This window comes from Xanthomonas sp. BRIP62418 (assembly GCF_003993495.1).
Classification (GTDB): domain Bacteria; phylum Pseudomonadota; class Gammaproteobacteria; order Xanthomonadales; family Xanthomonadaceae; genus Xanthomonas; species Xanthomonas euroxanthea.
Map to the genome: position 1 here is coordinate 57672 of NZ_QEZG01000034.1, position 56145 is coordinate 113816.

55 protein-coding genes and 2 tRNA genes (2 of these 57 running past the window's edge) are annotated in these 56145 nt (G+C 65.7%); 50 read left to right on the top strand and 7 right to left on the bottom strand.

The features are described from left to right. On the bottom strand, nt 1-528 hold the 5' portion of the coding sequence (locus EO174_RS08990) for an SCO family protein (RefSeq protein WP_115677550.1). It extends 123 nt beyond the left edge of the window; only the first 528 of its 651 coding nucleotides appear in the window; its start codon is at nt 526-528; its stop codon lies beyond the left edge, outside the window. Between the two features lie 80 nt (nt 529-608). Between EO174_RS08990 and prmB the strand changes: the two genes are divergently transcribed. The 9 genes from prmB to EO174_RS09035 all read left to right on the top strand — a co-directional run bounded on the left by prmB (nt 609) and on the right by EO174_RS09035 (nt 9355). Beyond that, nucleotides 609-1535: a 50S ribosomal protein L3 N(5)-glutamine methyltransferase gene (gene prmB / locus EO174_RS08995; protein ID WP_126943931.1), complete on the top strand. Its 927-nt coding sequence runs from the start codon at nt 609-611 to the stop codon at nt 1533-1535. Then, entirely contained in the window at nt 1525-2013 is a 489-nt protein-coding gene (locus EO174_RS09000; protein WP_126943934.1) for a hypothetical protein, read from the top strand. The genes prmB and EO174_RS09000 overlap by 11 nt, the downstream gene beginning before the upstream one ends. Then, entirely contained in the window at nt 2003-3106 is a 1104-nt protein-coding gene (aroC, locus tag EO174_RS09005) for a chorismate synthase (RefSeq protein WP_126943937.1), read from the top strand. The genes EO174_RS09000 and aroC overlap by 11 nt, the downstream gene beginning before the upstream one ends. Next, nucleotides 3099-4175 carry a D-glycerate dehydrogenase gene (locus EO174_RS09010; RefSeq protein WP_126943940.1) on the top strand — a complete coding sequence of 359 codons (1077 nt, stop codon included), beginning with the start codon at nt 3099-3101 and terminating at the stop codon, nt 4173-4175. The genes aroC and EO174_RS09010 overlap by 8 nt, the downstream gene beginning before the upstream one ends. An 86-nt stretch (nt 4176-4261) precedes the next feature. Then, nucleotides 4262-5287: an aspartate-semialdehyde dehydrogenase gene (locus EO174_RS09015; RefSeq protein WP_126943943.1), complete on the top strand. Its 1026-nt coding sequence runs from the start codon at nt 4262-4264 to the stop codon at nt 5285-5287. Nucleotides 5288-5507: 220 nt separating this feature from the next. Beyond that, nucleotides 5508-7481, top strand: coding sequence for a FimV/HubP family polar landmark protein (locus EO174_RS09020; RefSeq protein ID WP_164740148.1), 1974 nt, complete (start codon nt 5508-5510; stop codon nt 7479-7481). Continuing rightward, the gene (locus EO174_RS09025; RefSeq protein WP_119128527.1) at nt 7478-7876 is read left to right on the top strand and encodes a VOC family protein; all 399 of its coding nucleotides are present in this window, start codon (nt 7478-7480) and stop codon (nt 7874-7876) included. The genes EO174_RS09020 and EO174_RS09025 overlap by 4 nt, the downstream gene beginning before the upstream one ends. 40 nt (nt 7877-7916) lie before the next feature. Next, nucleotides 7917-8690, top strand: a complete 774-nt coding sequence (gene truA, locus EO174_RS09030; protein WP_104581948.1) for a tRNA pseudouridine(38-40) synthase TruA — start codon at nt 7917-7919, stop codon at nt 8688-8690. Next, complete coding sequence (locus EO174_RS09035; protein ID WP_104581949.1) at nt 8687-9355, top strand: phosphoribosylanthranilate isomerase; 669 nt, start codon at nt 8687-8689, stop codon at nt 9353-9355. The genes truA and EO174_RS09035 overlap by 4 nt, the downstream gene beginning before the upstream one ends. A 140-nt stretch (nt 9356-9495) precedes the next feature. Here EO174_RS09035 and EO174_RS09040 read toward each other — a convergent pair whose 3' ends face one another. Then, nucleotides 9496-10416, bottom strand: a complete 921-nt coding sequence (locus EO174_RS09040; RefSeq protein WP_126943949.1) for a LysR family transcriptional regulator — start codon at nt 10414-10416, stop codon at nt 9496-9498. 106 nt (nt 10417-10522) lie between these two features. Here EO174_RS09040 and trpB point away from each other — a divergent pair, with 106 nt between their 5' ends. From trpB to EO174_RS09090, 10 genes are all read left to right on the top strand, one after another. Further along, nucleotides 10523-11740, top strand: a complete 1218-nt coding sequence (trpB, locus tag EO174_RS09045) for a tryptophan synthase subunit beta (RefSeq protein WP_104648020.1) — start codon at nt 10523-10525, stop codon at nt 11738-11740. After that, complete coding sequence (locus tag EO174_RS09050; protein WP_126943952.1) at nt 11740-11949, top strand: hypothetical protein; 210 nt, start codon at nt 11740-11742, stop codon at nt 11947-11949. The genes trpB and EO174_RS09050 overlap by 1 nt, the downstream gene beginning before the upstream one ends. Before the next feature lie 38 nt (nt 11950-11987). Then, nucleotides 11988-12794: a tryptophan synthase subunit alpha gene (gene trpA / locus EO174_RS09055; RefSeq protein WP_104581953.1), complete on the top strand. Its 807-nt coding sequence runs from the start codon at nt 11988-11990 to the stop codon at nt 12792-12794. A 207-nt stretch (nt 12795-13001) separates the two neighbouring features. After that, nucleotides 13002-13886 carry an acetyl-CoA carboxylase, carboxyltransferase subunit beta gene (gene accD / locus EO174_RS09060; RefSeq protein WP_046343350.1) on the top strand — a complete coding sequence of 295 codons (885 nt, stop codon included), beginning with the start codon at nt 13002-13004 and terminating at the stop codon, nt 13884-13886. An 82-nt stretch (nt 13887-13968) separates the two neighbouring features. Further along, nucleotides 13969-15318 carry a phosphoglucosamine mutase gene (gene glmM, locus EO174_RS09065; protein WP_126943955.1) on the top strand — a complete coding sequence of 450 codons (1350 nt, stop codon included), beginning with the start codon at nt 13969-13971 and terminating at the stop codon, nt 15316-15318. 124 nt (nt 15319-15442) lie between these two features. Then, nucleotides 15443-16381, top strand: coding sequence for a 2-oxoglutarate and iron-dependent oxygenase domain-containing protein (locus tag EO174_RS09070; RefSeq protein ID WP_104581955.1), 939 nt, complete (start codon nt 15443-15445; stop codon nt 16379-16381). Between the two features lie 204 nt (nt 16382-16585). Continuing rightward, entirely contained in the window at nt 16586-17269 is a 684-nt protein-coding gene (locus EO174_RS09075) for a methylamine utilization protein (RefSeq protein ID WP_126943958.1), read from the top strand. After that, the gene (locus tag EO174_RS09080) at nt 17266-19632 is read left to right on the top strand and encodes an EAL domain-containing protein (protein ID WP_126943961.1); all 2367 of its coding nucleotides are present in this window, start codon (nt 17266-17268) and stop codon (nt 19630-19632) included. The genes EO174_RS09075 and EO174_RS09080 overlap by 4 nt, the downstream gene beginning before the upstream one ends. After that, on the top strand, nt 19629-20501 hold the full coding sequence (locus EO174_RS09085) for a DUF3034 family protein (RefSeq protein WP_126943964.1): 873 nt from the start codon (nt 19629-19631) through the stop codon (nt 20499-20501). Before EO174_RS09080 ends, EO174_RS09085 begins: the two co-directional genes overlap by 4 nt. Next, on the top strand, nt 20501-20929 hold the full coding sequence (locus EO174_RS09090) for a group 1 truncated hemoglobin (RefSeq protein ID WP_119131312.1): 429 nt from the start codon (nt 20501-20503) through the stop codon (nt 20927-20929). The genes EO174_RS09085 and EO174_RS09090 overlap by 1 nt, the downstream gene beginning before the upstream one ends. Before the next feature lie 62 nt (nt 20930-20991). Here the strand turns inward: EO174_RS09090 and EO174_RS09095 are convergent, their stop codons facing one another. After that, complete coding sequence (locus tag EO174_RS09095; RefSeq protein ID WP_126943967.1) at nt 20992-21792, bottom strand: SDR family oxidoreductase; 801 nt, start codon at nt 21790-21792, stop codon at nt 20992-20994. 112 nt (nt 21793-21904) lie between these two features. On the opposite strand from EO174_RS09095, the gene tpiA reads away from it, so the two are divergent. From tpiA to pnp, 25 genes are all read left to right on the top strand, one after another. Then, complete coding sequence (tpiA, locus tag EO174_RS09100; protein WP_104581961.1) at nt 21905-22660, top strand: triose-phosphate isomerase; 756 nt, start codon at nt 21905-21907, stop codon at nt 22658-22660. A 33-nt stretch (nt 22661-22693) separates the two neighbouring features. Further along, nucleotides 22694-23167 carry a preprotein translocase subunit SecG gene (secG, locus tag EO174_RS09105; RefSeq protein ID WP_104581962.1) on the top strand — a complete coding sequence of 158 codons (474 nt, stop codon included), beginning with the start codon at nt 22694-22696 and terminating at the stop codon, nt 23165-23167. 49 nt (nt 23168-23216) lie between these two features. Beyond that, nucleotides 23217-23301 (top strand) — tRNA-Leu (locus EO174_RS09110). A gap of 102 nt (nt 23302-23403) precedes the next feature. Next, nucleotides 23404-23760: an NADH-quinone oxidoreductase subunit A gene (locus EO174_RS09115; RefSeq protein ID WP_010371162.1), complete on the top strand. Its 357-nt coding sequence runs from the start codon at nt 23404-23406 to the stop codon at nt 23758-23760. Then, nucleotides 23751-24305 (top strand): NADH-quinone oxidoreductase subunit B, encoded by a 555-nt coding sequence (locus EO174_RS09120; protein ID WP_016944318.1) that lies wholly within the window; start codon nt 23751-23753, stop codon nt 24303-24305. The genes EO174_RS09115 and EO174_RS09120 overlap by 10 nt, the downstream gene beginning before the upstream one ends. A 36-nt stretch (nt 24306-24341) precedes the next feature. Next, entirely contained in the window at nt 24342-25094 is a 753-nt protein-coding gene (locus EO174_RS09125) for an NADH-quinone oxidoreductase subunit C (protein WP_104581963.1), read from the top strand. After that, nucleotides 25091-26398: an NADH-quinone oxidoreductase subunit D gene (locus EO174_RS09130; protein ID WP_016902995.1), complete on the top strand. Its 1308-nt coding sequence runs from the start codon at nt 25091-25093 to the stop codon at nt 26396-26398. Before EO174_RS09125 ends, EO174_RS09130 begins: the two co-directional genes overlap by 4 nt. Next, entirely contained in the window at nt 26395-26922 is a 528-nt protein-coding gene (nuoE, locus tag EO174_RS09135; RefSeq protein WP_016902996.1) for an NADH-quinone oxidoreductase subunit NuoE, read from the top strand. The genes EO174_RS09130 and nuoE overlap by 4 nt, the downstream gene beginning before the upstream one ends. A 3-nt stretch (nt 26923-26925) precedes the next feature. After that, on the top strand, nt 26926-28260 hold the full coding sequence (nuoF, locus tag EO174_RS09140) for an NADH-quinone oxidoreductase subunit NuoF (RefSeq protein WP_024937978.1): 1335 nt from the start codon (nt 26926-26928) through the stop codon (nt 28258-28260). Continuing rightward, entirely contained in the window at nt 28257-30491 is a 2235-nt protein-coding gene (gene nuoG, locus EO174_RS09145) for an NADH-quinone oxidoreductase subunit NuoG (protein ID WP_126943970.1), read from the top strand. Before nuoF ends, nuoG begins: the two co-directional genes overlap by 4 nt. Next, nucleotides 30488-31579: an NADH-quinone oxidoreductase subunit NuoH gene (nuoH, locus tag EO174_RS09150; protein WP_104581965.1), complete on the top strand. Its 1092-nt coding sequence runs from the start codon at nt 30488-30490 to the stop codon at nt 31577-31579. Before nuoG ends, nuoH begins: the two co-directional genes overlap by 4 nt. 3 nt (nt 31580-31582) lie before the next feature. Further along, complete coding sequence (gene nuoI / locus EO174_RS09155; protein ID WP_102584828.1) at nt 31583-32071, top strand: NADH-quinone oxidoreductase subunit NuoI; 489 nt, start codon at nt 31583-31585, stop codon at nt 32069-32071. Between the two features lie 4 nt (nt 32072-32075). Further along, on the top strand, nt 32076-32738 hold the full coding sequence (locus EO174_RS09160) for an NADH-quinone oxidoreductase subunit J (RefSeq protein ID WP_180708152.1): 663 nt from the start codon (nt 32076-32078) through the stop codon (nt 32736-32738). Beyond that, nucleotides 32735-33040 carry an NADH-quinone oxidoreductase subunit NuoK gene (gene nuoK, locus EO174_RS09165; RefSeq protein WP_006450557.1) on the top strand — a complete coding sequence of 102 codons (306 nt, stop codon included), beginning with the start codon at nt 32735-32737 and terminating at the stop codon, nt 33038-33040. The genes EO174_RS09160 and nuoK overlap by 4 nt, the downstream gene beginning before the upstream one ends. A 7-nt stretch (nt 33041-33047) precedes the next feature. Continuing rightward, nucleotides 33048-35222, top strand: a complete 2175-nt coding sequence (gene nuoL, locus EO174_RS09170) for an NADH-quinone oxidoreductase subunit L (protein WP_126943973.1) — start codon at nt 33048-33050, stop codon at nt 35220-35222. A gap of 20 nt (nt 35223-35242) precedes the next feature. Continuing rightward, nucleotides 35243-36745: an NADH-quinone oxidoreductase subunit M gene (locus EO174_RS09175; protein ID WP_104581967.1), complete on the top strand. Its 1503-nt coding sequence runs from the start codon at nt 35243-35245 to the stop codon at nt 36743-36745. 36 nt (nt 36746-36781) lie between these two features. Continuing rightward, on the top strand, nt 36782-38242 hold the full coding sequence (nuoN, locus tag EO174_RS09180; RefSeq protein WP_104581968.1) for an NADH-quinone oxidoreductase subunit NuoN: 1461 nt from the start codon (nt 36782-36784) through the stop codon (nt 38240-38242). 202 nt (nt 38243-38444) lie between these two features. Next, nucleotides 38445-38521, top strand: a tRNA-Met gene (locus EO174_RS09185). 210 nt (nt 38522-38731) lie between these two features. After that, nucleotides 38732-39322 (top strand): ribosome maturation factor RimP, encoded by a 591-nt coding sequence (gene rimP / locus EO174_RS09190; RefSeq protein ID WP_126943976.1) that lies wholly within the window; start codon nt 38732-38734, stop codon nt 39320-39322. Nucleotides 39323-39326: 4 nt separating this feature from the next. Next, nucleotides 39327-40838, top strand: a complete 1512-nt coding sequence (gene nusA, locus EO174_RS09195) for a transcription termination factor NusA (protein WP_016903006.1) — start codon at nt 39327-39329, stop codon at nt 40836-40838. Nucleotides 40839-40933: 95 nt separating this feature from the next. Beyond that, entirely contained in the window at nt 40934-43639 is a 2706-nt protein-coding gene (gene infB / locus EO174_RS09200; RefSeq protein WP_164739135.1) for a translation initiation factor IF-2, read from the top strand. Nucleotides 43640-43785: 146 nt separating this feature from the next. Beyond that, nucleotides 43786-44178, top strand: coding sequence for a 30S ribosome-binding factor RbfA (gene rbfA, locus EO174_RS09205; RefSeq protein WP_024937968.1), 393 nt, complete (start codon nt 43786-43788; stop codon nt 44176-44178). An 80-nt stretch (nt 44179-44258) separates the two neighbouring features. Continuing rightward, nucleotides 44259-45185: a tRNA pseudouridine(55) synthase TruB gene (gene truB / locus EO174_RS09210; protein ID WP_126943979.1), complete on the top strand. Its 927-nt coding sequence runs from the start codon at nt 44259-44261 to the stop codon at nt 45183-45185. 156 nt (nt 45186-45341) lie between these two features. Beyond that, a complete protein-coding gene (gene rpsO / locus EO174_RS09215) occupies nt 45342-45602 on the top strand; it encodes a 30S ribosomal protein S15 (protein WP_003485583.1) in 261 nt (86 codons plus the stop codon). 169 nt (nt 45603-45771) lie between these two features. Further along, nucleotides 45772-47886: a polyribonucleotide nucleotidyltransferase gene (gene pnp, locus EO174_RS09220; protein ID WP_104581972.1), complete on the top strand. Its 2115-nt coding sequence runs from the start codon at nt 45772-45774 to the stop codon at nt 47884-47886. Nucleotides 47887-48111: 225 nt separating this feature from the next. Here the strand turns inward: pnp and EO174_RS09225 are convergent, their stop codons facing one another. From EO174_RS09225 to EO174_RS09235, 3 genes are all read right to left on the bottom strand, one after another. Next, a complete protein-coding gene (locus tag EO174_RS09225; RefSeq protein WP_164740149.1) occupies nt 48112-49158 on the bottom strand; it encodes a DUF2272 domain-containing protein in 1047 nt (348 codons plus the stop codon). 62 nt (nt 49159-49220) lie between these two features. Next, nucleotides 49221-50105, bottom strand: coding sequence for a carboxylating nicotinate-nucleotide diphosphorylase (gene nadC / locus EO174_RS09230; RefSeq protein WP_164740150.1), 885 nt, complete (start codon nt 50103-50105; stop codon nt 49221-49223). After that, on the bottom strand, nt 50102-50371 hold the full coding sequence (locus tag EO174_RS09235; protein WP_104648003.1) for a Trm112 family protein: 270 nt from the start codon (nt 50369-50371) through the stop codon (nt 50102-50104). Before EO174_RS09235 ends, nadC begins: the two co-directional genes overlap by 4 nt. A gap of 58 nt (nt 50372-50429) precedes the next feature. Between EO174_RS09235 and purE the strand changes: the two genes are divergently transcribed. Further along, complete coding sequence (gene purE / locus EO174_RS09240; RefSeq protein WP_104581975.1) at nt 50430-50933, top strand: 5-(carboxyamino)imidazole ribonucleotide mutase; 504 nt, start codon at nt 50430-50432, stop codon at nt 50931-50933. Beyond that, on the top strand, nt 50930-52087 hold the full coding sequence (locus EO174_RS09245; RefSeq protein ID WP_126943982.1) for a 5-(carboxyamino)imidazole ribonucleotide synthase: 1158 nt from the start codon (nt 50930-50932) through the stop codon (nt 52085-52087). Before purE ends, EO174_RS09245 begins: the two co-directional genes overlap by 4 nt. A gap of 129 nt (nt 52088-52216) precedes the next feature. Here EO174_RS09245 and EO174_RS09250 read toward each other — a convergent pair whose 3' ends face one another. Then, nucleotides 52217-52795 (bottom strand): Fe-Mn family superoxide dismutase, encoded by a 579-nt coding sequence (locus EO174_RS09250; protein ID WP_104648001.1) that lies wholly within the window; start codon nt 52793-52795, stop codon nt 52217-52219. Nucleotides 52796-52916: 121 nt separating this feature from the next. Between EO174_RS09250 and grxD the strand changes: the two genes are divergently transcribed. From grxD to EO174_RS09270, 4 genes are all read left to right on the top strand, one after another. After that, the gene (gene grxD / locus EO174_RS09255; protein WP_006450539.1) at nt 52917-53237 is read left to right on the top strand and encodes a Grx4 family monothiol glutaredoxin; all 321 of its coding nucleotides are present in this window, start codon (nt 52917-52919) and stop codon (nt 53235-53237) included. Continuing rightward, nucleotides 53234-53977, top strand: a complete 744-nt coding sequence (locus EO174_RS09260; RefSeq protein WP_126943985.1) for an SDR family NAD(P)-dependent oxidoreductase — start codon at nt 53234-53236, stop codon at nt 53975-53977. Before grxD ends, EO174_RS09260 begins: the two co-directional genes overlap by 4 nt. Continuing rightward, the gene (locus tag EO174_RS09265; protein ID WP_005996031.1) at nt 53974-54573 is read left to right on the top strand and encodes a YhgN family NAAT transporter; all 600 of its coding nucleotides are present in this window, start codon (nt 53974-53976) and stop codon (nt 54571-54573) included. Before EO174_RS09260 ends, EO174_RS09265 begins: the two co-directional genes overlap by 4 nt. A gap of 453 nt (nt 54574-55026) precedes the next feature. Continuing rightward, nucleotides 55027-56145: the start of a TonB-dependent receptor gene (locus EO174_RS09270; protein WP_126943988.1), read on the top strand. It continues 2127 nt past the right edge of the window; the window shows 1119 of its 3246 coding nt (coding positions 1-1119); its start codon is at nt 55027-55029; its stop codon lies off the right edge, out of view.

Sequence of the window (56145 nt, forward strand, 5' to 3'; positions counted from 1 at the left end):
ATCCATGCTGTAGTCGTTGGGATTTTCCGCAAAGCCCTTGCCCGGCACCTTCTGGAACACGAAGCCCAGCGCGGTGGCAAAGCGCTGCAGCGCCGGTACGTCGGCGGTGGCGGCCAGGGTGTCCTTGTGGAAGGCATGCGCGTAGTCGCCCAGGCGTGCCGGCGGATCGCGCTGCGGGTCCACCGACACGAACAGCACGCGCGGGCGCAGGCCATCGGGGATGGTTTCCCATTGCTGTTGCGCCACCGCCAGGTCCGTCAGCGTGGTCGGGCAGACATCCGGGCAGAAGGTGAAACCCAAAAACACCAGCGTCCAATGTCCCTTCAGCTCGCCGGGCACCAGCTGGGTGCCGTCGGACTGGCGCAGGCTGAACTGCGGCAGGGTGCGTGGCTGCGGATAGAAGGTGATGGTCCGGGTGGGCGGCCACGGCGAGCTGGGCGCGGCGCCGAGGAACTTCTGGCCCAGCAACAGCCCCAGGCCGGCGGCCAGCGCCACCAGCAGCACGATGCCGGTATTGCGATTGAACATGGCGGTTTCCAGTGCAACGGACGCTCATGATACCGATCCGACCTCTATAATCGGGGGCCGATTCCTCTTTAGTTGTTGCCATGACTGCCGCCGCGGCCGACGAACTGCACACCATCATCGACCTGATCCGCTACGGCACCAGCCGTTTCAATGCAGCCGGTCTGACCTTCGGCCATAGCTACGACAATGCGCTGGACGAGGCCACCCAGCTGGTCCTGCACAGCCTGCATCTGCCGCACGACCTGGGCCCGGCCTATGGCCAGGCGCGTCTGCTGCGTTCGGAAAAGGAGCAGGTGCTGAGCCTGTTCGAGCGCCGCATCAACGAGCGCGTGCCGGCGGCGTACCTGACCGGCGAGGCCTGGTTCGCCGGGCTCAGTTTCAAGAGCGATGCGCGCGCGCTGGTGCCGCGTTCGCCGATCGCCGAGTTGATCGAAGCCGGCTTCGAACCCTGGCTGGGCGGCCGCGAAGTCACCCGCGCGCTGGATCTGTGCACCGGGTCGGGCTGTATCGCCATCGCCATGGGCCACTACAACCCGCAGTGGGACGTGGATGGGGTTGACATCAGCGACGACGCGCTGGCGTTGGCCGCAGAAAACAAGGCGCGCCTGCATGCCGACAACGTCACCCTGCTCAAGTCGGACCTGTTCGCCGGGCTGGGCGGCCGCCAGTACGACCTGATCGTCACCAATCCGCCGTATGTCACCAACGACGAAACCGACGCGCTGCCGCAGGAGTATTCCTACGAGCCGGAGCTGGGGTTGCGTGCGGGCGACGATGGCCTGGATCTGGTGCTGAAGATCCTGCGCGATGCGCCGCAGCACCTCAGCGAGGACGGTCTGCTGATCTGCGAAGTGGGCGAGTCCGAGCAGCATCTGATCAAGCTGCTGCCGGAAGTGGATCTGGCCTGGGTCGAGTTCAAGGTCGGGCAGATGGGCATCTTCGCGGTCGAATGCTGCGAGCTGATCGCGCACGGCGCGCGCATCGCCGAGCTGGCCAGTGCGCGCTGAGTCGTCCACAACGCGGCCGCAGCTGGGCGATCTGCTGTTGCTGCTGCCGGTGTCCATCTTCGGCGTCGGCATTCCGCTCGGCCTGATCGACGTGGTGTACCGCCTGTTCGACCCGATGTACGGCGGTCCCTGGCAACAGCGCTGGTTGAGCGCGGCGGCGGAGATCGGTTTTGGCCTGATGGCGTTTTTCGGCCTGGTCTCGGCCTGGATCGTGGTGGTCAGTCCGGATGCGGCATTGCGCGCGCATCGGCGCCGCACGCTGGTCGTGGCGCTCGGCCTGCTGGTCGGCGTCGGCGTTGCGCTGTACCTGCTCGCCGATTGGCTGCTCGGTGGGCGTCACGGGCTGGATGTGTTCACGCTGGTGTTCAGCGGCCTGTTCGCGGTGGCGCCGATGCTGGTGGCGGTACGTCATCTGCCGCGCCTGCTGCGCGCCACGCCACCTGCTGCAATGTTGAGAGGATGCCGTCATGGGCAGTAACAGTTTCGGCCGCCTGTTGACGGTCACCACCTTCGGCGAGTCGCATGGGCCGGCGATCGGCTGCGTGGTCGACGGTTGCCCGCCGGGCTTGGAGATCGCGCCGGAAGACTTCACCCACGATCTGCAACGGCGTGCCTCCGGCAAGAGCCGGCACACCTCCGCACGCCGCGAAGCCGACGACATCGAGATCCTGTCCGGCGTCTATGAAGGCCGCACCACCGGCACGCCGATCGGCCTGCTGATCCGCAATACCGATCAGCGCAGCAAGGACTACAGCAACATCGCCCAGCAGTTCCGTCCCGGGCACGCGGACTACAGCTATTGGCAGAAGTACGGCATCCGCGATCCGCGCGGCGGTGGGCGCTCGTCCGCGCGCGAGACCACCATGCGCGTGGCCGCCGGGGTGATCGCCAAGAAGTGGCTCAGGCAGCGCTACGGCGTGCTGGTGCGCGGATTTCTATCGCAGCTGGGCGAGATCCGCCCGACCGGTTTCGACTGGAATGCGGTCGAGGACAATCCGTTCTTCTGGCCGCATGCCGAGCAGGTGCCGAAGCTGGAAACCTACATGGACGCGCTGCGCAAGTCCGGCGATTCGGTCGGTGCGCGCGTGGACGTGGTGGCCGGCGGCGTGCCGGCGGGCTGGGGCGAGCCGATCTACGGCAAGCTCGATGCCGAACTGGCCGCCGCCCTGATGAGCATCAACGCGGTCAAGGGCGTGGAGATCGGCGACGGCTTCGCCAGCGCCGCGCAGAAGGGCACCGAGCACCGCGACCTGATCACCCCGGAAGGCTTCCTCAGCAATCATGCCGGCGGCATCCTGGGCGGCATTTCCACCGGCCAGGCGATCACCGCCTCGATGGTGCTCAAGCCGACCTCCAGCCTGCGCCTGCCCGGCGCGACCGTGGATGCGGATGGCGCAGTGGTCGATGTGATCACCACCGGCCGCCACGACCCCTGCGTCGGCATCCGCGCCACCCCGATCGCCGAGGCGATGATGGCATTGGTGCTGATGGACCAGGCCTTGCGTCATCGCGCCCAGTGCGGCGATGTCGGCGAGGTGGCGCCACGTATTCCTGGTCAGGTCGATGTCTGAAGCAACGCGCCCGAAGGTGTGGGTCAGCCAGCCGCTGTTCGACGATGTCGTCGCGCAGCTGGGCGAGCATTTCGAGCTGACCACCACCGAGCGCGTCACTGCGTATTCGCCGGCCGACCTGGCCGCGCGGCTGGCATCGCTGGACGGTGCCTTGATCACCCTCAACGAGCGTGTCGGCGCGGCGGAAATCGGCTCCGCGCCGCGGCTGCGTGCGATCGCCAATGTCGGGGTGGGCTACAACAACCTGGATCTGGACGCACTCAGTGCGGCCGGCATCCTGGCCAGCAACACGCCGGATGTACTGACCGAGACCACGGCCGATCTCGGCTTTGCAGTCCTGATGGCCACCGCGCGCCGCATCACCGAAGCCGAGCGCTGGTTGCGCGACGGGCAGTGGGGGCAGTGGTCGTTCAAGACCATGCTCGGCGCCGATATCCACGGCAGCACGCTGGGCATCCTGGGCATGGGCCGGATCGGGCAGGGCATCGCCCGCCGTGGCGCGCACGGCTTTGGCATGCGCGTGCTGTATCACAACCGCAGCCAGCTGCCGGCCGCCACCGAGCACGCGCTCGGCGCGCGGTACGTGGACTTCGACACGCTGCTGGCGCAGTCCGATCACCTGGTCCTGGTGCTGCCGTACACCAAGGAGTCGCACCACATCATCGATGCCGCCGCGCTGGGCAAGATGCGCGCGAGCGCCACGCTGGTGAACATCGCGCGCGGCGGCCTGGTCGATGAAATCGCGCTGGCCGATGCGCTCGCCAATGGGCGCCTGGCCGCTGCCGGGCTGGATGTCTATGAAGGCGAACCTGCGGTCCGTCCCGAACTGCTGGCCCTGCACAACGTCGTGCTCACCCCGCATATCGGCAGCGCCAGCCTGGCCACGCGCCGCGCGATGGTGCAGCTGGCGGTGGACAACCTGATTGCCGCGCTGGGCAAAGGCCCCAATGCCGGCCATCCGCCGAGCGCGCTGAATGCCGATGCGGTGGCCGCTGCCAAACAGGCCGGCGTGCGCGATGGCGAAGCGACCAACACCGGCGCCGGCAAAACCACCACGACCAAACGATAGGGAACCTCCGCCGCCAGCTTTGGAGGTTCCCCGAACCCACTGCGCAAGCGCGTTCCCCTCTTTCCCCATTCGATAAAGACAATCTCATGAGCAACGAAAACCGTCGTTTCAACGTCGCGGTCGTGGGCGCCACCGGCGCTGTCGGCGAGACCATGCTGAGCATCCTGGCCGAGCGCAACTTCCCGGTCGCCACCCTGTACGCGCTGGCCTCGGCGCGCTCGGCCGGCGGGCAGGTCGAGTTCAATGGCGGCAAGGTCGATGTGCTGGATCTGGCCGACTTCGACCCCACCGGCGTGGACATCGCGCTGTTTTCCGCGGGCGGCAGCGTGTCCAAGGAGTACGGCCCCAAGTTCGCCGCCGCCGGCGCGGTGGTGATCGATAATTCCTCCGCGTTCCGTTACGACGACGACGTGCCGCTGGTGGTCTCGGAGGTCAATCCCGAAGCGCTGAAGCAGCGCCCGCGCGGCATCGTCGCCAACCCCAATTGCTCGACCATGCAGATGGTGGTCGCGCTCGGCCCGATCCACCGCAAGTACGGCATCGAGCGCATCAATGTGGCGACCTACCAGTCGGTCTCCGGCGGCGGGCGTTCGGCGATGGAAGAACTGGGCAAGCAGACCAGCGAGCTGCTGAGCTTCCAGCAGATCGACCCGCAGCGTTTCCCGGTGCAGATCGCCTTCAACCTGATTCCGCATATCGACGACTTCCAGGACAACGGCTACACCAAGGAAGAGATGAAGCTGGTCTGGGAGACGCGCAAGATCCTGGGCGATGACAGCATCCAGGTGAACCCCACCGCCGTGCGCGTGCCGGTGTTCTACGGGCACTCCGAAGCGGTGGCGATCGAAACCCGCGACAAGATCACCGTCGATGATGCGCGCGCGCTGCTGTCCGCATCGCCCGGCGTGGAAGTGGTGGACGAGCGCAAGCCTGGCGGCTACCCGACCCCGGTCACGCACGCGTCCGGCAAGGACGCGGTGTTCGTCGGCCGCATCCGTGAGGACCTGTCGCATCCGCGCGGCCTGAACCTGTGGATCGTCTCGGACAACATCCGCAAGGGCGCCGCCCTCAACGCCGTGCAGCTGGCCGAGCTGGTCGCGCAGGAAGGCTGACCACGGGTAGCCGTAGGAGCGCGCTGGCGCGCGATGAAGCTGTCCCGGTGAAGCCTCATCGCGCACAAGTGCGCTCCTACCAGCGCGCTGCCGATGGCCTGCTGCATGGATGTCGCATCGCGGTATCGCCACGGCATGCGCGCTCTGCGCGGGGGGCGCCGACTTTTTCGCCCATGCAGCGGCTATATTGATGCCCATGAAACATAGGGGCGGGGGCGCGATGCGTCCGATACAAGGGATAGGTGCGCTGCTGCTGATGGCCTGCAGCGGCGCTGCGATGGCGTTGGGCCTGGGCGATATCCGGGTGCTGTCCCGGCCGGGGCAGCCATTGGTGGCCGAGATTCCGGTCATCTCCAACGAGCCGGGCGAACTCGACAACGCACGCGTGGCGCTGGCATCGGCCACCACGTTTGCACGGGTCGGCCTGGAGCGCCCGCAGGGCCTAGTCAGCAACCTGCAGTTCCAGTTCGCGCAGGACGCGCGCGGGCGTGCGGTGATCCGCGTGACCAGCAGCCAGGCAGTGGACCAGCCGGCGATCAACTTCCTGATCGAGGTGGAGTGGGGCCAGGGCCGGCTGGTGCGCGAGTATTCCGCACTGGTCGATGCGCCCAATACCGCGGCTGCGATCGCCGGGCCTGCCATCGAGGCGCCGCGCGCCGGGGCCAGCAATGCCATCGCACGTGAGTCGGCCGCCGCGCCCGCAGCCGTTGCCGGACGCGCCGGGCAGACTGCTGACGCAGTGGCGCCCGGCACACGTTCCGGCACGCGCGCAGCCGCGCCGGCGCCGGCCGGCGATGCGCTGCCGGCGGTGCGCTCGGGCCAGACCTTGTCCGAAATCGCTGCCGCCGTGGCCCGTTCCAACGGGCATTCGCTCGACCAGACCATGCTGGCGTTGCTGCGCACCAACCCGGATGCCTTCATCGACGGCAACATCAATCGCTTGAAGCAGGGTGCGGTGCTGCGCACCCCGCAGGAAGATGCGCTGGCGCAGGTCGGCGCTGCCGAAGCGGCGGTGATGGTGCGCGAGCAGGCCGCGCAGTGGCGACAGGCGCGCGCGGCGGTTCCACAGCCGGCCGAGGCCGGTGCCACTGCTGCAACGCCGGCACCTGCCGCAGCTGTTGCGACGTCGGCAGGTGCCGGCGCGCGGCTCGAGATCGCCCCGGCAGTGGCGAGTCAGACCAACCAGGCCGGCGCCACGTCCGGCACCAGTGCCGAAGGCGAGGGCGACATGGCGGCCAACCAACAGTTGCAACAGGCCAGGGAAGACATCGCCACCCGCGATGCGGAATTGCAGGATCTGCGCACCCGCGTGGCCGATCTGGAAAAGCTCAAGCAGCAACAGCAAGCCTTGATCGCAATGAAGGATACCGACCTGGCGGCCGCGCAGAAGCGCTTGTCCGAAACGCCGGCCGTGGCGCAGCAGGGTGGCGGTTTTCCACTGTGGTTGATCGGCGGGCTGGTGTTGATCGTCGCGGCGGTCGTCGCCTGGCTGGCGGCACGCCGGCGCAAGCCCTCGCCGCTGCCGCCGTTGCCGCAACGTCAGTTCGACATCGTGCCTGCCGGCGCCGCGGCAGACGCCGTGGCGCTGCAGGACGATGCACAGACCACCGTGCCCAGCGAGCACGATGTGCTGCATGAAACCGAATTCGAGCAGGCGGATCTGCGCGAAGACGAGCGCGCCTACCAGGCGCAACAGCCGCTGTCCGATGTGTTGCGTCGCGAACCGCTGCTGTCCGAGCCTGTCGCAGCGCCGCTGGTGGTTGCCAGCGAGGATTGGCGCTCGCTGCGTGCGACGCCGCCAGCGCCTCCGGTGGTGCAGCCGGAGTTCGTTGCGCCTGAGGAGCCGGTGCCGGAGCAGGTGAGGTCCGCGCCTGCGGAGCTTCCATATGGCCAGCCGCAGGACGTAGACGCCACGCGCGCCGGCACCGATCGCGCGCCGGGCGTGCCGCTTGCCTCGGTCGCCACGCAGGACAGCCCGGAGATCGAGCCGGTGCCAATCGCCCCGGCCGCTGCGCCCAGCGCGGTGACCACCAGGGGGGTCGTCTCTGCAGGCCGCGATCGTCTGGAACTGGCCGTGGCCTACATGGATCTCGGCGACACGGACACCGCGCGTGGCTTGTTGCTGGAGGTGGCTGCAACCGGCGATGAGGCCACCCGCGCCGAAGCCGCCGAACTACTGGAGCGGCTGGCATGAGCCCGGCGCTGGACAGCCTGGCCGCCGCACAGGCCGCCGCACGCGAGCGCCGCATCGATTACGTGGAATTTGCCTCGCTCGATCTGGATGCCAGCCGCGCGTTTTTCGAAACCGTGTTCGGCTGGCAGTTTCAGGCTTATGGTCCGGATTATCTGGCCTTCAATGACGGTCGTCTGGACGGTGGTTTCTATCGCGCCACTGCGGCAGCGTCGGCAGATGCGGGTCCGCTGATCGTACTGTATGCCGACGCGCTGGAGCCCATGGGCGAGCGCGTACGCGCTGCCGGTGGCGAGATCGTCAAGCCGGTGTTCGGTTTTCCCGGCGGCAGCCGGTTTCATTTCCGCGAGCCGGGCGGTAACACGCTGGCGGTGTGGTCCGAGCGCGCCGTCGGCTAGTCCGCGCACGCTCCATCGATTCGACAACAGGCAGGTTCCGATGCGTTACGCGCTGGGCGTGGAGTACGACGGCAGCGAGTTCCAGGGCTGGCAGCAGTTGGGTGAGCAGGGCGGGCCGAGCGTGCAGGCCAGCCTGCAGGCGGCGCTGTCCTCGGTGGCCGATGCCCCGGTGCAGGTGGTATGCGCAGGCCGCACCGATGCCGGCGTGCATGGCGAGTGCCAGGTGGTGCATTTCGACAGCGATGCGCACCGCGCGCCGCGTGGCTGGATGCTGGGCACCACCGCGCGCCTGCCGCCCTCGATCGCGGTGCGCTGGTGCGTGCCGGCGGCCGCCGACTTCCACGCGCGGTTTTCCGCGCGCGCACGCCGTTACCGGTATCGCCTGCTCAACCGGCAGATACGCCCGGCGCTGTATCGCCAGACCTTGAGCTGGGAACGCCGCCCGCTGGATGCCGATGCCATGCACGCGGCCGCGCAGGCGTTATTGGGCGAGAACGACTTCAGCGCATTCCGCAGCGTGCAATGCCAGGCCTTGCACGCACGCCGCAACCTGCAGGCCATCAGCGTGCAACGCATCGGCGAGGTGGTGGAGGTGCAGGTCCAGGCCAATGCATTCCTTCATCACATGGTGCGGAATATTGTTGGCTCGCTGATCCTGATCGGAACCGGGGAACAACCGGGCGACTGGATCGCGACGTTGCTGGCCGGTCGCGACCGCACGGTGGCCGGGCCGACAGCGCCGCCACAAGGTCTGGTCTTCATCGGGCCGTTGTATCCCGCAGAGTGGCATCTGCCCGCTGAGGTAACCCAATGAATCGATCGCTGTACCGCACCCGTATCAAGTTCTGTGGCATGACCCGCGCCGGTGATATTCGACTGGCCGGCGAGCTGGGTGTGGACGCGGTGGGGTTCATTTTTGCGCACGGCAGCCCGCGCCGCGTGGCGCCGGCCGAGGCGCGCGCAATGCGTCAGGCCACCGCGCCGATGGTCGATGTGGTGGCCTTGTTCCGCAACAATTCCAAGGAGGAAGTGCGCGAAGTGGTGCGTACCGTGCGCCCGACCTTGCTGCAGTTTCATGGCGAGGAAGACGACGCGTTCTGCCGCAGCTTCAACCTGCCGTATCTCAAGGCCATACCGATGGGCAGCACCGGCATGAACGGCGAGGACGCCAACGCGCGGACCTTGCAGCTTGCCTATCCCAATACCGCCGGTTTCCTGTTCGACAGCCATGCGCCCGGCGCCGGTGGCGGTACCGGCAAGACCTTCGATTGGTCGCGGCTGCCGACCGGCCTGCATCGCCCGTTTCTGCTGGCGGGCGGCATCACCGCCGACAACGTGTTCGATGCGATCGTGGCGACGCTGCCGTGGGGCGTGGACGTGTCCAGCGGCGTGGAGCTGGCGCCGGGGATCAAGGACGGCCACATGATGCGCAAGTTCGTCGAAGAAGTGCGTCGGGCCGATTGTCACGAGATGGGGTGAGTTGGGGGGGCGGGAATCGGGAATCGGGATTGGGGAATCGGAGCGGGCAGTCTGCTTCGTTGTTTTGATTGCCCTAGATCTTTCGCTTCTCTGATGATCGATTGTTCGGTCGCTGTTTCGCCGACCACTGAGCGTTCCAATTAAACGCTTGCGGCATCCATGGTGTGCTGTTGATCCTCTGAAAGTGCATGACGGAGCCAGCCGGCGAGCTGTTCGATGCGCGGATCGGGGTTGCGCCTTGCGGCGCACAGCACCCAGCGGCCGCACGTCGGCGTAAAGCCCCAGGGCGCCAGCAGGCGCCCGGCGGCCAGGTCCGCGGCAACCAGCGGTTGCGGTGCGATCGCCACGCCCAGGCCGGCCGCGGCCGCCTCCAGCAGATAGACCAGATGTTCGAATTCGGTGCCGAAGCCCAGCGCCTCGGGTGCCAGGCCGTGGCGTTGCGCCCATTCCGGCCAGGCCTGCGGGCGCGAACGGGTGTGCAGCAAGGCGTGGTCGAGCAGGGCGATCGCCGCGCTGCCATCGAGCCGGGTGGCCGATGCCAGCTGCGGGCTCAGCACCGGGCCGATCCACTCCACGCCCAGCTCGTGCACCTGCCACTCGCCTGGCCACGGCGGGGTGTCCAGCAGCAAGGCCGCATCCAGGCCATCCAGGTCCGGACCGGGCGCCTGTTCGTTGGCCGACAAGTGCAGGCGCAGCTGCGGCAGATCCCGCTGCAGCCGGCCCAGCCGCGGGATGACCCAGCGCGCGAGCAGGCTGCCGGAGCAGCCCAGCACCAGCGGCGCCTCGCTGGTGGGGCGCCGCAACGCTGCCCAGGTGTCGCCGATCAGCGCAAAGCCTTCGCCGGTGGCATCGCGCAGCCTGGCGCCGGCAGGCGTGAGCACCAGGCCGCGGCCCTGGCGGGTGAACAGCGCCGTGCCCAGCGCCTGTTCCAGCGAGCGAACGTGCCGGCTGATGGCGCCATGGGTCACGTGCAGCTCCTGCGCGGCCCGGCTGACGCTCTGCAGACGTGCGGCGGATTCGAACGCGCGCAGCGCTGCCAGCGGCGGAAGCAGTGTGCTCATATGTGAGTCCAGATCACAGGTTGCGGCAATCTTATCGATTTATCGCACGCCGTGGCTGCGCTACAGTAATGCCTCATGTACGACCGCATCGCTGCAGAGGATTCCCATGTCGGCCCAGCCCATCAGTGACTTTTACGCCTATCCGGACGCTGCCGGCCACTTCGGCAAGTTCGGTGGCCGATTTGTCGCCGAGACCTTGATCGGCCCCTTGCAGGAGCTGTCTGCCGCCTACGACCAGGCGCGCCAGGATCCGGCCTTCATTGCCGAATACGACAAGGATCTCAAGCATTACGTCGGCCGGCCCAGCCCGATCTATCACGCCGAGCGCCTGAGCCGCGAAGTGGGCGGCGCGCAGATCCTGCTCAAGCGCGAAGACCTCAACCACACCGGCGCGCACAAGATCAACAACACCATCGGCCAGGCCTTGCTGGCCAGCCGCATGGGCAAGACCCGCATCATTGCCGAGACCGGCGCCGGCCAGCATGGTGTGGCCAGCGCCACGGTGGCCGCCCGGCTGGGCCTGGAATGCGTGGTCTACATGGGTGCCACCGACATCGAGCGGCAGAAGATCAACGTCTACCGCATGAAGTTGCTCGGTGCGACCGTGATACCGGTGACCTCCGGCTCGGCCACGCTCAAGGACGCGCTCAACGAAGCGATGCGCGACTGGGTCACCAACGTGCAGGACACCTTCTACATCATCGGCACCGTGGCCGGCCCGGATCCGTATCCGCGCATGGTGCGCGACTTCAACGCGATTGTCGGCCGCGAAGCGCGCGCGCAAATGCTGGAAGATTTCGGCCGCCTGCCGGATGCGCTCAGCGCCTGCGTCGGCGGCGGCAGCAATGCGATCGGCCTGTTCCATGCCTTCCTCAACGACCCAGGTGTCAAGATCTACGGCGCCGAAGCGGCCGGCGACGGCATCGCCAGCGGCCGTCATGCGGCGTCGATCGCCGCCGGGCGCCCCGGCGTCCTGCACGGCAATCGCACCTATGTGATCTGCGACGACGACGGCCAGATCACCGAAACCCATTCGATTTCTGCCGGCCTGGATTACCCGGGCGTGGGCCCGGAGCATTCGTTCCTGTCCGACAGCGGGCGTGCGGTCTACCAGGGCATCACCGACGACGAAGCGATGGCCGCCTTCCATCTGCTGGCGCATACCGAAGGCATCCTGGCCGCACTCGAATCCAGCCATGCAGTGGCGCAGTCGATCAAGCTCGCGCGCGAGATGCCCAAGGATGCGCTGATCCTGTGCAACCTGTCCGGCAGGGGCGACAAGGACGTGCACACCATCGCCGCACGCGAAGGCGTGCAGGTCTGATGCCGCTGCGGCGCGTCACCGTGACCGCGCTAGCCGACCAGCCAGGCGAACAGGACCTGCTGTTCGCCTGGCTCGACCGCTGGGCGCCGCAGATCCGCATGTGTTCGGAAAACAGCGGCTGCGGCTGCTGCCTGGACAGTTTCGACCTTGAGGTCGAGGCCCAGGCATTGACCGAATTGCCGGCCACGATGTACCAGGACATCCATTGAGGCGGTCGCACCGCCTCTAACAATTGCAAGGTCTTTCAATGCGTCGTATCGACGAAACCTTCCAGCGTCTGCGTGCCGATGGCCGCAAGGCGCTCATCCCCTTCATCACCGCCGGCGATCCGTCGCTGGAAGCCACCGTGCCGGTGATGCATGCGCTGGTGCGCGCCGGTGCCGATGTCATCGAACTCGGCGTGCCGTTTTCCGACCCGATGGCCGACGGCCCCACCATCCAGCGCAGCTCCGAGCGCGCGCTGGGCCGTGGAGCCGGCCTGGCCTATGTGCTGGAAGCGGTGCACGAGTTCCGCCGTGAGGACGCCACCACGCCGGTGGTGCTGATGGGCTACCTCAACCCGATCGAGATCCACGGCACCCGGCGCTTCGCCGAAGCCGCCGTCGCTGCCGGCGTGGATGGCCTGCTCCTGGTCGATCTGCCGCCCGAAGAGGCGGACGAGACCCGGGCGATCTTCACCGAGGTCGGCCTGGCGCTGATTGCGCTGGCGTCGCCGACCACCAGCGAGCAGCGCCTGGACATGCTGTGCAGCAGCGCCCAGGGCTATCTGTACTACGTCAGCTTCGCCGGCGTCACCGGCGCCTCGAACCTGCTCGACACCCATGCCGCCAGCGACCGCCTGCGCCAGCTGCGCCGCCGTGCCGGCGCCCCGGTGGTGGCCGGTTTCGGCATCAAGGACGCCGCCAGCGCCGCCGCCATGGCCGTCGACGCCGACGGCGTGGTGGTCGGCAGCGCGCTGGTCGCGGCACTGGCCGAAGCCACCGATGTCCGCAGTGCCCGCGAACGCGCCGAGGCTTTCCTGGCCCCACTGCGGCAGGCGCTCGACCAGGCCTGACACCACAGCCTCTCTGCGCCTTCGGGCGAGAAGGGTACAGCTGGCGCGCCACCGGCACGCCAGCCTTGGGGCGGCTGCGCGGCAAGCGCGGGCCGGGCCACTCGGGCCCGCATTTAGCCTGCGCGCTACCTCGGCTTTCCCGCAGCGCGTTAGACTGTCGCCCCTCTGCGGCCCACATGGCCGCCCTGCATGGATTGTCATACACGCATGAGCTGGCTCAGCAAATTGATGCCCTCCGGCATCCGCACCGAGAACACCCCGGCCAAGAAGCGCAGCGTCCCCGAGGGGCTGTGGGAGAAGTGCAGCAACTGCGGCAGCGCGCTGTACGGCCCCGAGCTCGAGGAGAACCTCGAGGTGTGTCCGAAGTGCGACCACCACATGGCGATCCGCGCGCGCGCGCGCCTGAACTCGCTGTTCGATCCCGACACCGCGACCACCGAGATCGCCGCGCAACTGGGCCCGGTCGACGTGCTCAAGTTCAAGGACCAGAAGCGCTATGGCGAGCGCATCAAGGCCAGCCAGAAGAGCAGCGGCGAGTACGACGCGCTGATCGCCATGCGCGGCACGCTCAAGGGCAACCCGCTGGTCGCCGCCGCATTCGACTTCGCCTTCATGGGCGGCTCGATGGGCTCGGTGGTCGGCGAGCGCTTCGCGCGTGCGGCCGAAGTGGCGCTGGAAGTCGGCTGCCCGTTCGTGTGCTTCTCCGCCAGCGGCGGGGCGCGCATGCAGGAAGGCCTGTTCTCGCTGATGCAGATGGCCAAGACCTCCGCCGCACTCGGGCGCCTGCGGGAAGCCGGCCTGCCGTACATCTCGGTGCTGACCCATCCCACCACCGGTGGCGTGTCGGCCTCGTTCGCGATGCTGGGCGACATCAATATCGCCGAGCCGCATGCGTTGATCGGCTTCGCCGGCCCGCGCGTGATCGAGCAGACCGTGCGCGAGACCTTGCCGGAAGGCTTCCAGCGGTCGGAGTTCCTGCTCGACCACGGTGCCATCGACCAGATCTGCGACCGCCGCGACATGCGCGACCGCATCGCCGATCTGACCGCGATGATGATGCGTCAGCCGCATCCGCAGGACGCGGCCGCATGAGGCCAGTGGTTGCGCGCTGGCGCGACACCGTCGCACGCGCCGCTGCGCGTGCGTCCACCCGTAGGCAGGAACACCGCAACGCATGAGCAGTCGCAAGTATTTTGGAACCGACGGCATCCGTGGCCGGGTCGGGCAGGGCGTGATCTCGGCCGATTTCGTGCTGCGGCTGGGCAATGCGCTCGGTCGGGTGCTGACCCAGGGCCGCAGCAAGCGTCCGCTGGTGCTGATCGGCAAGGACACGCGGATTTCCGGTTACATGTTCGAAGCCGCATTGGAAGCCGGGCTGGTCGCCGCCGGCGCCGACGTGCAGCTGATCGGCCCGATGCCGACCCCGGCCATCGCCTTCCTGACCAATACGCTGCGCGCCGACGCCGGCGTGGTGATCAGCGCCTCGCACAACCCGCATTACGACAACGGCATCAAGTTCTTCTCCGCCGAAGGCGAGAAGCTCGACGACGCCACCGAAGCGGCGATCGAGGCCGCGCTGGACGAGCCGTTCCACACCGTGGAGTCGGAGCGCCTGGGCAAGGCGATCCGCACCCGTGATGCGATCGGTCGCTACATCGAGTTCTGCAAGGCCAGCGTGGCGCGCGGGTTCACCCTGCACGGCCTGAAGATGGTGCTGGACTGCGCGCATGGGGCGACCTATCACATCGCGCCGATGCTGTTCCGCGAGCTGGGTGCGGACGTGGTCGTCATCGGTGCCGCACCGGACGGGCTCAATATCAATGCCGGTGTCGGCTCCACCCATATCGACAACCTCGCCGCCAAGGTACGCGAGAGCGGTGCGCAACTTGGTATCGCCTTCGACGGTGATGGCGATCGCGTGCTGATGGCCGACGACCAGGGCAACCCGGTCGATGGCGACGACCTGCTCTACGTGCTCGCGCGCTCCTGGCAGGCCAGCGGCCGGCTCACCGGCACCGTGGTCGGCACGCTGATGACCAACTACGGCCTGGAACAGGCGCTGGCTGCACGGAACATCCCGTTCCAGCGCGCCAAGGTCGGCGACCGCTATGTGCACCAGGCGCTGGTCGAAGGCGGCGGCACGCTGGGTGGCGAAACCTCCGGCCATCTGCTGTGCCTGGATCGCGCCACCACCGGCGATGGCATCGTCAGTGCGCTGCAGGTGCTCGAGGCCCTTGGCCGCGATGGGCAGAACCTGCGCCAGGCCCTGAGCAGCCTGAGCAAGGTGCCGCAGAAGACCGTCAACGTGCGGCTGGATGGCGGTGCGGCCAAGGCGATCGTGGAGGCCGCCGGCGTTCAGCAGGCACTGCAGCAGGCGCAGGCCGCCGTGCACGGCCGGGGACGTGCGTTCCTGCGTCCGTCCGGCACCGAGCCGGTGGTGCGCGTGACCGTGGAAGCCGACGACGCCGGCCTGATGCAGGACACGCTCGACCGTCTCTCCGGGGCCGTGCGTGACGCGGCGTGAGTCGCTGATCATTGGTGTGTGCGTGGTCTTTGCCAAGGCCGCGACGTTCTACCTGTTGTATCGCCTGCTGTCCTGAGCGGCAGGCCTTCCTTTCGACTTCCCGACTTCAAATGCAGATATCCGTATGAGCGCCCGCATCCCGACCCTGGACATCACCCGTTTCGACAGCGACCGCGACGCTTTCGTCGCCGAGCTCGGCGCGGCCTATCGGCAGTGGGGCTTTGCCGGCATCCGCAACCACGGCATCGCGCAGGCCGACATCGACGCGGCGTACGAGGTGTTCAAGGCGTTCTTTGCGCTGCCCGAAGAGGTCAAGCGTCGCTACCACGTGGAAGGTAGCGGCGGTGCGCGCGGCTATACCGCGTTCGGCGTGGAAACCGCCAAGGATTCCAAGCATTTCGATCTGAAGGAGTTCTGGCATATCGGCCGCGAAATCCCGGACGATTCGCCGTACCGAGCGGTGATGGCGCCGAATCTGTGGCCGGAAGAGGTGCCCGGGTTCCGTGAGCGCGGCTATCGCCTGTACCAGCAGCTGGACCACCTGGGCTCGCGCGTGCTGTCGGCGTTGGCGCTGCATATCGGCCTGCCGCAGGAGTATTTCGTCGACAAGACCAACAACGGCAACTCGATCCTGCGGCCGATCCACTACCCGCCGATCACCAGCGACGACATTCCCAACGTGCGTGCCGGCGCGCATGGCGACATCAATTTCATCACCTTGCTGGTCGGTGCCAGCGCGGCCGGGCTGGAAGTGCGCTCCAACGATGGCGAGTGGGTGCCGTTCACTGCCGACGCCGACACCATCGTGGTCAACATCGGCGACATGCTGCAACGCCTGACCAACCACGTGTATCCGTCCACCATCCATCGCGTGGTCAATCCGCCGGGCGAGCAGGCACGCAAGCCGCGCTATTCGGTGCCGTTCTTCCTGCATCCCAATCCGGATTTCCTGATCGACGTGCTGCCGTCGTGCATCACCGCCGACAATCCGAGCAGGTATCCCGAGCCGATCACCGCGCACGGGTTTCTGGAAGAGCGTCTGCGCGAAATCAAGTTGAAGTAGGCCGTTCGCGGCCAGGACGCGCAGGCGATCGCTGCGCTCGCAGCATCGGCAATGACCGCCTGCACAGTTTGATTCATGAAAGTGTGCTCGCGTCCGATTAAAGCTTGCATTCACCTGAGCCGATAACCCAGTCTGATCGCTAGCGCGACGTCGGACTCGCCTGGCGCCCGCTGCTGAGTGCACTAGCTTGGGGGGCGCATGCGGATGCAGTGGTTCAAACGGATCGGCCCGGTTTGCGGGGTGCTGGCGTACTGCGCCGCAAGCTGCGCATTGGCAACGCCGATCAGCGTGACCGTCGTCGATGCCAACGGCATGCTGGTCGATGCGGTGGTGAGCCTGGAGCCGGCACGTCCGGTTGCCGCCGGCGCGCCCCGGACCGTGGAGATGGACCAGGTCAATTCGCAGTTCGTGCCCGCCGTGCTGGCGGTGCGCACCGGCACCCTGGTGCGGTTTCCCAACAACGACCAGATTCGCCATCAGGTCTATTCGTTCTCCCCCGCCAAGCGCTTCGAATTGCCGCTGTTCCAGGGCAGCACCGCCGCACCGGTGCGCTTCGACCAGGCCGGTCTGGTGACGGTGGGCTGCAATATCCACGACTGGATGCTGGGCTATATCCTGGTGGTGGACACGCCGTATTTCGGCAAGACCGGCAGCGACGGCCGCGTGCAGCTGGATGCGCCGGCAGGAAACTACACGCTGCGGGTCTGGCATCCACGCATCAAGGGCGCCGCGCTCACCGAGCCGGTGGCACTTGCGCGCCAGGCCATGCAACGGCGCGTGACCCTGCAGACCACCGGCGCCGCGCCCGTGGTCGCGCCACCGGATGCGCGCGTGCGCGCGCTGCAGGACAAGTTCCGTCGCGCCGACCCGAAGACGCCGAAGCCATGAAGGCCATGCGCCTGCATACCCGGATCGCGGCCTTGTTGGTGCTGGTCGTGCTCGCCACGCAGGCATTGACCTTCATTGCGGTGCAGGTCGCCACCGAGCGTAGCGTCAAGGCGCAACTGGGCGAAGAACTGCAGATCGGCGAGCGCGTCTGGCAACGCATCAATCTGCGCCGCGACGAGCAACTGATGCAGTCGGCCTCGGTGCTGGCCGACGACTTCGGCTTTCGCGCGGCCGTGGCCAGTGGCGATGTGCCAACCATGCAATCGGCATTGCGCAATCACGCCGCGCGCATGTCGGCGCAGACCGCGCTGCTGTTGTCCCCGGACGGGGAGTTTCTGACCGGGCTCGCCGACCTGCCGCAAGCCGAACAGCTGCGCGCCGTGCAGACCCTGCTGCAGCAGGCGCAGCGCGATGGGCGTGCGGTCGGCGTGGTGGCCTTGGACAGCCGCATCGTGCGGCTGGCGGTGGTGCAGGTGCTGGCACCGAGCCGGGTGGGCTGGATCGCGATCGGCAATGAATCCGGCGACGGACTGGCGCAGGATTTCCGTTCCACCACCGGGCTGGATGCGACCTTCTTCACCGATGGCCCGCCGGTGCGCGTGCTGGCCTCCACCCTGGAGCCGGCCGCGCGCGCAGAGTTCGCGCAGCAGTTGCCGACCGCCGAACGCGCGCAGGGCGCGGCGGTCGCCTTGACCCTGGCCCAGTCGCGCTACCTGGTCAAACTGCAGTCGATCCAGGGCGACAGCCATGTGCGGGTCGCGCTGCAGGCCTCGCTGGATCGCGCGGTGGCGCCCTATCGCGTGCTCAAGTTGCGCATCCTGCTGCTGGCGGGTCTGGCCACGGCTGCGGCGCTGGGCGTGGCGATCTTCCTGGCGCGCAGCGTCAGCAGGCCGGTCGCGCAGCTGGTACAGGCCGCACGGCGCATCCAGCGCGGCGATTACCACACCGCCGTCGAAGTGCCATCCGGGCGCGAACTGGCCGAGTTGGCCGACAGCTTCGGGCGCATGCAGCAGCAGATTGCCAGTCGCGAGCAGCACATCCTGCATCAGGCGCGCCACGATGCCTTGACCGGTCTGCCCAATCGCATCTGCTTGCTGGAGCGGCTGAAGGACGTGGTGGAGCAGACCGTGGCGTCCGGCGGCACCGCCGCGGTGCTGATCCTGGATCTGGAACGCTTCAAGGAACTCAACGACAGCCTGGGCCACGATTTCGCCGACCAGGTCCTGGTCGAGGTGGGCCGCCGTCTTGCCGACGTGGTGCAGGAACCCAATCTGGTCGGGCGGCTGGGCAGCGACGAATTCATGGTGGTGGTGGCGCAGACCGATGCCGCCACCGTGCAACAGGATGCACAGCGCTTGCTGCTGCAGCTGCGCCGCCCGCTGGCGCTGCCGCAGGCGCGGATCCAGCTGGAAGCCAGCATCGGCATCGCCCTGATCCCCGAACACGGCGCCGACCCGGACACCTTGCTGCGGCGCGCCGACATTGCCCGTCGCCAGGGCGGCAACGTCACCACCATCGGTGCCAGCGTGTATCGCCTGGGCCAGGACGAGCAGCATCTGCGCCGGCTGCGCCTGACCGGCGATCTGCGCCAGGCCGTCGGTGGCAACGAGCTGACCCTGCGCTTTCAGCCCAAGATCTGCCTGCGCAACGATCGCGTCGAGCAGGTGGAGGTGCTGGTGCGCTGGCACCATCCGGTGCTCGGGGCGATCGGCCCGGACGAATTCATTCCACTGGCCGAGCACTCCGGCGTGATCCACCCCTTGACCCGCTTCGTGCTGGACGAGGCGCTGCGCTGCCAGGCGCAGTGGCGCCGGCAGGGCCTGGAGCTGGGCATGGCAATCAATCTTTCCGCGCTGGACCTGTCCGACCCCGGCTTGCCGGATTACGTACGTGGCCGTCTGGAGCATCACGCGGTGCCGGCGCAGTCGGTCACGCTGGAGCTGACCGAAAGCGCCTTGATGCGCGATGTCGAATCCGCGCTGCACATGCTGCATCAGCTGCGCAGCGTCGGCGTGCGGCTGTCCATCGACGACTTCGGCACCGGCTATTCCTCGTTGGCGCAGCTCAAGCGCATGCCGGTGGACGAATTGAAGATCGACAAGAGCTTCGTCATGCAGCTGGCCGAAGGCACGGACGATGCGTTCATCGTGCGCAGCACCATCGATCTCGGGCATAACCTGGGCTTGAGCGTGATCGCCGAAGGCGTGGAAAACGCTACGTCCCTGGGACTGCTGCGCGGTTACGGCTGCGACATGGTGCAAGGCTATCTGTACGCGCCGCCGTTGGAAGAGGTGCCGCTGGTCGCCTGGTGCCTGCGCCAACTCGATACGACGCCGGCAGCGCAGGCAGGAGTGCATCGATGACCAGGTGGCGGCGCACGCTGCTGGCTGCGGCACTGGCCGGGCTGGCCATCGCGCCCGCGTCGGTGATCGCAGGTGATGGGCGTCTGCTCGCCACCGGCGGCGTGTCGATGATCGAAGGCAGCAGCGGGGGCGGCATCGTGCCGTGGGCCACGCTGTCGGGCTACGGCACCCGCGACGAACTCGGCACCGTCCTGTTTGCCACGCATGTGGACAGCGGCGATTACCGGCTCGACGTGCAAGGTGCCGCGCTGACGGTCGGCAACCGGCTGGAACTGTCGCTGGCGCGGCAGCGGCTGGATCTGGGCACCCTGCAGGACCGGCTGGGCCTGCCATGGAATGCGCTCGGCCAGGACGTGTTCGGCGCCAAGCTGCGGGTCTATGGCGATCTGGTCTACGGGCATGCGCCACAGGTCAGTGTGGGCGTGCAGTACAAACGCCTGCGCGATGGCACGCTGCCGCTGGCGATCGGCGCGCGCGACGATCACGGCACCGATGTGTATGTCAGCGCCAGCCGTTTGTTGCTGCAGGGCGCGGGCGGCTACCAATTGCTGCTCAACGGCACGCTGCGCGCAACCCGCGCCAATCAGACCGGCTTGCTCGGTTTCGGCGGCGATCGTCGCAACAGCTACCGGCTGGTCGGCGAGGCCAGCGCCGCCGTCGTGCTGTCGCCGGCATGGGTGGTCGGCGTGGAGTACCGCGACAAACCCGATAACCTCGGCTTCGCCCGCGAGCAGGCCTGGGCCGATGGATTCGTGGCCTGGTTTCCCAGCAAGCATGTGTCCCTGACCGCGGCATGGGCCGAGCTTGGCGACATCGCCACGCTCGCCGACCAGCGCGGCCTCTATCTATCCCTGCAGGTGGCGTTGTGATGAATCGACGGCTGCGCTGGTCCTTGCTGGGCGTGCTGGCGCTGATGGGCGCCTGCGCCACCACGCAACCGCGCCCCACGCTCTATGACGAACTCGGCGGACAGGCCGGCATCGAGACGCTGGTGGAAACCATGCTGTCGCGCATCGCCGACGATCCACGCATCGTCGACACCTTCGCGCGCGTCAACATCGTGATGCTCAACGAGCGGCTGGTGCAGAAGTTCTGCCATGTCGCCGATGGCCCGTGCCCGGATACCGCCAAATCGATGCAGCAGGCGCACGCGCACCTGGTCATTCGCGAAGGCGACTTCAACGCGCTGGTGGAGGACCTGAACTGGGCGATGGATCAGCGCAGGATTCCACGCCGCACGCAGAACCGGTTGCTGGCACGGCTGGCGGCCATGCATGGCGACATCGTCAATCACTGACGGCATCACACACCGGCCGCGCGCAGCGCTGGACGCGACGCCGCAGCGGATGTGCAGCCGCCTCACCGCAACGGCCGTACCCGATGCGATCCGCGCGCCATCACGCGCAATGCAAGCGCATGCGGCAACACGCGCAACGCCGCACCGACCAGGCGATAGCGCCAGCCCGGCACGGCCAGCACCTGGCCACGCTCCAGCGCGGCGATCCCATACTCGGCCACGTCGTCGGCTTGCAGCCAGGCCCAGCGGGGCAGGGCGGACATCGCCTCGCGGGTGCCGGTGACATCGTGAAATTCCGACCAGGCAAAGCCGGGGCACAGCGCGCAGACCTTGACCGCGCAGTCGGCATTTTCCAGTGCCAGCGATTCGCTGAAGCGCAGCAGGAAACTCTTGCTGGCCGCGTACAGCGTCTGCCCATCGGCACCCGGCGTCAGTGCGGCGAACGAGGCCACGTTGAGGATGCGGCCCTGGCCGCTGGCACGAATCATCGGCAACAATCGCCAGGTCAGCTCGCATACCGCGGCCACCATCACCTGCAGGAAGCGTGCATGCGTGGCCCAGTCGTTGCGCAGATAGCGGTCCGGCACGCCGTAGCCGGCATTGTTGACCAGGGTGCCCACCGTCCAGCCATTGCGCTGGATCCGCGCAACCAGTGTTTCGGCCGCGTCGGCATCGCCCAGATCGGCCGGCAGGACTTCGACCTGCACCAACGGCTGCAACTCCTCGGCCAGCGCCTGCAGCCGATCCACCCGGCGCGCGGTCAGGATCAGCGGCACGCCGCGCCTTGCGTAAGCGCGCGCAATCTCGCGGCCGATGCCGCTGGAGGCGCCGGTGACCAATGCAAAGACAGGCGAAACGGACATGGCAGGTTCCTGTTGAAGGAGGGAGGAGACAGGCAATGGACAGAAGTGTGCCGGCTGCCGACAGGGCATGGGCTATTCTGTCGCCTGTCTTCCACTCAGGAACCTGCGCCTGATGCGTCGAAAGATCGTTGCCGGAAATTGGAAGCTGCATGGCAGCCGCGCCTTCGCCACCGAACTGGTGGCCCGGATCGCCGCGCACATGCCCCTGGAGGGTGTCGATGTCGTCATCCTGCCGCCCCTGCCTTACCTCGGCGATCTGATCGAGGATTTCGAGGAGCACCACCTGTGTTTCGGTGCCCAGGACGTCAGCAGTAACGAGAAGGGCGCCTATACCGGTGAAGTCTCGGCCACCATGCTGGTCGATGTCGGCGCCGAATACGGGCTGGTCGGCCATTCCGAACGGCGTCAGTACCATCGTGAGAGCAGCGAGCTGGTGGCGCGCAAATTCGCCGCCGCCGTGCACGCCGGGCTGATCCCGGTGCTGTGCGTGGGCGAGTCGCTGGAACAGCGCGAAGCCAAGCAGACCGAAGCGGTGTTGCGCGCCCAGCTCGAACCGGTGCTGGCACTGGTGGGCAGCGCAGGCTTTGCCCGTGCCGTGCTCGCCTACGAGCCGATCTGGGCCATCGGCACCGGTCGCACCGCCAGCCCGGAGCAGGCGCAAGCCGTCCATGCCTTCCTGCGTGGCGAAGTCGCGAAGGCGGATGCTAGAATCGCCGATTGTCTGCCCATCCTATATGGGGGCAGTGTCAAGCCCGATAACGCCGGCGAGCTGTTTTCGCAGCCCGACGTCGATGGCGGGCTGGTCGGAGGCGCCTCGCTGGTCGCCGAGGATTTCCTGGCCATCGCCCGTGCGGCGGCCGCTTGTTAACCCATTAAGTTTTGTCCGGGGACGGATTTCGAAATGCTGATGTTGATCCTCAATGTGGTCTACGTGCTGGTCGCGCTGGCGATGATTGCGCTGATCCTGATGCAGCGCGGTGCGGGTGCGGCAGCTGGTTCCGGCTTCGGTGCCGGCGCCTCGGGCACCGTGTTCGGCTCGCAGGGCGCGTCGAACTTCCTGTCCAAGTCGACCAAGTGGCTGGCGGTGGTGTTCTTCAGCATCAGCCTGTTCATGGCGTGGTACGCCACCCACGGCGCACGTCCAACCGACCAGAACCTGGGTGTAATGTCGCAGTCGGCCACCCCGGCGCCTGCCGCCGCAGGCGAGCTGACTCAGCCGTTGCCGCAGGCACCGGCCGCCGGCGCAGTTCCGACCGCCCCGTCGCAGCCGGCGCCTGCCGCAACTCCAGCTACGGCGCCTGCGCAGTCCGCACCGGTGCAGCAAGCGCCTGCGGCACGCGAAGAAAACACTTCAGAACCAGCACAAAAACGCTGAAGCCGGTTACAATACGCTGCGCACTGGGATGCCCAGCGGCGCAACGTATGCCCAGGTGGCGGAATTGGTAGACGCACTACCTTGAGGTGGTAGCGACTTAGGTCGTAGGGGTTCGAGTCCCCTCTTGGGCACCATTGTTTGGCTGCAGTTCCTGCGCATTGCCTGTCGCGCGCGGGGTCTGCCTATACCCCATGCCGGCACGCGGCGCGTGCGGGCAGAGGCAAGAGAGAATCGCTGTGCTGGCCGAATATTTGCCGAGTCTGCTGTTTCTGATCGTCGCCACCGGTATCGGCATCGTGCTGATGCTGATCGGTCGATTCCTCGCACCGCGTACCCCGGATGCGCGCAAGCTCTCGCCTTACGAGTGCGGCTTCGAAGCCTTCGAAGACGCGCGCATGAAGTTCGACGTGCGCTACTACCTGATCGCGATCCAGTTCATCGTGTTCGATCTGGAAATCATCTTCATCGTGCCGTGGACACAGGTGTTCATGGAGATCGGCGCACGTTCGCTGGTCACCATGGGCCTGTTCGTCGGCATGTTGTTCCTCGGCTTTATCTACGTGTGGAAGAAGGGAGCGCTGGAATGGGAGTGATTCAGACCCTGGATCGTCTGATGACCAACCCGATGCCGGAAGGCCGGGTGGAAGACATCCTGCGCCCGGAAGGCGAAAACCCGCTGCTCGAGAAGGGCTACGTGACCACCAGTGTCGATGCGCTGCTGAACTGGGCGCGCACCGGCTCGATGTGGCCGATGACCTTCGGTTTGGCCTGCTGCGCGGTCGAGATGATGCATGCCGGTGCGGCGCGCCTGGATCTGGACCGCTACGGCGTGGTGTTCCGTCCGTCGCCGCGCCAGTCCGACGTGATGATCGTGGCCGGCACGCTGGTCAACAAGATGGCCCCGGCGCTGCGCAAGGTCTACGACCAGATGCCGGATCCGAAGTGGGTCATCTCGATGGGTAGCTGCGCCAATGGCGGCGGCTACTATCATTATTCGTATTCGGTGGTGCGCGGTTGCGATCGCATCGTGCCGGTGGACATCTACGTCCCCGGTTGCCCGCCGACCGCCGAGGCGCTGGTTTACGGCATCCTGCAGCTGCAGAAGAAGATCTGGCGTACCCAGACCATCGCGCGCTGACACCCGTCTTCTTCTACTGAGAGCAGCCAAGCCCCCATGGCAGAGCAAGCATCCTCCTTCACTGACCGACTTGCGGCACGTTTCGCCGGTGCGCAGATCGCCGTGGCATTGCCGCGCGGCGAAGTGACGCTGGAAGTCGCTGCGGCCGATTGGCACGCCACCTGCCTGGCGCTGCGCGACGAGCTCGGTTTCGAGCAGCTGAGCGATCTGTGCGGCGTCGATTACCTGGGCTACGGCAGCGACGAGTGGGATACCGCCGACGTGTCGTCGCAGGGCTTCAGCCGCGGCGTCGAAGGTAAAGCCGTCGGCCGTTTCGCCTGGGGTGAATTTCCCAGCCAGGAAAGTTCCGACGGCGCCCGTCCGCAGCACATGCCCAAGCAGCGTTTTGCGGTGGTGGCGCAGCTGATCTCCTACCAGCACAACCAGCGTCTGCGCGTGCGTTGCTACGCACCGGACGAGCAGGTGCCGGTGGTGGCATCGCTGACCGACATCTGGCCTGGCGTGAACTGGTTCGAGCGCGAAGCCTTCGACCTGTTCGGCATCGTCTTCGACGGCCACCCGGACCTGCGCCGCATCCTGACCGACTACGGATTTGTCGGCCATCCGTTCCGCAAGGATTTCCCGCTGATCGGCAACGTGGAAGTGCGTTACGACGACGAGCGCAAGCGTGTCGTGTACGAGCCGGTGACCTCGGTCGAGCCGCGCGTCGGTGTGCCGCGCGTGATCCGCGACGATGCCCGTTATGAGACTGCCGCTGGTGAAGTGGGCAAGTCGGAGACCGCCAAGTGAGTGAGTTCCGCCAGGCAACCGATGCCTTCGCGAGCAATCCTGTCGAAAGCAAGCAGGAAATCCGCAACTACACGATGAACTTCGGCCCGCAGCATCCTGCGGCGCACGGCGTGCTGCGCCTGATCCTGGAAATGGACGGCGAGACCGTGGTGCGTGCCGATCCGCATATCGGCCTGCTGCACCGTGGCACCGAGAAGTTGGCCGAGTCCAAGCCGTTCAACCAGTCGGTTCCGTACATGGACCGGCTGGATTACGTGTCGATGATGTGCAACGAGCATGCCTACGTGCGTGCGATCGAATCCCTGATGGGGATCGAGGTGCCCGAGCGCGCGCACTACATCCGCACCATGTTCGACGAGATCACCCGCATCAAGAACCACCTGATGTGGGTGGGGTCCAACGCGCTCGATCTGGGCGCGATGGCGGTGATGCTGTATGCGTTCCGCGAGCGCGAAGAATTGATGGACGTCTACGAGGCGGTCAGTGGCGCGCGCATGCACGCTGCCTACTACCGTCCCGGTGGCGTGTATCGCGATCTGCCCGATCGCATGCCCAAGTACAAGGAATCCCGCTGGCACAAGGGCGGGGCACTGAAGAAGCTCAATGCAGCGCGCGAAGGCTCGATGCTGGACTTCCTCGAGGATTTCACCAATACGTTCCCATCGCGTGTGGACGAGTACGAGACGCTGCTGACCGACAACCGGATCTGGAAGCAGCGTACCGTCGACGTCGGCATCATCAGCCCCGACCTGGCGCGTGCCTGGGGCATGACCGGTCCGATGCTGCGTGGCTCGGGCATCGAGTGGGACCTGCGCAAGAAGCAGCCCTACGCCAAGTACGACGCGGTGGAGTTCGACGTGCCGGTCGGCACCAACGGCGATTGCTATGACCGCTATCTGGTGCGCGTGGCCGAGATGCGCGAATCCAACCGCATCATCAAGCAGTGCGTGAAGTGGCTGAAGGCCAATCCGGGCCCGGTCATGGTCACCAATTTCAAGGTCGCTCCGCCAAGCCGCGAAGGCATGAAGGACGACATGGAAGCGCTGATCCATCACTTCAAGCTGTTCAGTGAAGGCTACTGCGTGCCGGCCGGCGAAACCTACTGCGCGGTCGAAGCGCCCAAGGGCGAGTTCGGCTGCTACCTGATGTCCGATGGCGCCAACAAGCCGTTCCGCGTGCACCTGCGCGCGCCGGGCTTTGCGCATCTGTCGTCCATGGACGCGGTGGTGCGTGGCTATCTGCTGGCCGACGTCGTGGCGATGATCGGTACTTACGATTTGGTTTTCGGTGAGGTTGACCGATGAAGGCGACGGGTAATTTCGAAGCGGCGCGCGACGTCGATCCGCAGGTGGTGCTGAGCGACAAGACGCGCGCGCACATCGATCATTGGTTGAGCAAGTTCCCGCCCGATCGCAAGCGTTCGGCCGTGCTGCAGGGCCTGCATGCTGCGCAGGAGCAGAACCAGGGCTGGCTGACCGACGAGCTGATCGTGGGCGTGGCCAAGTATCTGGACCTGCCGCCGGTGTGGGCCTACGAGGTCGCCAGCTTCTACTCGATGTTCGAGACCGAAAAGGTCGGCCGCCACAACGTGGCGTTCTGCACCAACATCAGCTGCTGGCTCAATGGCGCCGAAGATCTGTTGGCGCATGCGGAAAAGAAGCTGGGTTGCAAGCTGGGGCAGTCGACGGCCGATGGCCGCGTCTACCTCAAGCGCGAAGAAGAGTGCCTGGCGGCCTGCTCCGCGGCGCCGATGATGGTCATCAATGGCCATTACCACGAGCACCTGACGAAAGAGAAGGTCGACGCGCTGCTGGACGGGCTGGAGTAAGACATGGCACATCATCACGCACCCTCAGGCCCGGTCGGTCCGGCGCCGTTGCCGCATCAGGTCGTCTACACAACGCTGCACTACGACACCCCGTGGTCGTACGAGAGCTATCTGAAGACCGGTGGCTACGCCGCGCTGCGCAAGATCCTCGAAGAGAAGATCGCGCCGGCCGACGTCATCGAGATGGTCAAGGCATCCAACCTGCGCGGCCGTGGCGGCGCGGGCTTCCCGACCGGCCTGAAGTGGTCGTTCATGCCCAAGGGCACGATGCAGAAGTACATCCTGTGCAACTCGGACGAATCCGAGCCGGGCACCTGCAAGGACCGCGACATCCTGCGCTACAACCCGCACTCGGTGGTGGAGGGCATGGCGATCGCCTGCTACGCCACCGGCTCGACCGTGGGCTACAACTACCTGCGCGGCGAGTTCCACCATGAGCCGTTCGAAAACTTCGAGCTGGCACTGGCCGATGCGTATGCCAACGGCTGGCTGGGCAAGAACATCCTCGGCAGCGGCGTGGATATCGACATCTACGGTGCGCTGGGTGCAGGCGCCTACATCTGCGGCGAAGAAACCGCATTGATGGAATCGCTGGAAGGCAAGAAGGGCCAGCCGCGCTACAAGCCGCCGTTCCCGGCGAACTTCGGCCTGTACGGCAAGCCGACCACCATCAACAATACCGAGACCTATGCGTCGGTGCCGGCGATCATTCGCAACGGCCCGGAGTGGTTTCTCGGCTTGAGCAAGACCAAGAACGGCGGCCCGAAGATCTTCTCGGTGTCCGGCTGCGTGCAGAAGGGCGGCAATTTTGAAGTGCCGCTCGGCACCACCTTCGACGAACTGCTGGAAATGGCCGGCGGCCTGCGTCCGGGCCGCAAGCTCAAGGGCGTGGTGCCTGGCGGCGTGTCGATGCCGGTGCTGAAGGCCGACCAGGTTGCCGGGCTGCAGATGGACTACGACACCTTGCGTGCACTGGGCACCGGCCTGGGTTCCGGCGCGATCGTGGTGCTGGATGACAGCGTCTGCTGCGTACGCTTTGCCTGCCGCATCTCGCAGTTCTTCCACAAGGAATCCTGCGGCCAGTGCACCCCGTGCCGCGAAGGCACCGGCTGGATGCATCGGGTGCTGGAGCGCATCGTCGCCGGCAAGGCCACGATGGAAGACCTGCACCAGCTGCGCACGGTTGCCGGCCAGATCGAAGGACACACCATCTGTGCCTTCGGCGAAGCGGCGGCGTGGCCGATTCAGGGCTTCCTGCGCCAGTTCTGGGACGAGTTCGAGTACTACATCGTCAACGGTCGTTCGATCGTCGACACGCACGTCGGAGTGGCCGCATGAGCGCCCAACCAGTGAACCCGAACGTGCCACCGGACCATGTCACCGTCGAGATCGACGGGCAGTCGCTGGTGGTGCCGAAGGGCTCGATGATCATCCAGGCGGCCGACAAGGCCGGCATCCCGATCCCGCGTTTCTGCTACCACGAGAAGCTGCCGATCGCCGCGAACTGCCGCATGTGCCTGGTGGACGTCGAAAAATCCCCGAAGCCGTCGCCTGCCTGCGCCACGCCGGTGATGGACGGCATGAAGGTCACCACGCGTAGCGAGAAGGCGCTGAAGTACCAGCGCAGCGTGATGGAATTCCTGCTGATCAATCACCCGCTGGACTGCCCGATCTGCGATCAGGGCGGCGAGTGCGAGCTGCAGGACGTCTCGCTCGGCTACGGCCGTTCGGTCAGCCGCTTCAACGAGCGCAAGCGCGTGGTGCCGGACGAGGACATCGGTCCGCTGGTCGCCACCGAAATGACCCGCTGCATCCAGTGCACCCGTTGCGTGCGTTTTACCGCGGACATCGCCGGCACCTACGAGTTGGGTGGCATGTATCGCGGCGAGAACCTGCAGATCGGCACCTACGACGGCAAGCCGCTGACCACCGAGATTTCCGGCAACGTCATCGACGTGTGCCCGGTCGGCGCGCTGACCAACAAGGTGTTCCAGTTCCGTGCCCGCCCGTGGGAGCTGATGGCGCGCGAGTCGTTGGGCTATCACGACGCAATGGGCTCGAACCTGTTCCTGCACGTGCGTCGCGGCGAAGTGCTGCGCACCGTGCCGCGCGAGAACGAGGCGGTCAACGAGTGCTGGCTGTCCGACCGCGACCGTTACTCGCATCAGGGCCTGTACGCCGAAGACCGCGCGGTCAAGCCGCTGAAGAAGGTCAACGGGCAGTGGACCGAAGTGAGCTGGACCGAAGGTCTGGCTGCCGCGACGCAGATCCTGCGTGACAACGCCGGCGATCAGCTCGGTGTGCTGGTGCATCCGTCCACCTCCAACGAGGAGGGCGCGTTGCTCGCATGTCTTGCCGAAGGCTTGAACAGCGGCAATCTGGATCACCGTCTGCTCAATCGCGATTTTTCCGACGCTGCGGTGGCCGAGCCGTTTGCCACGCCGCTGGCCGAGATCGAGCACGCCGATGTGGTGGTGCTGTTCGGCACCAACGTGCGTCACGAGTTGCCGTTGCTGCATGCACGCCTGCGCAAGGCCAGCATCCAGAACGGGACGAAGATCCACTCGGTCAATCCGGTCGATTTCGATTTTGCCTTCACCCAGGCAAGCAGTGCGGTCGTTGCGCCGTCGCAGCTGGCTGGCGCGTTGGACGATGCGGCATTGCGCGATGCGGTCAAGGGCGCCACGCGCGCGGTGATCGTGGTCGGCGCACTGGCTGAAAATCATCCGCAGGCTGCTTCGTTGCGTGCTGCCGCACGCGATTTCGCCGCTGCAACCGGTGCCTCGCTGTGCCGGATCCCGCAGGGTGCGAACGCTGTCGGTCTGGTTGCGCAAGGTGTGTTGCCGACCGCGCGCGATGTCGCCGGCATGCTGGCGCAGCCGCGTCAGGCCTATGTGTTGTATGGCATCGAGCCGGGCCTGGATTTCGCCGATGCCGCCGCTGCACGCAGCGCGCTGGCGGGTGCCAAGGTAGTCGCGTTCAGCCAGTTCGCCTGCGCCTCGACGCGCGACGTGGCCGACGTGATCCTGCCGATCGGTGCACTGCCGGAAATCGACGCATCGCTGACCAATCTGGATGGCCGCGTGCAGACCGCACGTGCCGCCGGTCGCCTGCCGGTCGAAGCGCGCGAGGGTTGGCGCGTATTGCGTGCGCTTGGCGGCGAGCTGGGTCTGGCCGGGTTTGAATTCATCGATCTGGTCGGCCTGCGTGCCGGCATGCAGAACCGTCGCGTCAGTCCTGCCGCCTCGGCGCAACCGGCTGTTAGCGGTGACGGGCTGGAGGTTGCCGCCACCGCTGCGATCTATCGCACCGATGCGGTGGTGCGTCGCGCCGCTGCGTTGCAGTCGCATCCGCTCAATCTCGCCCCGTGTGTGGCCATGCACCCGGAGCAGGCCGCGCAGTTGCAGGTCGGCGCCGGTCAGATGGTCAAGGTCGGCACCGATGCCGGTAAGGCAACGTTGCCGGTGGTGCTGGACAAGCGCGTCGCACCGGGCACGGTGTGGATCGAATCCGGCCATGGCGCAACCGCGCCGCTTGGTGCCGGTCGTGTAACGGTGGTGGCTGCATGAACGAATTGCTGTTGAACCTGGTCGATCCCTTGCACCAGTGGTTTGTCGGCCTGGGCGATGGCGGCATCGTGCTGTGGACCGTATTGAAGATCCTGCTGATCGCCGTGCCGGTGATCGTGTCGGTGGCCTTCTACGTGGTCTGGGAGCGCAAGCTGATCGGCTGGATGCATGTGCGTCACGGGCCGATGTATGTGGGCATGGGCATCTTCCAGGCCTTCGCCGACGTGTTCAAGCTGCTGTTCAAGGAGATCCTGCAGCCGAGCAGCTCGCACAAGGCGATGTTCATCATCGCGCCGCTGCTGACACTGGCACCGGCCTTCGCCGCCTGGTCGGTGGTGCCGTTCGATGCACAGCTGGTGCTGTCCAATGCCAACGTCGGCCTGCTTTACCTGCTGGCGATGACCTCGTTGGGCGTGTACGGCATCATCCTGGCCGGCTGGGCATCCAACTCCAAGTACGCGTTCCTGGGCGCGATGCGCTCGGCCGCGCAGGTGGTCAGCTACGAAATCGCGATGGGTTTTGCGCTGGTCGGCGTGATGATTGCCTCCGGTAGCGTCAACCTGAGCCAGATCGTATTCGCGCAGGCCGGCAACTCCGGCTTCTTCGATTGGTTCCTGATTCCGCTGTTCCCGTTGTTCATTGTGTACTGGGTGTCGGGCGTTGCCGAAACCAACCGTGCGCCGTTCGACGTGGTGGAAGGTGAGTCGGAAATCGTCGCCGGCCACATGGTGGAGTATTCGGGCGGTGCGTTCGCACTGTTCTTCCTGGCCGAGTACGCCAACATGATCCTGGTCAGCTTCCTGATCTCGATCTTCTTCCTCGGCGGTTGGCTGAGCCCGATCCAGGGTTGGGTCAATGCGGATATCTCGCCGTGGATCGACTGGTTGTGGAAGGGCGGTTGGCCATGGCTGCTGATGAAGGTGTTCTTCTTCGCCAGCGCCTACATCTGGTTCCGTGCCAGCTTCCCGCGCTACCGCTACGACCAGATCATGCGTCTGGGCTGGAAGGTGTTCATTCCGCTCACGATCGTGTGGATCGCAGTGACGGCGTTGATGGTGTTTTACGGCGTGATCCAGAAGGGCGTGTAACCGATGAACAAGATCACCCATTACTTCAAGAGCCTGCTCCTGCTCGAACTGCTAGGCGGCTTGTGGCTGACGTTGAAATACACGTTCAAGCCCAAGTACACCGTGCTGTATCCGATGGAGAAGTTCCCGCAGTCGCCGCGCTTCCGTGGCCTGCACGCGCTGCGTCGCTATCCCAACGGCGAAGAGCGCTGCATCGCCTGCAAACTGTGCGAAGCAGTGTGCCCGGCGCTGGCGATCACCATCGACTCGGCCAAGCGCGAGGACGGCTCGCGCCGCACCACGCGCTACGACATCGACCTGTTCAAGTGCATCTTCTGCGGCTTCTGCGAGGAAAGCTGCCCGGTGGACTCGATCGTCGAGACGCACATCCTCGAGTACCACTTCGAGAAGCGTGGCGAGAACATTGTCAACAAGCCGCAGCTGCTGGCCATCGGAGACCGGTTCGAAGCCGAGATCGCCGAGCGTCGCGCTGCCGATGCCGCCTTCCGTTGAGGTCATGATGGACTGGGTCACTATTGCTTTTTACGCCTTCTCCGCCGTCGCGGTCGTGTCCGCCGGTGCGGTGATCAGCGTCCGCAACCCGGTGTACGCCGTGTTGTGCCTGATCCTCACCTTCTTCTCGATGGCATGCATCTGGTTGCTGGTCGGCGCCGAATTCCTCGGCGTGACGCTGGTGCTGGTCTATGTCGGCGCGGTGATGGTGCTGTTCCTGTTCGTGGTGATGATGCTGGACATCGATACCAGCCGCCTGCGCGAGGGCTGGGTCAAGTACATGCCGGTCGGAGTCATCGTGGCGGTTGCCATGCTGGCGCAGATGGTCACCCTGATCGGCGTCAAGGCACGCAGTGCCGCGCCGTTCCCGGCCGACAATGCCGCTGCGCAGGCAGCCGACGTGTCGAACCTCACCTGGCTGGCCAAGACCCTCTACACCCAGTTCCTGCTGCCGTTCGAGTTCGCCGCGGTGATCCTGACCGTGGCCGTGGTGGCTGCCGTGATGCTGACCCTGCGCAAGCGCACCGGCATCAAGCATCAGAACGCTGGCGAGCAGTCGCGGGTGAAGGCGGGCGACCGTCTGCGCATGGTCAAAATGGCGGTTGAAAAGCCGGTACAGGTCGCGCCGACGCTCGATGCGACCGACGGACAGGAGGCGAAGTCTTGATTACCTTGGGCCACCTGCTTGGACTGGGCGCGGTGCTGTTCTGCATCTCGCTGGCCGGCATCTTCCTCAACCGCAAGAACGTCATCGTGTTGCTGATGTCGATCGAGCTGATGCTGCTGTCGGTCAACGTCAACTTCATTGCATTTTCGCGCGAGCTTGGCGACCCCGCCGGTCAGTTGTTCGTGTTCTTCATCCTGACCGTTGCCGCCGCGGAGGCTGCGATCGGCCTTGCGATCCTGGTGACTCTGTTCCGCACGCGCCGCACGATCAATGTGGCCGAAGTCGATACGTTGAAGGGCTGACCTGTAGATGGAAATCACTCTCTCCAAGAGTCTGTTGATTGCGGTGGTGCTTGCACCGCTGGTCGGCAGCATCATCGCCGGCCTGTTCGGTCGCCAGGTAGGGCGCAAGGGCGCGCAGTACGTCACCATCCTGGGCGTGGCGGTCAGCTGCGTGCTGTCGTGCCTGACGCTGTATCAACTGGTGGAGCAGGGCGCCAGCCCGTTCAACCAGAACCTGTACACCTTCTTCGATGTCGGTAACTACTCCGCCCATGTGGGCTTCATGGTCGATCGCCTGACCGCGATGATGATGGTGGTGGTGACCTTCGTGTCGCTGCTGGTGCACATCTACACCATCGGCTACATGGAAGAAGACCCGGGTTACCAGCGCTTCTTCAGCTACATCTCGTTGTTCACCTTCTCCATGCTCACGCTGGTGATGAGCAACAACTTCCTGCAGCTGTTCTTCGGCTGGGAAGCGGTGGGTCTGGTGTCGTATCTGCTGATCGGCTTCTGGTTCAAGCGTCCGACCGCGGTGTTCGCCAACATGAAGGCGTTCCTGGTCAATCGCGTGGGCGACTTCGGTTTCATTCTCGGCATCGCCGGCGTGCTGCTGTGGTTCGGCTCGCTGGACTACTCCACCGTGTTCGCCAACGCGACTACCATGGCCGGCGCCAAGGTGCAGCTGTTCGCAGGCCACGAGTGGAGCGTGATGACGCTGATCTGCATCTGCCTGTTCATCGGTGCGATGGGCAAGTCGGCGCAGGTGCCGCTGCACGTCTGGCTGCCGGACTCGATGGAAGGACCGACGCCGATTTCGGCACTGATCCATGCCGCGACGATGGTGACTGCCGGCATCTTTATGGTCGCGCGCATGTCGCCGCTGTTCGAGCTGTCGGAAACCGCGCTGAACTTCATCCTGTTCATCGGTGCAACCACGGCCTTCTTCACCGGCCTGATCGGCATCGTGCAGAACGACATCAAGCGCGTGGTCGCGTATTCGACGCTGTCCCAGCTCGGCTACATGACCGTGGCGCTGGGCGTGTCGGCCTATTCGGCGGCCGTGTTCCACCTGATGACGCATGCCTTCTTCAAGGCGCTGCTGTTCCTGGCGGCCGGCTCGGTCATCATCGGCATGCACCACGAGCAGGATATGCGCAAGATGGGCGGCCTGCGCAAGTACATGAAGGTGACTTACTGGACCAGCGTGATCGGTACCCTGGCGCTGGTCGGTACGCCGTTCTTCTCCGGCTTCTATTCCAAGGACACCATCATCGAGGCGGCAGCCCACCACGCCCACGAGTCGCATAGCTGGATCGCGACCTATGGCTACTGGGCCGTGCTCGGCGGCGTGCTGGTGACCAGCTTCTACAGCTTCCGTCTGCTGTTCCTGACCTTCCACGGCAAGGAGCGCTTCCGCGATGCCCATGCGCACGACGCCCATGGACACCACGACAGCGCGCATACCGATGCCGAGGCGCAGGTCCACGCACACGACAGCCATGCGCACGACGCACATGCACACGATACGCACAGCCACGATGACCACGATCACGGCCACCATGGTGCCCATGAGCCGCACGAATCCAAGTGGGTGGTGACGCTGCCGTTGATCCTGCTGGCGATCCCGTCGGTGGCGATCGGCTTCTTCACCATCGGCCCGATGCTGTTCGGCACCGACTGGCAGGGCCACCACGCCGCACATGCGATGAAGGGGCAGGCAGTGTCGTTCTTCTCCGGCATCGTCGACTTCTACGATCCGGCGCGCGACACCGTTGGCGCGCTGGCCGAAGAGTTCCATGGCCCGGTCGCCTTCGCGTTGCACGGCATGATGGCGGCACCATTCTTCCTGACAGTCGCTGGCCTGTTGCTGGCTGCGCTGTTCTACCTGTGGAAGCCGGAACTGGCGACCAAGTCGCGCAAGGCGTTCGCGCCGGTCGTGTGGCTGCTGGAAAACAAGTACGGCTTCGACAAGCTCTGGATCAATGGCTTCGCCGGTGGTGGCGTGGCTCTTGGCAAGGCGTCACGTGCCATCGATACTCATGTGGTCGACGGTGTCGTCGTCAATGGTTCTGCCCGACTGATCGACCTGGCTGCAAATCTGCTGCGTCGCACGCAATCCGGTTTCCTCTATCACTACGCCTTCGCAATGATCATCGGTTTGATCGCCTTGTTGGCGGTACTGATGCATTTCTGGCGTTGACCTGTACGGAATAAGAAAACGTGTCGAACTGGCCTTTACTGTCTATCTTGATCTGGCTGCCGATTATCGGTGGCGCCTTGATCCTCGCGTTGCGCAACGCCGAGACTGCCCGCTGGGCGTCCCTGGCGGTGGCGGTGGCGACCTTTGTGCTGAGTCTGCCGCTGCTGGGCTACGACACGGCCAATGACGCCATGCAGTTCATCGAACTGCATGCCTGGATCCCGGCCTACAACATCGGCTACAACCTGGGCGTGGACGGCATCGCGGTCGCGTTGATCGTGCTGACCACGCTGGTGACGGTGCTGGCCCTGATCGGTGCCTGGCGCTCGATCGACAAGCGCGTCAATCAGTACGTCGCTGCCTTCCTGATCCTGGAAGGCGTCACGGTCGGCATCTTCGCCGCCACCGACGCGATGCTGTTCTATGTCTTCTTCGAAGCCATGCTGATCCCGATGTTCCTGATCATCGGCGTCTGGGGCGGCCCGCGGCGTATCTACGCGGCGATGAAGTTCTTCCTGTACACCTTCCTCGGCTCGGTGCTGATGCTGGTGGGTCTTGTCTACCTGTACCTGAAGGGCGGCAGCTTCCAGCTGGCCGATCTGTACGCGCTGCAGCTGACCGCCAAGGAACAGACCTGGATCTTCTTCGCCTTCCTGATCGCGTTTGCGGTCAAGGTGCCGATGTTCCCGGTGCACACCTGGCTGCCGGATGCGCACGTGGAGGCGCCCACCGCCGGTTCGGTGATCCTGGCTGCGATCGCGTTGAAGATCGGTGGCTACGGCTTCCTGCGCTTCAACCTGCCGATCGTGCCGGATGCGAGCCATGAGTTCGCCTGGCTGGTCATTACGCTGTCGCTGATCGCGGTCGTCTACGTCGGCCTGGTGGCCCTGGTGCAGGACGACATGAAGAAGCTGGTGGCGTATTCGTCCATCGCGCACATGGGCTTTGTCACCCTCGGCACCTTCATTGCGTTCACCCTGGTGCGCGAGTACGGCAGCACCGACGCCGCCCGTCTGGGTCTGCAGGGCGCGATGGTGCAGATGATTTCGCACGGCTTCGTGTCCGGCGCGATGTTCTCCTGCATCGGCGTGCTGTACGACCGCATGCATACCCGCCGCATCGCCGATTACGGCGGCGTGGTCAATGTGATGCCCTGGTTCGCCACGTTCTCCATGCTGTTCTTCATGGCCAACGCCGGCCTGCCGGGTACCAGTGGTTTCGTCGGTGAGTTCATGGTGATCCTGGCCAGCTTCCAGAAGCATCCGCTGGTGGCCTTCGCTGCCGCCACCACGCTGGTGATCACTGCCGCCTACACGCTGTGGCTCTACAAGCGCGTGTTCTTTGGCGAGGTGGCCAACGCCCACGTGGCCGAGCTGAAGGACATCAATGGCCGTGAGGCATTCGTGCTGGGGGTGTTCGCCGTTGGCGTGCTAGCCCTGGGCCTGTATCCGAAGCCGTTGACCGATCTGATGGAACCATCGATCGCCAAGCTGGCTACCCAGATTGCCGCGACCAAGCTGTAACAGCTTGCCGTACGTTTTGATTTCCAGGATTTGATGATGACCACGCCAACGCTCGCGCCGTTGACCACCGCTGACCTGGCTCCGCTTGTTCCGGAGCTGGTGCTGATCGGCGGCGCCTTTGCACTGCTGATGCTCGACCTGTTCGTGAGCCAGCGGAACAAGGTCTGGACCCACCTGTTCTCCGTTGCCGTGCTTGCCGTGGTGTTCGCGCTGTTGGCGACCGGCACGGGCGGGCAGGGCGAGATCTTCCACGGCATGTTCGTGCGCGACACCGCGGCCGACGTGATGAAGACGGTGATCGTGCTGGTCAGTGGTCTGAGCCTGGTGTACGGCTGGACATACCTGCGCGAGCGCAACCTTTATCAGGGCGAGATCCCGGTGCTGGTGTTGTTTGCCACCGCCGGCATGATGCTGCTGACCTCGGCGGGCAGCCTGCTGATGGTGTACCTGGGCCTGGAGCTGCTCGCGCTGTGCTCGTATGCGCTGGTCGCCTCCAATCGCGACAACGGCCTGGCCACCGAAGCGGCGATGAAGTATTTCGTGCTCGGCTCGCTGGCCTCGGGCCTGCTGCTGTACGGCATGTCGCTGGTCTACGGCGCCACCGGCACGCTCAGCCTGAGCGGCATCCACGACGCGATCGAAGGTTCCAGCGAGCGCACCCTGCTGCTGACCGGCACCATCTTCATGATCGCCGGTGTGGCGTTCAAGCTGGGCGCCGCGCCGTTCCACATGTGGTTGCCCGACGTGTACCAGGGCGCGCCCGCACCGATCGCCTTGTTCATCAGCTCCGCGCCCAAGCTCGCCGCCTTCGGCATGGCCTACCGTCTGCTTGAAGTCGGCATGGGCCCGCTGTCGCCGCAGTGGCATCTGTTGATCGGCGGCCTGTCGGCGGTGTCGCTGGTGATCGGCAACCTGATGGCAATTGCGCAGAGCAACCTCAAGCGCATGCTGGCGTACTCGACCGTCTCGCACATCGGCTTCCTGCTGATGGGCGTGGCCGGTGGCGGCGAGGAAGGCTATGCCGCGGCAATGTTCTACGCGGTGAGCTACACCATCATGTCCACCGCCGCGTTCGGCGCGATCATCGCGTTGTCGCGCAATGGCTTCGAAGCCGAGAACATCGACGACTTCAAGGGACTCAACGCGCGCAATCCGTGGATGGCCGGCCTGGTGCTGTGCATCATGGCTTCGCTTGCGGGTATCCCGCCGTTCCTGGGTTTCTGGACCAAGCTGGCGGTGCTGGGGGCTGCGGTCAACGGCGACATGCTGTGGCTGGCCCTGGTCGGCGTGCTCTGTGCAGTGATCGGCGCCTTCTATTATCTGCGTGTCATCAAGGTCATGTACTTCGACGAGCCGGTGGGCGAGCCGTTGCCCGCCAATAACGATCGTGTGCTGGGCACCGTGCTCGGGGTCAACGCGCTCGCATTGCTCGCACTTGGCCTGGCCTGGAGCCCGATCATGGTGTGGTGCCAGCGTGCGTTCGCAGGCCTTGCCTAAGTCACGCATGCCTGCATGACGTCGCGGCGCGTGCCTCACACGCGCCGTCGCTGGATGACTGCAATAAAGTCGTGATTGTTGTTTCGTTTTTGTTGCAATGCGGTTATCATTTGCCGCGACGTTGAAGACCCCCAGGGTTTTCAATCGATGAAAAACTAGGGCTTGCAATTGCCGCTCAAGTTCTTCATAATTCCGCTTCTGCTGCGGGGTGGAGCAGTCTGGCAGCTCGTCGGGCTCATAACCCGAAGGTCGCAGGTTCAAATCCTGCCCCCGCTACCAAGTTTTGAAGTACTGCTTTAATGCAATGCCTTAGGGCAGTACTTCAGCTTCTTGGATCGCAAAGACGCATGTTCCCGTCTTTGCGCCGACCCTGAGAGGTCGGGCTTTTTTCACGCAAGGGGCCCATCGGGCCCCTTGTTTTTTCCGGAACCGGAAAGTTTGCTGCCGGTTGCCGGGGTTCTACTGGCAATCATCTGATCAGGGCAGTCTGTGAGCGAAAAAGCGACCGAAATCGCGAATCTGCTGAGTCCAACGGTTGAGTCCCTGGGCTTGGAACTGCTGGGTGTGGAATATCTTCCCGCTCCAGGTGGCGCCACATTGCGCCTGTACATCGACGTGCCGCTGGCCGAACAGCCCGAGCGTGTGATCAACGTCGATGACTGCGAGCGCGTGAGCCGTGAAGTGTCGGCCCAGCTCGACGTCGAAGATCCCATCACCGGCAACTACACGCTTGAGGTGTCTTCGCCGGGTGTGGACCGTCCGTTGTTCACGCTGGAGCAGTTCGGCCGTCACGCTGGCGAGTCCGCCAAGATCGTGTTGAAGCTGGCGCAGGATGGTCGGCGCCGCTTCCAGGGCCAGATCGTGCGGATCGAGTCCGAAGCAGAGGCGGTGGTGTTCGCCATCGACGGCAAGGACGTGCAGATCGGCTTCGACAACATCGACAAGGCGCGCATTCTGCCGGATTGGGTCGCTCTGGGCCTGGCCCCGCAAAAACCGAACAAGCCCGGCCCGAAGAAACCCGGGCACGAGAAGAAGAAACCATCCAACGAGTCGGCGGCTGGCAAGCCGCGCGCGGAGTGACGAAATGAGCAAGGAACTTTTGCTGGTAGTGGATGCGGTGGCCAACGAAAAGGGCGTGCCGCGCGAAGTGATCTTCGATGCGATCGAGGCCGCGTTGGCTTCCGCAGCGAAGAAGCGCTATCCCGACCAGGACGTGCTGACGCGCGTGACCATCGACCACAAGGACGGTAACTACGAAACCTATCGCCGCTGGGAAGTGGTTGCCGACGATGTGGTGATGGAATCCCCGGATCGCCAGGTGCGCCTGATGGATGCCGTCGACGAGGCTGACGGCGTCGATGTGGGCGACTACATCGAAGAACAGATCGAAAACCCGGACTTCGGCCGCATCGCCGCGCAGGCTGCCAAGCAGGTGATCGTGCAGCGTGTGCGCGAAGCCGAGCGTCAGCAGGTGGTCGATGCCTGGAAGGACCGCGTCGGCGAGTTGATCACCGGTGTGGTCAAGCGCGCCGAGCGCGGCAATATCTTTGTCGATCTGGGCGGCAATGCCGAAGCCTTCATCCCCAAGGACAAGGGCATCCCGCGCGACGTGCTGCGGCCGGGCGACCGCGTACGCGGCTATCTGGCCGAAGTGCGTTCCGAGCCGCGCGGCCCGCAGCTGTTCATCAGCCGCGCCGCGCCGGAATTCATGATCGAGCTGTTCAAGCTCGAAGTGCCGGAGGTGGGCCAGGGCCTGGTCGAGATCAAGGCCTGCGCCCGCGATCCGGGCGATCGCGCCAAGATCGCAGTGATCGCGCATGACACCCGCACCGATCCGATCGGCGCGTGCATCGGTATGCGTGGTTCGCGCGTGCAGGCAGTGTCCAACGAGCTCAATGGCGAGCGCGTGGACATCGTGTTGTGGAACGAGAACCCGGCCAACTTCGTCATCAACGCGATGGCGCCGGCAGAAGTGCAGTCGATCATCGTCGATGAAGACAAGCACTCGATGGATCTGGCCGTGGCGGAAGACCGCCTGGCCCAGGCGATCGGCAAGGGCGGCCAGAACGTGCGTCTGGCCAGCCGCCTGACCGGTTGGCAGCTCAACGTGATGACCGCCGACCAGGTGGCCGCCAAGTCCGAAGCCGAACAGACCTCCGCGCGCCAGTTGTTCATGGATCGCCTGGAAGTGGACGAGGAAATCGCAGCGATCCTGGTGACCGAGGGCTTCAATACGGTCGAGGAAATCGCCTACGTGCCGGTCGGCGAGTTGCTGGCGGTGGAAGGCTTCGACGAAGACATCGTCGAAGAGTTGCGCGCCCGTGCCCGCGATGCGTTGCTCAACGCCGCCCTGGCAGAAGAAGAAGGCCTGGAAGGAACTCAGCCCACCGAGGACCTGCTGGCGCTGGAGGGGATGGACGAGGAAACGGCCTTTGCTCTGGCCGAGCACGGCGTGCGCACCAGCGAGGACTTGTCCGACCTGGCAGCGGACGAGATCGTCGACTTCGGCATCGAGGGCTTGACCCAGGAGCGCGCCGCGGCGCTGATCCTGGCGGCCCGCGCCGAGGAGATCGCCCGTTTGGAGCGCGGCGAATGAGCCGGCAATGAACCGCGCCCTGACCCCATCAGGGCTTAGAATCAGCGTTTCCCTTGCTCTGGGCGAGGGGGCGCCAACCAGATCATAGGATCCGAATGTCGCAGCAAACCACCATCCGCAAGCTTGCCGAACTGGTCAATACGCCGGTCGATAAACTGCTGGTTCAACTGGCCGAGGCCGGAATGAAGTTCAGCGGTCCCGACCAGGTCGTGACCAGCACCGAGAAGATGAAACTGCTTGGCTTCCTGCGCCGCACGCATGGCAAGGCCGACACGCCCGCCGAAGCGGCGAGCGAAGCAGCCAAGAAGATCACGCTCAACCGGCGCAAGCTGCAGGAAGTCACGGTCAGCGCCGGCCGCACCAAGACCACGGTCAACGTGGAAGTGCGGCAGAAGCGCACCTACGTGAAGTCCGAAAACGAAGGCGGCCGCCCGGCGCCGATGACGCCGGACGAGGAGCGCGCCGACATCCTGGCCAAGCTCGCCGCTTCGCGTCAGCGCAATCTCGACGAGCAGCAGGCGCTGGCCGAAAGCGATCGTCTGCGCGATGAAGCGATTCAGCGCAAGCGGGAAGAAGAGCAGGCCGCCAAGGACCGTGCAGAAGCCGAGCGCAAGGCTGCCGAGGAAGCCGCTGCGGCTGCCAGTGCGCCGGCCCCGGTTGCTGCTGCGCCGACGCCGTCGGCGCCTGCCGCGCGTGCACCGTCTTCGCCGTCGTCGGCACCGCGTCCGGCCCGTCCGGCTGGCGCGTCGCCGGCATCGCGCCCGGCCACGCCGGCGCGCCCGGACGATCGCTCCAATGCGGCCAAGCACAAGACGCGCGGTTCGCACGTCATGGTGGCCGGTGTCGAAGACGACGATGCGACCAAGCGTTTCGCCGGGCAGTTGCATCTGTCTGCGGCTGATCGTGCGCGTCGTTCCAATGTGCGCGGCAAGCCGACCGGTCGTCCCGGTTCGTCGTCCTCGCGCCGTGGCAACGACAACGGCCGCGGCGGCAACCAGGGCAACAGCGGTCCGCACGGGTTCGAGCGTCCGACCGCACCGGTGGTGCGCGAAGTGGCGATCGGCGACACCATCACCGTGGCCGACCTGGCGCAGAAGCTCGCGCTCAAGGGCGGCGACGTGGTCAAGGCGCTGTTCAAGATGGGCGTCATGGCGACCATCACCCAGAGCATCGATCATGACACCGCCGCGCTGGTGACCGAAGAGCTCGGCCACAAGGCCGTGCGTGCCGACAATGCCGACTTCGAGGATGCGCTGCTGGCGCATGCCGAGGATGCGCAGGGCGAGACCACCTCGCGTCCGCCGGTGGTGACCATCATGGGTCACGTCGATCACGGCAAGACCTCGTTGCTGGATTACATCCGTCGCACCAAGATCGCCTCGGGCGAAGCCGGCGGCATCACCCAGCACATCGGTGCGTACCACGTCGAAACCGGCCGTGGCGTCATCAGCTTCCTGGATACGCCCGGCCATGCCGCGTTTACCTCGATGCGTGCCCGTGGCGCCAAGATCACCGACATCGTGGTGCTGGTGGTCGCGGCCGATGACGGCGTGATGCCGCAGACCAAGGAAGCGGTGGCGCATGCCAAGGCGGCGGGCGTTCCGTTGATCGTGGCGGTCAACAAGATCGACAAGGCCGGCGCGGATCCGCTGCGGGTCAAGAATGAATTGCTGGCCGAAAACGTGGTGGCCGAAGAGTTCGGCGGCGATACCCAGTTCATCGAGGTGTCGGCCAAGCTCGGTACCGGTGTGGACACGTTGCTGGACGCGATCTCGCTGCAGGCCGAAGTGCTGGAGCTCAAGGCGGTGGCCGAAGGCCGCGCCAGCGGTACCGTCATCGAGTCCTCGCTGGACAAGGGCCGTGGCCCGGTCGCAACGGTGCTGGTGCAGCAGGGCGCGCTGAAGCGTGGCGATTACCTGGTCTGCGGTATCCAGTACGGCCGTGTGCGTGCACTGTTCGACGAGACCGGCCATCAGCCGGCCTCGGCCGGCCCATCGATTCCGGTGCAGGTGCTCGGCCTGTCCGGCGTGCCGGAAGCCGGTGATGACTTCGTGGTCGTCGACGACGAGCGTCTGGCCAAGGACGTGGCGCAGCAGCGCGAAACCAAGCGCCGCGAGTCACGCCTGGTCGCCTCGGCCAGCAACCGCATGGAAGACATCCTGGCCCAGATGGGCAAGGGCGAAGGCCAGCAGGTGCTGAACCTGGTGATCAAGGCCGACGTGCAGGGTTCGGTGGAAGCACTCAAGCAGTCGCTGGTGGCATTGTCCAACGACGACATCCGCATCAACGTGATCCACTCCGGCGTGGGCGGCATCACCGAATCGGATGCGAATTCGGCAGCGGCTTCCAAGGCCACGATCATCGGCTTCAACGTGCGTGCCGATGCCTCGGCGCGCAAGATCGTCGAGTCCAACGGCATCGATCTGCGTTACTTCTCGATCATCTATGACGTGATCGACCAGGTGAAGCAGGTGGCGTCCGGTCTGCTCGGCGTGGAAATCCGCGAAGAGATCATCGGTATCGCGCAGGTTCGCGACGTGTTCCGCAGCTCCAAGTTCGGTGCGGTTGCAGGCTGCATGATCATCGAAGGCGTGGTGAAGCGCAGCAAGCCGATCCGCGTGCTCCGCGACAGCGTCGTGGTGTTCGAGGGCGAGCTGGAATCGTTGCGCCGCTTCAAGGAAAACGTCGAGGAAGTGCGCAACGGTACCGAATGCGGTATCGGCGTGAAGGCCTACAACGATGTCAAGGCCGGCGATCAGATCGAGTGCTTCGAGCGTATCGAAGTCGCCCGCACGCTGTAACGGTTGCCGGGGCCTGCGGGCCCCGGACTCCGTCGAGCGGAGTCGTTCCGTAACGCAAGTTCTGCAAGGCGAGGGCGGCATGGCCGCCCGCGTCCGTTTTTGGCTTCGGTGCCAACTGGCCCTCCGAATCAACCAGGTCCACGACCATGCCAACCAAATCATTCCATCGCACCGACCGTGTTTCGGCGCAGGTGCGCCGCGACCTCGGCACGATCGTGCACGCGGCCGTGCGCGACCACGGCCTGCCGTCGGTCAGCGTGTCCGACGTCGAAATCAGCCGCGACCTGGCGCATGCCAAGGTGTTCGTCACCGCGCTGCAGCAGGAGCGCTCGGCCGAAGCGGTCAAGGGGCTCAAGGAAATCGCCGGTCAGCTGCGCACGCAGCTGGCACGCGCGATGAAGCTGCGGCATGTGCCCGAGCTGCATTTCCATTACGACGATTCGGTCGACCGCGGCGAGCGTATCGACAACCTGCTGCGTGACCTGGACGATGTCGGCCCCGAGGCCGCGTCCAGCGACGAGGACGCCGAGCAGCGCTGAGCGCTGCCGGCCGGCCGGCTGTCGACCAGCGGCCCCGATTTCAACGGGCGCGCACGGTGCCCGATTCGAGCACTGATCTCTTGAAACCCCGCATCGTCTATCGCCCGTTGCACGGCATCCTGTTGCTCGACAAGCCGGCTGGAGTCAGCTCCAACACGGCATTGCAGTCCGCACGCCGCTTGCTGCGGGCCGAAAAGGGCGGCCACACCGGCAGCCTGGACCCGCTGGCCACCGGCCTGCTGCCGCTGTGTCTGGGCGAGGCGACCAAGATTGCCGGCCTGCTGCTCGGTTCCGCCAAGGCCTACGATGCCGAGGTCGTGCTGGGTGTCACCACCGATACCGACGACGCCGATGGTCAGGTCCTGCGCGAGCGTGCAGTGCCCGCACTGGACGAAGGCGCGCTGCGTGCAGCGCTGACGCCCTTCATCGGGCGCATCCGCCAACAGGCGCCGATCTATTCCGCGCTCAAGCAGGGCGGCGAGCCGCTGTACGCCAAGGCGCGCCGTGGCGAGGCGATCGAGGCGCCGGTGCGCGAGGTCGAGGTGCAGGCGATCGACGTGATCGGCTACGCCGCGCCGCGGCTGCAACTGCGCGTGACCTGCGGCTCGGGCACCTATATCCGCAGCTTGGCGCGCGATCTGGGCGAAGTGCTCGGCTGCGGTGCGCATATCGCCTCGCTGCGGCGGCTCTGGGTCGAGCCGTTTCGCACGCCGCAGATGATCACGCTGGAGGCGCTGTCGGCTGCCCTGGAAGCGGGCACCGACGCACAGGACCTGCTGCTGCCGATCGAGGCCGGACTGGCCGATTTTGCGCGGATCGTGCTCGATGCCGCGCACGCGGCACGTTTTCGCATGGGCCAGCGTCTGCGCGATGCGGCATTTCCGACCGGCCAGGTGGCGGTGTTCGGACCCGACGGAACCCCCTCCGGGCTAGGCCTGGTGGACGCGGATGGGCGTTTGTCGCCGCAGCGATTGTTCAATGGACTGAACGAAGTGGCGTCTTGTTAAGGTTTAGTCAACTTGTTCCCGGGGCCGCACGACGTTACAATTTTGCGGCCCTAATCGGGGCACCTCAGCGCCAAGCGCGCTCATCCCAAGCAAACGGCGAGTCCGGCGGTGCGTCATGCACGTTCCTGTCGACCACGCATCTATCGAGTAAACATCATGTCCGTCGACACCCAGAAAGTTATTGAAGACAACAAGCGCAGCGCCCAGGACACCGGTTCGCCGGAAGTGCAGGTCGCCCTGCTGACCGCGCGCATCGAGCTGCTGACCGGCCACTTCAAGACCCACAAGAAGGATCACCACAGCCGTCGTGGCCTGCTGCAGATGGTCAACCGCCGCCGCAGCCTGCTCGACTATCTGAAGAAGAAGGACAACGAGCGTTACAAGTCCTTGATCGAGAAGCTCGGCCTGCGCCGCTAATCGAGTCCCACCGCCGCGGCGCAGCGATGCGCCGCGGCTTTGTTTTGGTCATTCGCATTACGTTATCTGCAGCATGCAGTTCATGGGCCGGAGCCTCCCGGCCGCCCGTTCTCGGCATGGGTCGACGACGGTCCAACGAAGACAGCAACACCTAAGGGAAAAAACCTCCGTGGCAAAAATCACCAAAACCTTCCAGTACGGCAAGCACACCGTCACCCTGGAGACGGGCGAAATCGCTCGCCAGGCAGGCGGCGCCGTCATCGTCAAGTTCGACGACACCGTACTGCTGGTCACCGCCGTCGCCGCCAAGAGTGCGCGCGAAGGGCAGGACTTCTTTCCTCTGACGGTCGATTATCAGGAGAAGTTCTACGCCGGCGGCCGCATCCCGGGCGGCTTCTTCAAGCGCGAAGGACGTGCGACCGAGAAGGAAACGTTGATCTCGCGCCTGATCGATCGCCCGATCCGTCCGCTGTTCCCGGAGGACTACAAGAACGAAGTGCAGATCATCGCCACCGTGATGTCGATGAACCCGGACATCGACGGCGATATCGCCGCGCTGATCGGCGCATCGGCCGCGCTGTCGCTGGCCGGCACCCCGTTCAACGGCCCGATCGCTGCGGCGAAGGTCGGCTACAAGAATGGCGAATACATCCTCAACCCGACCGTGACCGAGCTGAAGGATTCGCAGCTGGAGCTGGTCGTGGCCGGTACCGCCAACGCGGTGCTGATGGTCGAGTCCGAAGCCGAGCTGCTGTCCGAAGAAGTGATGCTGGGCGCGGTGACGTTCGGCCATCGCGAGATGCAGAAGGTCATCAACATCATCAACGAGCTGACCGTCGAAGCCGGCACCAAGCCGTCCGATTGGGTGGCTCCGGCCAAGAATGACGGCATGATCGCCGCGCTGAAGGAAGCGGTGGGCGATCAGCTCGCGTCGGCATTCCAGGTGCGCGACAAGCTGCAGCGCCGTGATGCGATTTCGGCGATCAAGAAGGACGTGCTGGGTGCGCTGGCACCGCGCGCCACCGTCGAAGGCTGGGCTGCCGGTGATCTGTCCAAGGAATTCGGCGAGCTGGAATACCAGACCATGCGTGGTTCGGTGCTGAGCACCAAGGTGCGCATCGACGGCCGTGCACTGGATACCGTGCGTCCGATCAGCGCCAAGGCCGGCGTGCTGCCGCGTACCCATGGCTCGGCGCTGTTCACCCGCGGCGAGACCCAGGCGATCGTGATCACCACGCTCGGCACCGCACGCGACGGTCAGGTCATCGACGCCGTCTCGGGCGAGTACAAAGAAAACTTCCTGTTCCATTACAACTTCCCTCCGTATTCGGTGGGCGAGTGCGGTCGTTTCGGTGCGCCGAAGCGTCGCGAGATCGGCCACGGCCGTCTGGCCAAGCGCGGCGTGCTGGCCGTGATGCCGAGCCTGGAAGAATTCCCGTACACCATCCGCGTGGTCTCGGAAATCACCGAGTCCAACGGTTCGTCCTCGATGGCCTCGGTCTGCGGCAGCTCGCTGGCGCTGATGGATGCCGGCGTGCCGATCAAGGCGCCGGTCGCGGGTATCGCGATGGGTCTGGTCAAGGAAGGCAACGACTTCGTCGTGCTGTCGGACATCCTGGGTGACGAAGATCACCTCGGCGACATGGACTTCAAGGTGGCCGGTACTGCCGAAGGCGTGTCCGCGCTGCAGATGGATATCAAGATCGAAGGCATCACCGAAGAGATCATGAAGCAGGCATTGCAGCAGGCCAAGGCCGGCCGTCTGCACATCCTCGGCGAGATGGCGCATGCCCTGACCACCCCGCGTCAGGAACTGAGCGATTACGCCCCGCGCCTGCTGACCATCAAGATCCACCCGGACAAGATCCGCGAAGTGATCGGCAAGGGTGGCTCGACCATCCAGGCCATCACCAAGGAAACCGGCACGCAGATCGACATCCAGGACGACGGCACGATCATCATCGCGTCGGTCAACGCCATCGCTGCGCAGGCTGCGAAGTCGCGCATCGAGCAGATCACCTCGGACGTGGAGCCGGGTCGCATCTACGAAGGCAAGGTCGCCAAGATCATGGACTTCGGTGCATTCGTCACCATCCTGCCTGGCAAGGACGGCCTGGTGCACGTCTCGCAGATCTCCAGCGAGCGCGTGGAGAAGGTCGGCGACAAGCTGAAGGAAGGCGATCTGGTCCGCGTCAAGGTGCTGGAAGTGGACAAGCAGGGCCGTATCCGTCTGTCGATCAAGGCAGTGGAAGAAGGCGAAGGCCTGCCGGCATCGGCCGAGTAATCGCCACGGTTTGACGCGTTACGAAAAGCGGGCTTCGGCCCGCTTTTTTATTGGGTGTTTAGGGCAATCGCCGGTGCCTTGATCCTTCTCCTGCGGGAGAAGGTGCCCCGCAGGGGCGAATGAGGGTACGCGCGAAGCCTCGCGTGGTTGAACCTTGGCCAGGGCTTCGCTTCCGTACCCTCACCCTAACCCCTCTCCCGGCGGGAGAGGGGCTTCGAGCCTTGCTTACCCGGGCTGCTGGGTCGGCGCGGGCTGTGTTTCCGGACGCGGTGGCACGACGCGTGGAAAACCCGGCGGCATCGTTGCGGGCAAGGTGGTTGGCGAAGGCAGTGGCTGGACCGGCGGAGGCGCGGTCATCACCGCATCCGGGCGCAGCTTCAACAGGGCCGCCCAGTCGCGTCGATTGAAATCGCAGAGTTCTTCGTGTGCCGGCGTGCACTCGCTGGCGATGCCCAGGCCGTCCTCGCTCTGGTCCTGGCTGCCGTCAGATTGGGGCGTCGGCAACACCACGCGGCCGGCGCGGTCCAGCGGCATCTTGCGCATCATCACGGTGTTGAACACGTTGCCGCCGATCAGGTACAGGGTGCGATCGCCACCGACGTTGGCGGCCACCACGACGTCGCAATGCGATTGCCACGGCATCGGCGCGCTGCCGCCAAGCCCGGCCCTGAGGCCGGCATAGCCCAGCGCGACACTGCGCCCGCGCAACAGGCACAGCAGATCGCCGGGAGCGGGCTTCTCCACCGCCGGGTCGGTGAACTGGTACGGGCCGCTGGCGCCATCGTTGTAGGCGCTGCGGATGTAATCCAGATGGCGTGCAGAGCGATGGAAGCCGCTCAGGCCGGCCTGTGTCATCACCCAGGAGATGAAGGCAGCCGACCACGGGTTGTCGACCAGGAACGCACGGCAATCGCTGGCGGTGTAGCGCGTGCCATCCAGTGCCGCGCAGCTCGACGCGCCCGGGCGCCCGCCCATCGATGCGAGCGTGCCGCTGTCGCGCCAGTAGCCTGCCACGCGTTGCCACGCGACCACTCCATGGTCGGCGAGATAGCCTGATTCGGCTTCGGTCACGCCCAGGCTGGCCAGACGCCCCTTGGCATCGATAAACGGGCGTTGCCACAGGCGATGCTCGTTGCAGGCATTGCGCACGATGGCGATTGCAGCAGGGCTGGTGCCGAAGCGTGGCGGCACGTCGCAGACTTCCGCGGCGGCCGCGGTGCCGCCCCATGCGGCCAACACCAGACAGAGCCACGGCCAAGGTTTTACAGTCATCGCAGATCCTGCACAGAACAATCGCAGCAGGCTGACAGAGCCGGCTGCGGGCACGCGTGAAATCAGTGCGGCGGCGGGCCGAGTTTGAGCGACAGATCGACGGCGTGCACGTGCTTGGTGAGCCCGCCGATGGAGATGCAATCCACGCCATCGGCCGCAATGGCGGCAATGCCGGCCAGATCCACGCTGCCGGAGACTTCCAGCGGAATGCGTTGGTCGCGCGGCAGGGCGGCAACGATGCGCACCGCCTCGCGCCGCAGTGCCGGGTCGAAATCGTCGATCAGGATGCGCGTACACCCGACCAGCAAGGCCTCGCGCAGCTGCTCCAGGGTTTCCACCTCCACCACCAGCGGCAACTGGGGTTGCTGCGCACGTGCGGCATGCACGGCGGCGCTCAACGAGCCGGCGGCGCGGATATGGTTTTCCTTGAGCATCACCGTGTCGAACAGCCCGATGCGGTGATTGTCGCCGCCGCCGCAACGCACGGCGTATTTCTGCGCGGCGCGCAGGCCCGGCAGCGTCTTGCGCGTATCCAGGATGCGCGTGCCGGTGCCGGCCACGGCAGCGACGTATGCAGCGGTGGTGGTGGCGGCAGCCGACAGCGTCTGCAGGAAGTTGAGCGAGGTGCGCTCGGCACTGACCAGGCTACGGCTGCGGCCATGCAGCAGCGCCAGCACCGTGCCGGCGGCAACGTGCTGGCCTTCGTGTACCTGCCAGTCGATACGCACCTGCGGATCGAGCGCGCGGTGCGTGGCGTCGAACCAGGGCCGCCCGGCGATCACGGCATCCTGCTTGCACAGCAGGTACGCGCTGTCTGGCTGATCGGGCAACAACGCCGCAGTCACATCGCCGCTGCCGATGTCCTCGGCCAGCGCGCGCGCCACATCGGCATCCACCAGCGCGGCCGGCGGCGCCTCCGGCACGGCCGTGCTTGCGGAAGACGTCACTTTTCGGGGAAGTCGGCGATCTGCGCTGTGCCGATCGCTTCTTCGGCCAGCAGCACCGGAATGCCGTCGTCGACGCGGAAGACCTGCTTGCGGTCGCGTGTGATCAGCGCCTCGCGCAGCGGCTGTGTCTGCGCCGTGCCGTCGGCACGCTGCAGGGTTCCGCCGGCGATGGCGGTATTGAGTGCCTCCAGGCCCTTGCCGTCGAGCAGCGAGAGCGGCTGGCGGGTGTCGGGCGAGCACAGCAGGTCGAGCAGTTTGCGATCCATCGAAGTCTTGTCTTGCGTGGAAGATGGCTAGAATACGTCTTTACCGCAGGGCAGGGCCATGACCTCCAACCACTCCGCGCCGCTGGTCGGCATCGTGATGGGTTCCCGTTCCGATTGGGAAACCATGCAACACGCAGCTCAGAAGCTCGATGCGCTGGGCGTGCCTTACGAAGTCAAGGTGGTCTCGGCGCACCGCACACCGGACGTGTTGTTCAGCTATGCAGAGCAGGCGGGCGACCGTGGCCTGCGCGCGATCATCGCCGGCGCCGGTGGCGCAGCGCACCTGCCCGGCATGCTGGCGGCCAAGACGGCGGTGCCGGTGCTCGGTGTGCCGGTGCAGTCCAAGGCGCTCAACGGCATGGATTCGCTGCTGTCGATCGTGCAGATGCCGGCCGGGATTCCGGTGGCGACGTTTGCGATCGGCAACGCCGGCGCGGCGAATGCGGCCTTGTTCGCCGCTGCGATGCTGGCGCCGGAGCAGGCGCAGATCGGTCAGGCACTGGCGCAGTTCCGCGCCAGGCAGACCGACGATGTCATGGCCAGCGACGACCCGCGCCAATGACCACGGTTGGCATTCTGGGCGGCGGCCAGTTGGCCCGCATGCTGGTACTGGCCGGGGCGCCGCTGGGCTTGCGGTTTGCGGTGTTCGACCCGGCCGCCGATGGCTGCGCAGGGCAGGTGGCGCCGCTGCAGGCGGGCGCTTTCGACGATGCCGCCGCGCTTGCCGCATTCGCCGCACACGTGGATGTGATCACCTTCGATTTCGAGAACGTGCCGGCTGCCAGCGCGCAGCAATTGGCCGCGCAGGTGCCGGTGTTTCCCAGTGCTGCCGCGTTGGCGGTGGCGCAGGACCGGCTGAGCGAAAAGACCCTGTTCTGCGAGCTCGGCATTCCGGTGCCCGCGTTCGCCGCCATCGACGACCGTGCGGGACTGGATGCCGCGTTGGCCCGTATCGGCACGCCGTGCGTGCTCAAGACGCGCCGCTTCGGTTACGACGGCAAGGGCCAGTTCCGCATCAAGACGCCGGCCGATGCCGATGCCGCGTGGGACGCGCTCGGCGCGCAGGCCGCCAAGGTCGGCCTGATCGTGGAAGCCTTCGTACCGTTCGAGCGCGAGGTCAGCGTGGTGGCCGTGCGTGGGCGCGATGGCGAGTTCCGTGCCTGGCCGCTGACCGAAAACTGGCATGTGGACGGTGTGCTCTCGGCCAGTCTTGCGCCGGCGCATGTGGATGCCGGGTTGCAGGCGGTGGCAGAGGCGCATGCGCGCGCGATCGCCGAGCGCGTGGACTACGTGGGCGTCTTCGCGCTCGAGCTGTTCGTGCGCGATGGCCAACTGCTCGCCAACGAGATGGCGCCGCGCGTGCACAACTCCGGGCACTGGACCATCGAAGGCGCCGAGACCTCCCAATTCGAAAATCACGTGCGTGCGGTGCTCGGTTTGCCGCTCGGCAGCACCGCGATGCGTGGACATGCCTGCATGCTCAACTGGCTGGGTGCGATGCCGGATGCTGCCGCATTCCTGGCGGTGCCCGGTGGGCATTGGCACGACTACGGCAAGCAATCGCGCGAGGGCCGCAAGGTCGGCCATGCCACGCTGCGCGCCGAGACGCCGCAGGCGCTTGCGCAGGCAGTGGGCGACGCAGGCGCCGTGCTGCGGCGTGAGGCACAGGTCGGTCCGGTGCTTGCGCGCTTGAGCGAAGGGTCACTCGCAGAATGAGCGTTGGCGCCGCCACGACCCGGCGCACGCGCAGGGTCGCAGCGGAGCTGGACCGCAGTGCGCGATGCCGCCGGGTGCGCCGTCGCAACCAGTCAATTGGAGGTTGACCTGTTGCAACGGCGCAAGCGGCTAGCCCAGCCGGCTGGCCACGAAGTCCCAGTTGATCAGCTTCCAGAATGCGTCCAGGTATTGCGCGCGGTCCTGCCGGTAGTCCAGGTAGTACGCATGCTCCCAGAGGTCGCAGGCGAGCAACGGCGTGTCCGGGCCGGTGAGCGGCGTTGAGGCATTCGGCGTGGCGACGATCGCCAAGGTGCCATCCGGCCGCTGCACCAGCCACACCCAGCCCGAGCCGAAGCTGCCCAGGGCGACGCGGTTGAATTCCTGCCTGAAGTGCACGAAGTCGCCGAATGATTTGGCAATGCGGTCGGCCAGCCGGCCCAACGGCTCGCCGCCGCCACGTGGGCGCAGGCACTGCCAGTAGAACGTGTGGTTCCACACCTGCGCAGCCAGATGGAACAGCGTGCCCTGCGCCTGCGCGATGATGTCTTCCAGCGTCAGCTCGGCGAACTCGCTGCCTTCGATGCGTGCATTGAGCCGATCGACCTCGCTGCGGTAACAGACGCCGTGGTGCGCCTCCAGGGTGGCGGCGGAAAGATGCGGCTCCAGAGCGGCGCGGGAGTAGGGCAGTGCAAGGTGTTCGATCGGCATGATGGCAAGGGCAGCGAAGGGAGTACGGCGACAGGTCGCGCCGAGGGCTTACAATGCGCGCCTTTGCGGAAGTCTATCCGACCCGGCGGTCGGGCCTGCCGCTCCCAGTCAGGAGAGTCCAATGCCGGTGATGGAACGGATCCAGGCCGAAGTCGAACAACACCCGATCGTGCTGTTCATGAAAGGCACCCCGCAATTTCCGATGTGCGGTTTTTCCAGCCGCGCCGTGCAGGCCCTGGTCGCTGCCGGCGCCGATCAGTTGCGCACGGTCAACGTGCTCGAAGAGCCCGAAGTACGCGCCAATCTGCCGCGCTATTCCAACTGGCCGACCTTCCCGCAATTGTTCATCCACGGCGAGTTGATCGGCGGTTGCGACATCACGCTGGAACTGTTCGAGGCCGGCGAGCTCAAGCGCATTGTCAGCGAGGCCTACCAGCCGTGAGCCTGGCGCAGGCCCAGCCCGACGCGCCGGCGCTTGCCGGGCGCGTGGTGCTGATCACCGGCGCAGCGGGCGGTCTTGGCGCAGCCGCTGCGCAGGCATGCGCAGTGGCCGGTGCGACCGTGGTGCTGCTGGGCCGCAAGCTGCGCCCGCTGGAGCGCGTCTATGACGCCGTTGCCAAGCTCGGTCCGGAGCCGTTGCTGTATCCGCTGGATCTGGCCGGCGCCACGCCGGACGACTACGCCGCGCTGGCGCAACGGCTGCAATCCGAGCTCGGTGGCCTGCATGGCCTGCTGCACTGCGCTGCCGACTTCGCCGGCCTGACCCCGGCCGAACTTGCGGCACCTCCCGACTTCGCACGCAACCTGCATGTCAACCTCACCGCGCGCGCCTGGTTGACCCAGGCCTGCCTGCCGCTGCTGCGGCAGCAAGCCGATGCGGCGGTGGTCTTCGTCGTCGACGACCCTGCACGCGTTGGCCAGGCCTATTGGGGCGCCTATGGCGCTGCCCAGCATGCGCAGCGTGGCCTGCTCGCCAGCCTGCATCACGAAACCGCCGCCGGCCCGGTCCGCATCAGCGGACTGCAGCCCGGCCCGATGCGCACCGCCTTGCGCGCGCGCGCCTTTACCCATCAGGAAGACAGCGACGCGGTGGACCCCGCGCGCTATGCGTCCGCCTGCATCACCTTGTTGTCCATGGCAGGTGCTTCGCACCGCGGTGCGATCTGGAGCCCTTCCGCATGACCATTCTTTCGGCGGCGCTGCTGCTGTTCCTGATCCTCGACCCGCTGGGCAACATCCCGGTGTTTCTCAGCGTGCTCAAGCCGCTGCCACCGAAGCGGCAGCGCTTCGTGCTCGCGCGCGAGTTGCTGATCGCCCTGTGCGTGCTGATGGCGTTTCTGTGGGGCGGCAAGTACGCGCTGGAGCTGATGCACCTGCGCCAGGAGTCGGTGGCGATCGCCGGCGGCATCGTGCTGTTCCTGATCGGCATCCGCATGATCTTCCCGCGTCCGGAAGGCCTGATGGGCGAGATCCCCGATGGCGAGCCCTTCATCGTGCCGCTGGCGATCCCGCTGGTGGCCGGCCCGTCCGGGATGGCGGCGGTGATGCTGATGGGCAGCAACGAACCCACCCGGCTGTGGGATTGGAGCCTGGCCTTGATGATCGCCTGGATCGGTGCCTCCACCATCCTGGCCTCGGCCCCGCTGTTGTACAAACTGCTCGGTCATCGCGCACTGACCGCGATCGAGCGCCTGATGGGCATGTTGCTGGTGGCCATTTCGGTGCAGATGTTCCTGGATGGCCTGGGGACGTATTTCAAGCTGCCGGTGTCGATCTGAGCCGGTCGGTGATAGGCGGGCAGGGGAGTGGAGCGATCTGTGACACTGCCTAGCGAGAATCTGAAGCCACGCCACTGACGCGTAGCGGTGCAAGCCGCCGGCGGCGCCGGGATGCCTCTGTAACAAGGGCCTTCGACAGCCCTTGCCGCGCTTTCGGGCCAAATGAGCCCTGTTTTCGATCAATTGGCTCAATAGCGCGACGCTGGTCGCAGATGCCGCGCGACTTTGCGCAAGTTGGCGTTTACGCCTTCACATGCGAAGTTCATGTTGCACTGCGCGAACTTTGTCACGCCGCCGTCACAATCAGGCCTTAGCGTGTTAATCTGTTGTTAACCGTTGCGGCAGCAACCGCCGCGCGGCGAGGGACCCCAGATCATCGGCAGCCCACCCCCGGGAACGGTTGGGCTGACTGCGCCTTTTTGTCACTGCCCAACCTGTATCGAGGCTACCGAAATGACCCACCCCCGTTGTCTTCGCATGTCCAAGCTGACGCTTGGCCTTGTTGCCGCGCTCGCCGCCGCCCCCGTGTTCGCTCAGAGCACCTCTGCCGGCGTCGCTGGCCTGGTTACCAGCAGCGGCGGTCAGCCGGTGCCGAATGCCGAAGTGACGATCACCCACGTCGAATCGGGAACCGTCAGCCGCGCCACCACCGATGCCAGTGGACGCTACAACGCGCGCGGCCTGCGTGTGGGCGGGCCGTACACCATCACGATCACCAAGTCGGGTGAAGGGACGAAGACGGAAGAGGGCGTGTACCTGAACCTCAATCAGGTCAATAGCGTCGACGCATCCCTGGGCGGTGACGTGACCACGCTAGGCGCGGTACAGGCCATCGGTGGCGATTACGGCTCGGCGCTGTTCAGCGCCAACAAGATGGGCACCGGCACCAACGTGACCCGCGAGCAGATCGAATCGCTGCCGTCGATCAATCGCAACCTGCAGGACTACGTACGTCTGGATCCGCGCGTGGCGCAGACCGACAAGGCGCGTAATGAAATTTCCGTGGGCGGCCAGAATCCGCGCTTCAACCTGATCCGTGTCGACGGTATCAGCACCAACGACGCGTTCGGCCTGGAATCCAACGGCTTGCCGACGCCGCGCCAGCCGTTCTCGATGGATGTCATCGACGAAATCTCCGTCGACGTCGCCAACTACGACGTCACCATCACCGGCGCCACCGGCGGCGTGATCAATGCGGTCACCAAGTCCGGTACCAACGAGTTCCACGGTTCGGTGTACGGCACCTACCGTGAGAACGATTGGTCGGGCAAGAACCAGAACGATATCCGCCCGCAGCTGTTCGATAACGAAACCACCTACGGCCTGACCCTGGGCGGCCCGGTCATCAAGGACAAGCTGTTCTTCTTCGCCAACTACGAAAAGTACAAGGGCAAGGGCGTGTTCACCGGAGCCTCCGGCTACGGCCCGATCGGTTCTGGCGCGAGCAACATCGTGCAGATCCCGCAGGCCGACATCGATCGGATCATCGACATCTCACGTAACGTCTACGGGTTTGACCCGGGAACCCTGGCGCTGCCAGCGCTCGATTCGGATTCGGAAGAAAAGGGCTTC

What these genes read in the sequence shown, in the direction of transcription:
- EO174_RS09160 (WP_180708152.1), top strand. Translation starts at nt 32,076, where the DNA reads ATGATGGACTGGGTCACTATTGCTTTTTACGCCTTCTCCGCCGTCGCG.
- EO174_RS09050 (WP_126943952.1), top strand. Translation starts at nt 11,740, where the DNA reads ATGCCGCTGCGGCGCGTCACCGTGACCGCGCTAGCCGACCAGCCAGGC.
- EO174_RS09085 (WP_126943964.1), top strand. Translation starts at nt 19,629, where the DNA reads ATGACCAGGTGGCGGCGCACGCTGCTGGCTGCGGCACTGGCCGGGCTG.
- EO174_RS09020 (WP_164740148.1), top strand. Translation starts at nt 5,508, where the DNA reads ATGCGTCCGATACAAGGGATAGGTGCGCTGCTGCTGATGGCCTGCAGC.
- trpB (WP_104648020.1), top strand. Translation starts at nt 10,523, where the DNA reads ATGTCGGCCCAGCCCATCAGTGACTTTTACGCCTATCCGGACGCTGCC.
- EO174_RS09070 (WP_104581955.1), top strand. Translation starts at nt 15,443, where the DNA reads ATGAGCGCCCGCATCCCGACCCTGGACATCACCCGTTTCGACAGCGAC.
- nuoL (WP_126943973.1), top strand. Translation starts at nt 33,048, where the DNA reads ATGGAAATCACTCTCTCCAAGAGTCTGTTGATTGCGGTGGTGCTTGCA.
- nuoE (WP_016902996.1), top strand. Translation starts at nt 26,395, where the DNA reads ATGAAGGCGACGGGTAATTTCGAAGCGGCGCGCGACGTCGATCCGCAG.
- glmM (WP_126943955.1), top strand. Translation starts at nt 13,969, where the DNA reads ATGAGCAGTCGCAAGTATTTTGGAACCGACGGCATCCGTGGCCGGGTC.
- nuoG (WP_126943970.1), top strand. Translation starts at nt 28,257, where the DNA reads ATGAGCGCCCAACCAGTGAACCCGAACGTGCCACCGGACCATGTCACC.
- infB (WP_164739135.1), top strand. Translation starts at nt 40,934, where the DNA reads ATGTCGCAGCAAACCACCATCCGCAAGCTTGCCGAACTGGTCAATACG.
- nuoF (WP_024937978.1), top strand. Translation starts at nt 26,926, where the DNA reads ATGGCACATCATCACGCACCCTCAGGCCCGGTCGGTCCGGCGCCGTTG.
- nusA (WP_016903006.1), top strand. Translation starts at nt 39,327, where the DNA reads ATGAGCAAGGAACTTTTGCTGGTAGTGGATGCGGTGGCCAACGAAAAG.
- EO174_RS09010 (WP_126943940.1), top strand. Translation starts at nt 3,099, where the DNA reads ATGTCTGAAGCAACGCGCCCGAAGGTGTGGGTCAGCCAGCCGCTGTTC.
- EO174_RS09080 (WP_126943961.1), top strand. Translation starts at nt 17,266, where the DNA reads ATGAAGGCCATGCGCCTGCATACCCGGATCGCGGCCTTGTTGGTGCTG.
- nuoH (WP_104581965.1), top strand. Translation starts at nt 30,488, where the DNA reads ATGAACGAATTGCTGTTGAACCTGGTCGATCCCTTGCACCAGTGGTTT.
- EO174_RS09075 (WP_126943958.1), top strand. Translation starts at nt 16,586, where the DNA reads ATGCAGTGGTTCAAACGGATCGGCCCGGTTTGCGGGGTGCTGGCGTAC.
- EO174_RS09235 (WP_104648003.1), bottom strand. Translation starts at nt 50,371, where the DNA reads ATGGATCGCAAACTGCTCGACCTGCTGTGCTCGCCCGACACCCGCCAG.
- EO174_RS09120 (WP_016944318.1), top strand. Translation starts at nt 23,751, where the DNA reads ATGGGAGTGATTCAGACCCTGGATCGTCTGATGACCAACCCGATGCCG.
- secG (WP_104581962.1), top strand. Translation starts at nt 22,694, where the DNA reads ATGCTGATGTTGATCCTCAATGTGGTCTACGTGCTGGTCGCGCTGGCG.
- nuoI (WP_102584828.1), top strand. Translation starts at nt 31,583, where the DNA reads ATGAACAAGATCACCCATTACTTCAAGAGCCTGCTCCTGCTCGAACTG.
- EO174_RS09040 (WP_126943949.1), bottom strand. Translation starts at nt 10,416, where the DNA reads ATGAGCACACTGCTTCCGCCGCTGGCAGCGCTGCGCGCGTTCGAATCC.
- purE (WP_104581975.1), top strand. Translation starts at nt 50,430, where the DNA reads ATGACCTCCAACCACTCCGCGCCGCTGGTCGGCATCGTGATGGGTTCC.
- tpiA (WP_104581961.1), top strand. Translation starts at nt 21,905, where the DNA reads ATGCGTCGAAAGATCGTTGCCGGAAATTGGAAGCTGCATGGCAGCCGC.
- grxD (WP_006450539.1), top strand. Translation starts at nt 52,917, where the DNA reads ATGCCGGTGATGGAACGGATCCAGGCCGAAGTCGAACAACACCCGATC.
- EO174_RS09265 (WP_005996031.1), top strand. Translation starts at nt 53,974, where the DNA reads ATGACCATTCTTTCGGCGGCGCTGCTGCTGTTCCTGATCCTCGACCCG.
- nuoN (WP_104581968.1), top strand. Translation starts at nt 36,782, where the DNA reads ATGACCACGCCAACGCTCGCGCCGTTGACCACCGCTGACCTGGCTCCG.
- EO174_RS09025 (WP_119128527.1), top strand. Translation starts at nt 7,478, where the DNA reads ATGAGCCCGGCGCTGGACAGCCTGGCCGCCGCACAGGCCGCCGCACGC.
- EO174_RS09125 (WP_104581963.1), top strand. Translation starts at nt 24,342, where the DNA reads ATGGCAGAGCAAGCATCCTCCTTCACTGACCGACTTGCGGCACGTTTC.
- EO174_RS09225 (WP_164740149.1), bottom strand. Translation starts at nt 49,158, where the DNA reads ATGACTGTAAAACCTTGGCCGTGGCTCTGTCTGGTGTTGGCCGCATGG.
- accD (WP_046343350.1), top strand. Translation starts at nt 13,002, where the DNA reads ATGAGCTGGCTCAGCAAATTGATGCCCTCCGGCATCCGCACCGAGAAC.
- truA (WP_104581948.1), top strand. Translation starts at nt 7,917, where the DNA reads ATGCGTTACGCGCTGGGCGTGGAGTACGACGGCAGCGAGTTCCAGGGC.
- rbfA (WP_024937968.1), top strand. Translation starts at nt 43,786, where the DNA reads ATGCCAACCAAATCATTCCATCGCACCGACCGTGTTTCGGCGCAGGTG.
- EO174_RS09090 (WP_119131312.1), top strand. Translation starts at nt 20,501, where the DNA reads ATGAATCGACGGCTGCGCTGGTCCTTGCTGGGCGTGCTGGCGCTGATG.
- EO174_RS09035 (WP_104581949.1), top strand. Translation starts at nt 8,687, where the DNA reads ATGAATCGATCGCTGTACCGCACCCGTATCAAGTTCTGTGGCATGACC.
- EO174_RS09245 (WP_126943982.1), top strand. Translation starts at nt 50,930, where the DNA reads ATGACCACGGTTGGCATTCTGGGCGGCGGCCAGTTGGCCCGCATGCTG.
- rpsO (WP_003485583.1), top strand. Translation starts at nt 45,342, where the DNA reads ATGTCCGTCGACACCCAGAAAGTTATTGAAGACAACAAGCGCAGCGCC.
- trpA (WP_104581953.1), top strand. Translation starts at nt 11,988, where the DNA reads ATGCGTCGTATCGACGAAACCTTCCAGCGTCTGCGTGCCGATGGCCGC.
- EO174_RS09095 (WP_126943967.1), bottom strand. Translation starts at nt 21,792, where the DNA reads ATGTCCGTTTCGCCTGTCTTTGCATTGGTCACCGGCGCCTCCAGCGGC.
- aroC (WP_126943937.1), top strand. Translation starts at nt 2,003, where the DNA reads ATGGGCAGTAACAGTTTCGGCCGCCTGTTGACGGTCACCACCTTCGGC.
- EO174_RS09015 (WP_126943943.1), top strand. Translation starts at nt 4,262, where the DNA reads ATGAGCAACGAAAACCGTCGTTTCAACGTCGCGGTCGTGGGCGCCACC.
- prmB (WP_126943931.1), top strand. Translation starts at nt 609, where the DNA reads ATGACTGCCGCCGCGGCCGACGAACTGCACACCATCATCGACCTGATC.
- EO174_RS09250 (WP_104648001.1), bottom strand. Translation starts at nt 52,795, where the DNA reads ATGCCGATCGAACACCTTGCACTGCCCTACTCCCGCGCCGCTCTGGAG.